The organism is Myceligenerans indicum (genome assembly GCF_016742955.1).
Lineage (GTDB): Bacteria > Actinomycetota > Actinomycetes > Actinomycetales > Cellulomonadaceae > Myceligenerans > Myceligenerans indicum.
Map to the genome: position 1 here is coordinate 1 of NZ_JABBYC010000002.1, position 56,251 is coordinate 56,251.

The window sequence follows — 56,251 nt, forward strand, 5'->3', positions numbered from 1 at the left end:
CCGAGCCTTATCGTCGGCAGCGTCAGATGTGTATAAGAGACAGGTCGGTGCGGGGTGGCGGGCGGCCGGTCCCGCGCCGTCAGCCGAAGGTGACGACCACCTTGTCCGCCGCCCCCGGGGTGCGCGCCAGCTCGAGCGCGTCGAGCGCCCGGTCGAACGGCACCGTGTCGCTGACGATCACCGCGTACCTGCGCCAGTTGGCGATGATGTCGTCGGTGACCTCGAAGATCTCGGTGGGGTAGCCCATCGACCAGACGAGGTTCAGCTCGGAGGTCAGGATGCTGCCCAGGTCGAGCTCGACGGGCTTCTTGTGCACCGCCACGATGCCGAACGTCGCCCCGTGCTTCGCGATCGACGTCACGGTCCGCGGCACGGCGGGGGCTCCGGCGGCGTCGAGGTAGATGTCGGTGCCGGGCCGCACACCGCGGTTGAAGGCGGTCGCGCCGTCACCGTGCAGTTCCACGAGCCGGGCCGCGGCGTCCTCCTCGGCGGAGTTGATGACGGCGTCGGCCCCGACCTGCAGGGCCTTGTCCAGCCGGGACGGCTGGATGTCGACCACGACGACGTGGGAGGCGCCCCGGCGCCGGTAGCCGAGCACGGCACCGAGGCCGATGGGTCCCGCGCCGAACACCACTACCTTGGCCCCGGGCCGCGGGTCCGTGCGGTTGACCGCGTGGGAGGCCACGGCCATCGGCTCGTTCAGGGCGGCGACCTCCCAGGGGATCTCCTTCGGCACGACCCGGAGCTGCCGCCCGGCCTGCGCGCCGGAGATCACGACGTACTCCGAGAGCCCGCCCTGCGCACCGCCCGACCCGAGCAGGCCGTCGGTCAGCGCCATCGTGTCGATGACGACGTGGTCCCCCACGGCGAGCCCGGTGACGTCGGCGCCGACCTCCACGACCTCCGCCGCGGGCTCGTGCCCCAGCGGCGTGGCGCCGAGACGCGGCGGGATACCGCCGTTGGCCGTGTACAGGGCGTCGGACCCGCAGATACCGCACGCCCGCATCCGCAGCAGGACGTCTGCGGGCCCGGCCTCCGGCCGGTCGACGTCGACCCAGGACGCCGTGTCCGGCGCTGTCACGTGAACGGATCTCATGGTGGTGCTCCTCGCGTCGTCAGGCGATCACTAAATCGAATTAGTAATAGACTAGCCTGAGCCCGGACGAGCAGTGGACACGGACCGGGGACGGCAGGATCCGAAGGGGGCCCAGGACATGGAGCGAGCGAGGCGTGCGACGCTGAAGGACGTCGCCCGCGTGAGCGGCGTCTCGCCCACGACCGTGAGCTTCGTGCTCAACGACACCCCCGGGCAGACCATCCCCGCGGACACCCGTGCCAAGGTGTTCGAGGCCGCCCGCAGTCTGGACTACTCACCGCACCGGCTCGCGCGGGCACTGCGCGAGGGCAGCAGCCGCGTCGTGCTCCTGAAGCTGGGCGACCTGCGCCCCGGGCACAGCATGGACGGCTTCGTGACGGGCATGCGCCACGAGCTGTCCCGCCACGGGCACACGCTCGTGGTCCACCCGGGCGGCGCCGGCCCCGCCCTCATGGCCGAGTTCGTCGCGACCCTGGCGCCCCGCGCGGTCGTCGACCTCGCGGGGCCGTACCAGCAGGCAGCCACCGACGGGAACGGGAACGACGGCGGCTGGGTCGACGGGCTCGCCGCCCACACCATGACCCAGCTCGCCCACCTCGCCACCCGCGGCCACTCGCAGATCGCTCTCGCGCTGCCGGACGAAGCTGCCGCCGAACCACTGGCCGGCCTCCGCCTGCGCCACGCCCGCGAGGCGTGGTCCCAGCTCGGCTCACAGGAGCTGCACCCGCTGCACGTCCCGGCCACCGCCCATGAGGCGGCCGGTGCCGTGCGCACGCTGCGCGTCCACCACCCGCAGGTCACCGCCGTCGCCGCGTTCGACGACGAGACGGCGCTGCGCGTCCTGGCCGCCATGGCCGACGCCGGCCTGGCCGCACCCGCGGACCTCGCCGTGATCGGGTTCGACGACGGCCCCTACGGCGCGCTGTGGCGGCCCACCCTCACGAGCGTGCACATCGACGGCGAGAGTTTCGGGCGCCGTGCCGCCCGCGAGGCGCTCGGCATCGACCCCGGCGCGCCGGTCACCCCGGCGTCGACCGTCGTACAGCGACAGTCGGCCTGACGGCGGGCGTCAGCGCTCGACCTCGAACACCTGCTTCTGGATGCCGTTCGCGTAGACCTCGTGCTCGGTCAGCCGGAGCTTCTGAACCGGCTTGTCGGCATCACTGAACAGGGGCTTGCCCTGGCCCAGGAGCACCGGGAAGACGAGCAGATGGTAGGCGTCGATCAGGCCCGCGTCCCCCAGGGCACGCGTGAGGCTGACGCTGCCGTGCACCTGGATCTCGCCGCTGCCGGCTTCCTTGAGCCGTGCGACATCGTCCAGCGAGCGCAGGATGGTGGTCTCGCCCCAGTTGTCGACCAGGTCCTCCTCGGTGAGGTAGGTGGAGACCACGTACTTGGGCAGGGTGTTGTAACGCTTGAACTCGTCCATGCTCGGCCAGACCGGAGCGAAGTTCTCGTAGCTCGCCCGGCCGAACAGCAGACCGGAGGCCTCCTCCTGCTCACGAGCCTTGAGATCGTAGGCCTCGGGGACGAAGTCGACCGTCTTGAAGGTCCACGCCGTGTCGTGCAGGGCGGGGTCGCCGCCGGTCGGATCGACCTTGCCGTCGAGCGAGACGAAGTGCGTGGCGACGATGGTGCTCATATCGGATTCTCCTTGTGATCGCGACCGGGTGGTCGTCGTGGCTGTCTGATGCTGGTCGGCACCACGGCCGTGGTGCAACGCGCTGTGAGGATGGACGAGCGGATCACCCGGAACTCATCGGTGCGCGCCCGATCCGGCCCAGAGACCAAGGTCCCGTCGGCGCGTGACCGTCGGCCCTGCCCCTCTCCTGGTCACGATGGGCAAGGTCGAGACGTGGAGAAGCCGAGCAGAAGGGGCCCGTCATGACCACCGCCCAGCGTCGCACCCCGGTCGTCGTAGCCGTCGACGGAAGCGAACGCAGCACGGGAGCCATCCGGTACGGGATGCAGGAGGCACGGATCCGCGGCACCGCGGCGCGCCTCGTGCACGTCCCCGGCGACACGGACAGAGAAGGGCGCGAGACGGTGGACCGGTCCCTGTCCACGGCCCGCGCCGCAGAGCCGGGAGTCGAGGTGGGATGGCTGCTGGGGACGGGACCGCGCGTGAACGACCTGGTGACGGCGTCGGCGAGGGCAGGCATGCTGGTGCTGGGGCGGCTCGCCCTCCAGGGCGCGGGACACCAGGCCACCGGGCCGACGACGGCGGGCGTGGCCGCGCACGCGGCGGTGCCGGTCGTGGTGGTGCCGGCGGACTGGCACGACAGAGGCCGCGGCCGCGTCGTCGTCGGGGTCAAGTCGTCCGCGATCTCGGGGGAACTGCTCGCACACGCGTTCCGGACCGCGGCGGCCCGGGGTGCCGCCCTGCGGGTGCTGCACGCCGTGGAGCCCGCCGGCACCGTCGCGGAGCCCGCGACGGGAGACGGCGACGGCAGGCCGGAGACCGCCGTGGGCGATCCCGTGCTGGAGGCGATGGTGCGGGACTGGTCGGCGGCCTACCCGGACGTCGTGGTGACCACGTCGGTGATGCGTGCCGAACCGGTCCGCGCCCTGACCGAGGCCGCGGCCGAAGCGGATCTGCTCGTGGTGGCCCGGCATCCGCTCAGTTTGCGGCACCCGGTGCGGCTGGGACCGACGCCCCGGACGCTCCTGGAGGTCTCCGACACGCCCGTCGAGGTGTTTCCGCTGACGGGAGAGCTGACCCCGCCACCGCTCGTGCTGGAACAGGCGGGGACGATCGTGAAGGAGTGAGGCTCCGGCCGGACCCCGGCTCGCAGCCGGGTGTGATCCACCGAGATGTGCTCGAGGTACGGCATGTCTCTCTCTCCCCCCGCCCCCTGGACCTCGGCCTGACACTGGGGCCTCTGGGGCACGGACCGGGCCAGGTCCTGGAGTCCCTCGTGCCCGCGGTGCTGGAGCAGCGCGTGCAGAGCGCCGTCGCCCATCGTGCCTGGCGCCGGCTGCTGACCCGCTACGGCATCCCGGCGCCCGGACCGGGACCGGCGCGGACGTCGCCCCGCGCCTGGAGGAGACGGCGACGATGCCTCGCGCCACGCCGCGGTCCGCGGCGGCCGCTCACCGATCACCGCCGCCACTGACGGGTGCCGGCCGGGCGGCGGGCCCGGTGAGGGCGGCGGTGAGCCGCTCGGCGAGCACGGCGACGGCCTCGCGCAGCTCGGGCCCGCCCTCCACCCGGTACCCGAACGGCACCCGCGCCAGCCGCTCCTGCGCGTACGCCTCCGGGTTGCGTGTGCTGCCCGTGAGCACGCACCGGTCCCCCGCCGCCTCGAGACGTCCCATGTGCGCCCCGACCCAGGGTTCGACGTCGGCCAGCGGGGCGTCGAACACGACGCGCGTGGTGAACCGCCAGCCGATGCCGAGGTGCTCCTCCAGGGCCGCCACCGGGTCGAGGTCGTCGGGCGGCACGAAACCGTGGCCGGTGTGCGCCACGTCCAGGACCCGGTCGACGCGGTAGGTGCGCACGGCGTCGGACCGGTGGGAGTGGCACAGGAGATACCAGCGCCCGTAGCGCACGACGACGGCCCAGGGGTCGACCTCGGCGACCCACTGGCGGCCGGTCTCGCCGCGGTAGGTGACCACCACCCGCCGGCGGGCCGCGATCGCCGCGACCAGTTCGCCGGTGACGGCCGTGTCGGGACGGGTCGCGTAGCGGTCGGGCGTGGCGGAGGCGTGCGCGCGCAGCGTGGCCGCCTGGCGGCCGACGTCGGCGGGCAGGGCCCGGACCACCTTGCCCAGGGCGGCGTCCACGAGATCGTCGCCCCCGGCGTCCGGATCGCCGTTGATCACGGCCATGACCAGGCCGAGCGCCTCGCTCTGCGTGAACGAGACGGGCGGGAGGCGGGTCCCGCGCCCGAGCCGGTAGCCCCCGTGGGGGCCCCGCGCCGAGGTGACCGGGATTCCCGCCTCCCGCAGGATCCCGACGTACCGGCGCGCGGCCCGCTCCGTGACCCCGAGCCGCCCGGCGAGCTCGCTCGCCGTCGCACCGGGACGCGTCCCGAGGATCTCCAGGGTGCGCAGAGCGCGTGCGGTGGGGCTGGTGTCGGAGGACATCTCAGCAGGCTAGGCTCCTTGGCCGCAATCCGGAAGCAGAACGTCCGGATCTGGTCCTACGGTGGTGGCACCGGCACCTCGCCGGGCTTGTCACGGGAGAAGAAGATCATGGACATCGTGCTCATCGGCGGCCTCTGGCTCGACGGCTCGGCCTGGGACGACGTCGTCCCAGGCCTGGAGGCGGCCGGCCACCGGCCCGTGCCCGTCACGCTTCCCGGCCAGGGCGACGGGGCCGTGTCGGCCACGCTCGACGACCAGGTGGCGGCCGTCCTGGCCGCCGTGGACGCGACGCCTGACAAGCCGCTGGTCGTGGGGCACTCCGCGGCCTGCACCCTGGCGTGGCTCGCCACCGACGCGCGGCCCGACGCCGTGGCCGGCGTCGTCCTCATCGGCGGCTTCCCCTGGGACGACGGCAAGCTCTACGCCGACCTGTTCGAGATCACGGACGGCGTCATGCCGTTTCCCGGCTGGGAACCCTTCGAGGGGCCCGACTCCGCCGACCTGGACGAGGCTGCCCGGTCCGCGCTGGCGGCGTCGGCCGTCCCCGTCCCCGAGGGCGTCGCCCGGGGCGTGGTGCGGCTCACCGACGCGCGCCGGTTCGACGTCCCGGTCACCGTCCTGTGCCCCGAGTTCACGCCCGCCCAGGCCCGGGCATGGATCGACGGAGGCGACGTGCCCGAGCTCGCGAACGCCCGGCACGTCGACCTCGTCGATCTCGACTCGGGACACTGGCCGATGGTGACCCGCCCGGCCGAGCTGGCCCGGGAGCTGGGACGCGTGGCCCGGCGGCAGGCCCGGCCGTAGCGCCCGCCCTCACCGCACGCCGGCCGGACTCACCTCCAGCGCCCGCTCCCGCCGCCGCAGCCAGACGCCGAGCACGAGGACCACCACGATCGCCGCGTACGCGAGGACGGCGAACGGGCTGGTGACGAGGTAGCTCAGGTCCCCCTGGCTGATCGCGAGGGAGCGGCGCAGCCGGTCCTCCGCCATCGGGCCCAGGATCATGCCCACCACCATCGGCGCCACGGGGTAGCCGTAGCGGCGCATCATGAAGCCCGCCAGGCCCACGAGCACCAGGAGCAGCACGTCCACCGGCGAGAAGTTCAGGGCGAACGAGCCGAGCGCACCGAACAGAAGGATGCCCGCGTACAGGTAGTGCCGCGGGATCTGCAGCACCCGGACCCACATGCCCACCAGCGGCAGGTTGAGCACCAGCAGCATGACGTTGCCGACGTACAGGCTGGCCACCAGGGCCCAGACCAGCGCGGGCTCGTTGACCATCAGCAGCGGTCCGGGCTGGATCGCGTACGACTGGAACGCGACGAGGATGATCGCCGCGGTCGCCGTCGTCGGCAGGCCGAGCGTCAGCAGCGGGACGAGCACGCCCGACGCCGCGGCGTTGTTCGCCGCCTCCGGGCCCGCCACCCCCTCGATCGCGCCCCTGCCGAACTGTCCGCGCCGTTCCTTGCCCGCCAGGCGCCGTTCGGCGGCGTAGGAGAGGAACGTCGCCACGTCCGCCCCGCCCGCGGGGATGGTGCCCACGGGGAACCCGACGGCGGCGCCGCGCAGCCACGGCTTCCACGAACGCCGCCAGTCGTCGCGCTTCATCCAGCTGCGCCAGCCCTTCTCCACGGGGATGATCTCCGGCGGCCCGTGCCGCATCCGTGATCCCACGTACAGGGCCTCGCCCACGGCGAACAGCCCGACGGCGACCACGACGACGTCGATACCGTCCGCCAGGTTGGGCACGCCGAACGTGAACCGCTGCTGCCCCGTCAGGGTGTCCGTGCCCACCAGCCCGAGGAACAGGCCCAGCGCGAGCGACGCGAGGCCGCGCGGCACGGAGCTGCCGAGCAGCGCGCCGACCGTGATGAAGGCGACCACCATCAGCGCGAAGTAGTCGGGCTCGCCGAGCTGCACGGCCATCCGGGCGACGAACGGCGCCACGAACGTGAGCGCCACCGTCGCCAGCGTTCCGGCGACGAACGAACCGATCGCAGCCGTCGCGAGCGCCGCCGCGCCGCGGCCGGCACGCGCCATCTTGTTGCCCTCGAGCGCCGTGACGATCGAGGCGGACTCACCGGGCGTGTTCAGCAGGATGGACGTGGTGGATCCGCCGTACATCCCGCCGTAGTAGATGCCCGCGAAGACGATGATCGCCGCCGTGGGCTCCAGGCTGTACGTCAGCGGGAGCAGCAGCGCGATGGTCATGGCGGGCCCGATCCCGGGCAGCACGCCCACCGCGGTCCCGATGAACACCCCAAACAGGGCGTACAGCAGGAAGACCGGGTGCATGACCGTGGCGAAGCCGTCCATCAGGGCCTGGAAGTCATCCACGGAGGAACGGCACCCCCTCCAGCAGCGGGCCGGCCGGCAGCGACAGCCCGAGGGCTCCGCCGAAGACCGCCTGGATGGTCAGCCCGAGCACGAGCCCGATCAGCGCGGCACGCCACCAGGGGCGTGCGCCCAGGACGACGGCCGCGGAGGCGAACAGGAGCGCCGCGGCCGGTGGCCAGCCGATCACGTTGATGACGAACACGTGCACGACGAGGGCGGCCAGGAGCAGGACCACGGTGCGCCAGTCGGTGCGGACCGCCGGGTCGACGTCCTCGCCCTCCTCCGCCTGGCCTGCCCCGCCCCGCAGCACGAGCACCGTCAGCACCACCCCGATAGCGGCGAGCAGGGCGCCCACCAGATAGGGGAAGGCTCGTGGGCCCAGCGTGTTGGTGGAGCCGGGGACCACGATGCTCCCGGCCGTGAGCAGGACGTACACGCCCAGTGCTCCGATGGTGACGGCCAGGACGAGCTCGCCCCGGCGGTGCTGCGCCGCGGGCGGTTGCTCACCGGTGGCGTGCTCTGCCGGCGGCCGCTCGCGCGTGGCTCGCCCGCTCATCGGATGAGCCCGACGTCCTGGAGCACCGCCTGGATCTCGGTGATGTTCCCGGTGAGGTAGTCGTCGAAGTCGTCGCCGGCGAGGAAGGCGTCGTCCCAGCCGTACTCCGCCAGCGTGTCCGCCCAGGAGTCCGAGGCCGCCAGCGCGGTGACGGCCTCGGTCAGCGCCTCCCGGTCGGCGTCGTCGACGGAGCCCGGGGCGACGACGCCACGCCAGTTGGTGAGCACGACGTCATACCCGGACTCCGTGATGGTCGGCGTGTCGGGCAGCGCGGCCACCCGGTCCTCGCCGGACACGGCGAGCGCCTTCAGCTCACCCGCCTGGACCTGGTCCGCGTATTCGGCCACTCCCGAGATGCCGGCGTCGACCTTGTTGCCCAGCAGCGCCGCGAGGGACTCCCCGCCACCGGAGTAGGCGACGTAGTTCAGGCCGGCGGCGACCTCGTCCTCGGCCATGCCGGCCGCCTGGAGCAGCATGCCGGCCACGATGTGGTCGGCGCCCCCGGCCGAGCCGCCCGTGACGGTCACGTCCTTGCCGTTCTCCTCGATGTCGCGCACCAGGTCGTCGAGGGTCTCGTACGGGGACTCCTTCGGGACGACGATCACCTCCTGCTCCTCGGTGAGGCGGGCGATCGGCGTGGTGTCCTCGATCCGCGCCTGGGACTCGTTGGTCTCGACGGCGCCGACCATGACCAGGCCCATGACCAGGAGGGTGTGCGGGTCGGTGGCGTTGGCGAGGTTGGCCAGGCCCACGGTGCCGCCGGCGCCGTCGACGTTCGTGACGGTGGCGCGCCCGACCAGGCCCTCGGCCTGCAGGTCGGCCTGCAGGGCACGGCCGGTCTGGTCCCAGCCGCCGCCGGGTGCCGCGGGGACCACGATGCTGAGCTCGTCGATGGCGGCGTCGTCCCCGCCGCCGTCGGTCGGCGCCAGGCTGCCGCAGCCCGCGAGGGCCAGTACCAGGCCGATTCCCGCCGGGACGGCCGCGGTTCGGTTGATGCGCATGTCTCCTCCTTGAGATCTCTCGCGTGCACCGCCACCGGCCTCGTCGCCGGTGCTCGGTCCACTGCGGCGTGAGCGTAGGAAGGGACGCGCGGCGACGTCGGGTTCTGGTCGCATCGAAGGTTGTGGTCGTTTCGGTCGCGGACCGGTTACCGCACCGGCCCGGGACCGGTGCACACTGGCACGCGTGAGAAGGGCGATGACGCTCCGGGCGCAGCTGCTGGTGCTGCAGGTCGTCATCGTGCTCACGCTCGTGTGCACCACCGGCGTCGTCGCCTCCATGCTGCAGGAACGCCAGCTGCGGGGTGCCTACCTCGACCGGATGACCGGGGTGGCCCAGTCGGTCGCGCGCCTGCCCGCCATCCGTGACGCGTTCGACGGCCCGGACCCGGCGGCCACGATCCAGCCCATCGCCGAGGTCATCCGCTCCGCGTCCGACGTCACGTACGTCGTGGTCACCGACGAGCACGGCATCCGCTACTCCCACCCCGACCCGGACAAGATCGGGCGGCGCGTGTCGACCGACCCGTCGGTGCCGCTGTCCGGGCACGTCTGGACGGGCACCCAGACCGGCACCCTCGGCAGGTCGTGGCGGGTCAAGGTGCCCATCTACGGCGACACGGCCGGCGACGCCGGGCCGGGCCCGGTGATCGGGACCGCCAGCGTGGGGATCCTCGAGTCGGAGCTGCGCGCCGATCTGCGGGAGGACCGCTTCTGGCTCCTGGTCACGCTCGGCGCCGCCACGGTGGTCGGTGTGCTGTGCGCGGCGTGGGTGACCCGCCTGGTCCGGCGCCGCATCTACCTGCTCGAACCGGAGGACATCGCGACCCTGCTGGAGACCCGCGGGCTCACCGAGGCCCTGCGTTCCCAGTCGCACGAGTTCGCCAACACCCTGCACGTCATCTCGGGGCTGCTGGAGCTGGGCCGCACCGAGGACGCGATCGCCTTCATCGAGCGGTCGGGCCACGGTGGGCTGCTCACCGCGGCGACCGTCGCCCCAGGGGTCCGCTCCCCCGAGCTGGCGGCGCTGTTGCTGGTCAAGACGATCACGGCGCGCGAGCACGGCGTGACACTCGATGTCGAGGAGCGGTCCGCGCTCGGCGCGCCCGCCGACCCGGAGGACTCCTCGCTGCACACCGACGCCCTGGTGGTGCTCGGGAACCTGATCGACAACGCGGTCGACGCGACCGGCCCCGAGGGCCGGGTCCAGGTCCTGGTCGACGCGGACGGCTCCCGCCTGCTCCTGCGGGTGGACGACGACGGCCCCGGCATACCGGCGCCGCTGCACCAGCAGGTGTTCAAGGCGGGCTTCTCCACCAAGGCGCCCGACACCCGGGAGCACAGCCGCGGCATCGGCCTGGCCCTGGTGGGCCGTGTCGTGGACCGTCGCGGAGGCGAGGTGGCCATCTCCACGAGCAGCCTCGGCGGGGCACGGGTGACGGCCGAGCTGCCGGTACCGGCCCCGGTCACGGGCTCCCCGGAGCCCGCCGCCTCCCGGGAGGCCACCCGGTGACCGCCCCCGCGCGTACCCTCCTGGTCGAGGACGACCCCACGGTCGCCGTCGTGCACCGCGGCTTCGTGGAGAGCCACCCCCGTTTCGTCGTCGTCGGCGAGGCGCGCAGCGGCGCCCACGCGCTGCGGCTCGCGGCCGCCCTGCGACCGGACCTCGTGCTGCTGGACCTGCACCTGCCGGACATCGGCGGCCTCGACGTGCTGCGCAGGATGCGCCTCCTGCCGGGCGAGCCGATCGACGTCGTCGCCACCACCGCCGTGCGCGAGCTGGACAGCGTGCGCCAGGCCATGGCCGGCGGCGTGGTCGCCTACCTGGTCAAGCCCTTCACGTCCGCGGCGTTGCGCGACCGGCTGGACGAGGTGTGGCAGCGCCGTGAGGACCTGCGCCGCGCACGGGACATGCTCGACCAGGACGAGGTGGACACCCTCCTGGCCGGGCCCCGGCCCGGCACCACCGCGCCGCCCAAGGGTCTGTCCGGGCGCAGCCGCACGCTGGTTCAGGAGGCGCTCGCGCGCCTGTGCGGGCCCGCGGACGCGGACGCCTCCGCGGCGGAGGTCGCCGACGCCGTGGGGATGTCGCGGGTCAGCGCCCGCCGGTACCTGGAGCACCTCGTCGGCGAGGGACGCGCCCAGGTCGCGCCCCGGTACGGCGCGACGGGACGGCCGGAGAACCGCTACCGGCCGGTGTGAGAGACCATGGATCGATGATGCTCGCCGAGGCCGTCGCCACGTCGGACGCCGTCGCCGCCACACGATCCCGCCTCGCCAAGCGCGCGGCCATCGCCGGCTGCCTGCGGCGCGGTGCCGCGGCGGCGGGCGCGGGCGCCGCCGCGGCGGACGCCACGAGGGCCGACGAACTGGAGATCGCCGCCGCCTACCTGTCCGGCGAGCTGCGCCAGCGTCGCACCGGCCTGGGCTGGGCCGCGCTGCGAGCACTCCCGCCGCCCGCCACGTCCTCGACCCTCACCCTGCACGACGTCGACGCGGCACTCGCCGCCCTGTCCGCACTCTCGGGACCGGGTTCGGACACGGACCGCGCCTCGGCGACAGCAGCTCTGTTCGCCGCCGCCACCGCCGAGGAGCAGGCGTTCCTGCGCGCCCTGGTCACCGGTGAGCTGCGCCAGGGCGCGCTCGACTCGGTGGTCGTCGACGCCGTCGCGGAGGCGGCCGGCGTCCCCGCCGACGCCGTGCGTCGTGCCGTCATGCTGCGGGGCGCCACCGGGCCCGTCGCCCGCGCCGTCCTGCTCTCCCCCGACCCGCTCGCCGCGCTGGCCGCCTTCCGTCTGGAGGTCGGCCGCCCGGTGCGGCCGATGCTCGCCCAGTCGGCGCCGGACGTCGCCGCCGCCCTCGCCAAGCTGCCGCCCGGAGGTGCCTGCATCGACGTGAAGCTGGACGGCATTCGCATCCAGGTCCACCGGTCCGGCGACCGGGTGCGTGTCTTCACCCGCTCCCTGGACGACATCACCCGCCGCGTCCCGGAGATCGTGGCGGCCGTGCGTGACCTCCCGGAGCCGTTGCTGGTGCTGGACGGCGAGGCGATCGCGCTGGGCCCCGACGGTACGCCCCGTCCCTTCCAGGAGACCGCGGCGCGCTCCGCGACCCACGAGACGGACGGAACCGACGCCGCGGCCGGCGGCGGGCCGGGTACCGGGCCCACGCTCGGGGCCGTCCCCCTCACCCCGTTCTTCTTCGACGTGCTGCACGCCGGCGGCCGCGACCTGATCGACGCCCCGCTCGAGGAGCGGCTCGTCGTGCTCGACCACGTCGCCGGCCCGCACGCGGTGAACCGCCTGGTGAGGGCGGAGGGCGCCGAAGGAGCCGACGACGTCGCCGCGCCCTTCACGGCATTCTTCGACCGGGTGGTCGGCGAGGGCCAGGAGGGCGTGGTCGTGAAGGCGCTCGGCTCGCCGTACGCCGCGGGCAGGCGGGGCGCCGGCTGGGTCAAGGTGAAGCCGGTCAGGACGCTCGACCTGGTGGTCCTCGCCGTCGAGTGGGGTTCCGGGCGGCGGCGCGGCAAGCTGTCCAACATCCACCTGGGTGCCCGCGACCCCCGGCCGGATGGCGGCGACGGCTTCGTCATGCTCGGCAAGACCTTCAAGGGGATGACCGACCGGATGCTCGAATGGCAGACCGACCGGTTCCTCGCGCTCGAGACCGGACGCGAGGGCCACGTGGTGCGCGTGCGCCCGGAACAGGTCGTGGAGATCGCGTTCGACGGCCTGCAACGCTCCACCCGCTACCCCGGCGGTCTCGCGCTGCGGTTCGCCCGGGTGCTGCGGTACCGCGACGACAAGTCCGCCACCGAGGCGGACACGATCGACACGGTGCGGGCGCTCGCGGGCCGGCCGGGCTCGCCGGCCGTACCGCGCAGGACGCACACGACGTGAACGGCCGTTCCGTAACGCTATCTCTCGCGGGATCGGGCGGCGAATCATAATCTCGGATCAGTGCTGTCACTGCCGGAATGCGGCGGCAAATCGTCTGCGGAATCGCATTCCCGACGGTGATCGCTCGAATTCGAGGGAGCCTGCCCGTGCATTCTTTCCTGGATTCCGCATCGCACCGTCCCGGGACCGTCCCGTTGCCGGCGGCCACGCCCGCCGCGCGCCGGGAGACCGCCACGCCCGGTGATCCGCCTTCCACGTCGCCCGTGCCGCGCGTACCGCGCGTGCACGTGCCACGTGTCCGGTTCTGGCAGCGTCTCGACGACGCGACGGACTGCGCCGTGACGCTCGTGGTGGCGCCGGTGGGGTCGGGCAAGACGATGGGGGTCGCCGGCTGGCTCCGGTACGGGACCCGGCCCCGGGCGGAGGAAGCCGTCTGGATCCCGGCGGGCCCGGACTGGTCCCCCGACAGGCTCGCCCGCGTCGTGGACGCCTCGCCCCGGCCCGGCGGCGGCACCGGGCCCCGCCTGATCGTGGTCGACGACGCGCACACGCTCCCCGCCACCACCCTGCGCTGGATCGACGGGCGGCTCGGCTCGGACCCCGAGTCGCTGCGCATGCTGCTGCTGAGCCGCCAGGAACTGGCACTGACCCGGCCCGTCCCCGAGCTCCTGGGCAACCTCACCTACCTGCGCGGGGATCTGCTCCGGCTGAGCGGGTCCGAGAGCGACGAGCTCGTCACCGCCCACGCCCGCAGCGCCGACCGCCAGGTGCTCGACGCCGTGGCCAGGAGGGCGGACGGCTGGTGCGCCGCCACCGTGCTCGCCGCACGCGCGCTCGGTGCCGCCCGGGACCGCGAGTCCGCCGCCCGGCGCATGGCCGCCGGCACGGAGCCGATCGCGACCCACGTCGCCGACGAGGTGTTCGCCACGCTCACCCCCCGCCAGAGGCACCTGCTGCTGTGCGTCGCGGGCGAGCCCGTCGTCACCGGGCACACCGCCGCCCACCTCTCGCACGACCGGCGTGCCGGGGAGATCCTCGCGGAGCTCGAGAGCACCGGCCTGCTCGCCGTCCGCGAGGACGACGGCTTCCGGGTGCACCCGTACCTGGTCGAGCTGGTCCGCCGGCGCCTCGCGGCGAACGGTGCCGATGCCGCGCGGGCGCGGGCGGCGGTGACCCGCGCCGTCCGCCTCGACGTGGCGCGCGGACGCCTGGGCAGGGCGTTCTCGCGCCTCCTCCGCGTCGAGGCCCCGCGGGAGGCCGCGGACGTGCTCGCGCGCGACGGCGTGCGCATGGTGCTGGACGAGGCCGAGAACGAGGAGGTGACCGGGTTCGTCCGGTCACACCCCGAGATCGTCGACGCACGTCCCGACACATGGTTCCCCATCGCGCTCGGGCACTGGCTGCGGGACGACGTCGAGGGCGCACGCCACTGGGGCGACCGGCTGCTCGCCGCACGGGGCAAGCGGGACCTCGACGCGCGCATCGCCTGCGTCCGCCTCTGGCGCGCCGCCCTGGGACGCGAACCCGTGTACGCCGCCACCGGCCACGCGAAGCGGGTCCTGGACGCATCCCTCTCCCGCCCAGCGGTGGGCGAGGACAACGCGGAGGCCCTCCCGGTGCTGGCCCACGAGCTGGGCACGGCGCAGAACTGGCTCGGCGAGCTCACCGAGGCCGAGACGAGCCTCACGATCGCCATCAGCCTCTCGCGCAGTCAAGGCCTCGTGTCCCTCGGGGCCGGCGCCCTGAGCCACCTCGCCCTCACCCAGTACATGCAGGGACGGGAGAGCACGTGCGTCGAGCTCGCCGGCCAGGTGCCGGCCGCGCCGGACGCCCCCGACGGGCCGCACGCGCGCATCGTGGCGGCCCGCGCCGGGCTCGCCCGGCTGCTCGCCCTCCCGGAGGACCCGCCGTCAGAGAACCCGCCGTCGGCCGGGCCGGTCCCGTCCCCCGCCGCCGCCGACGACGACGCACCGCCGCACAGCGCCGACCTGTGCACCCGCTTCTGGTCCCGGATCTCGGCCGCTCGGCGGGCCGTGCTCGCCGGCGCGGTCACCGAGGCCCGGCGTATCCTCGCGACGCCCGGCGAGAGCCCGGAACTGACCGCCGGCCAGATGCCGGACCATCTGCGCGTCGCGCTGCTGGTGGAGCAAGCCCTCGTGGCGTCCCTGGCCGACGACCGCGAGACGCTCCGGGACCAGCACGCCGCACTCGCCGCACTCGGTGCCGTGGGCGAGGCCGCGCTGGTCCAAGGCTTGCGCGCCGACCGCGACGGTGACCGCCGCCGGGCCGCGACCGCGTTCGAGGCCGCCGCCGCGGACGCCACCTACTCCCAGCCCGCCACCCACGCCATCGCCCTGGCCTGCGAGGCCCAGCTCCTGGACGCCCTGGGCGAGCCCGGCCAGGCACAGGCACGGCTCTCCGAGGCGGCGTCGGTCACCGAGACCCGCCGCAACGCCACGCCGTTCCTCGGCTGGACACGCCAGGGCACCCCGATCGACCTGCTCCTCGGGCGGCTCGCCCAGGACCGCGACAGCCCCTGGATCCGGGAGCTCGTGAGCGCGGCCGCCCGGCAGCCCGACATCGCACGGCGCTACTCGACCCTGACGGCCACGCCACGCGAGCGGCGACGCGCGGGCGCCGTGCCTCGCCCGCCGTCGCTCAGCCCGCGCGAGCGTGAGGTCCTCGACGAACTGGCGCGCGGCGCCACCTACGCGGACATCGCCGATGCCCTGTTCGTCTCGGAGAACACCGTCAAGACCCACGTCTCCAGCCTCTACGGGAAGCTGGCGGCCTCGCGCCGCAGTGAGGCACTCGCCGTCGCGCGCAGCTTCCACCTGCTGTGACGGTATCCACGACCGGACGGAGAACACCATGGGCGCCGCAACGGGGCAGTCACTCCCGATCGCGGTGGGCGTGCTGGTGAGCCCGCTCCCGATCGTCGCGGTCGTGCTCATGCTCACCAGCGGCCGCGCACGCGCCAACGCCACCGCCTTCCTCCTCGGCTGGTTCCTCGCGGTGGGCGTGGTCGCGCTCGGCGTCGCCCTGCTGGCCGGTACGGCGGCGGGCGGAAGCTCCGGCCCGCCCGCGTGGCTCGGCTGGGCCAAGCTCGCCCTGGGTGTGCTCCTGCTGGTCGCCGCCGCGCGTCAGTGGCGCGCCCGGCCTGCGGAGGGGGCGGAGCCTGCGATGCCACGGTGGATGACCACGATCGACAGCTTCACCCCGGTCCGGGCACTGGGCCTGGCCGTCCTGCTCTCCGTCGTGAACCCGAAGAACCTCCTGCTGGTCGTCTCCGGGGCGGCCGCGATCGCCGGCGCCACGGACGACCCCGCGGCCAAGGCGGGGGCCGCGGTCGTCTTCGCCGTGGTCGCGAGCCTGGGCGTGGCCGCCCCGGTGGCCGTCTACGTCCTCACCGGTGACCGGGCGACAGCGTTGCTCGACGGCCTCAAGAGCTGGCTGACCCACAACAACACCGCCGTCATGGCCGTGCTGCTCCTGGTGCTCGGCGCGAAGATGATCGGCGACGGGATCTCCGCGCTCTGACGGGCGCCCGTCGGCCCGGTTCCTGCCTGCGTCAGACGATCTTCGGGAAGCTGATGAGGAAGCCGACGCCGATCAGGAACAGGCCGGACGCGCCGATGAGCACGGCCCACGAACGGCGCGGGGAACTGAACCGGGTGACGATCGCGCCGAAGAACAGGACCAGCGCGAAGAGCACCGTCAACAGGGTGTAGTTGTCACCGCGCTGGTTGTTGACGAGTGCCTGGGCGAAGTAGTCGTCGGCGCGGGCGTCGGCCGCCTCCGCCTCGACACGGCCCGGCGGCTGGTAGCTGTCCAGCGCGAACGGGCTGTCCGCCGCGTCCGGGTTCTGCAGCGGCCGCGATGCGATCCACTCCTCGAACGCCGGCGTGAAGTGGTCGGTGAAGCGCTCCTGGGCGAAGGCCTCCAGCTCCGCATCGCCGCCCGCCCGCGCCTGCAGCCAGAGGCCGAAGACCTGCAGGTCCACCGCCCGGATGGCGTCGGCGGAGGCGGCGTAGCGCGACGCCTCGATCCGCTGGGTCGAGGCGCGGGAGAAGGCGATCGACATCTCACCGCCCCACTTGCTCGACTCGAAGCCGCTCCACGCCGTCAGGACCGCGGTGACGGCCAGCAGGATCACCGCGATGGTCTCCAGGGGCCACCCCCGGCGCGCACCCTCCTTGGAGTCCTCCATGCGCTCAGCCGAGCAGTCTCGCCTTGGCGGCGGTGAACTCGGCGTCGTCCAGCACGCCCTGGGAGTGCAGCTCGCCGAGCTTGGCGAGCTGGGCCAGGAGCGCGTCGTTCACCGAGTCCGCCGCCGAGCCCGCCGCCGAGCCCGCCGCCGGGCCCGGAGCCGGAACTGCGGCCGGAGCCTGCTGCTGGGCCTCGGGCTGCTGGGCCTCGTACCGCTCCTCGGCACGGCGCGACTGGCGCCGGCGAACCGCACCTGCGGTCGCCTGCGCGGTGCCGGCGATCACTGCGGTGCGTGCGGCGGTGCCGATGAGGCCGGGCCTGCCGAAACGTCGCAAGGGGGGCATGTCGCTCCTCCGTTCTGTGGTGGGTGGTTCAGCGCTGGGCGCCGGACGCGACCTCGGCCTGGGCCGCGATCTCGTTGACGGTCGCGGCAGGAACCCGCTCGTACAGGATCACGTCGGCGTCGGCGGCGTCCGCGGCCGCGACGAGCCGGCGCGACCAGGTGTGCTCGATCGCCAGGACGAGCACGGAGGTTCCCGGGGCGACCGCCGCGGCGATCTCCTGAAGATCCTCGCCGCCGGTCAGGCCCGGCGCCGCCAGCTCGGCGGCGACGAGACCGGCCGCGTCGGCGAGGTCCTCGGCCTCCAGGATGACGAGCTCGCCGTCGTCCCCCCGGCGGACGACGGCGAGGTCCAGCAGGGTGACGGCACCGGTCCCCGCGACGTCGAGCACCGCCCGGGTGACCGGCGGCGGAATCCGGGGATCGTCGAAGGCCAGTGCCACCAGCTCGACGGGACCGAACGATGTTTCCATGGCTTCCCTCCTCACAGGTTGCGGGCGGCACGGCCGGCCGCCGTCCGCGCGACGCCCGAGACCAGGCCCAGGATCGCGAACCCGATGACCACGTTGATGAGCGCGCTGGCCAGCTTGCTCGCGATCTCGGCGTCGGTGACGAACGGTGCGACACCGCCCACCACCGTGGCCAGCCCGATGATCCAGCCGAAGAACGACAGGGCGCGCGGCGTGCTGAGCAGCAGCAGGTGAACCAGGGCCACGGAGCACAACGCCACGACGGCGGCGCCCACCATGAGCCATGTCGTCGAGGCGTCCCCCCAGACGCCGTCGCCCTCGGGTGCCAGGATGGGAATACCGAACACGCCGCGGAAGACGACCACGCCCACGAGGGCGATGAGTGCCACGACCACCGCCGTTGCGATTCCGCCGGACCACAGGGTCCGCGCGTCCACGCGGCTCGTGCCCGGTGGGGGTCCTTGCGGTTGCTGTCCTTGAGCCGCCATCAGCTCGTCTCCTGTTTCCGGTCGGGTTCCGTCGTGCTGACACGGTGCTCCTGCGCCTGTGCGGCGTGTTCCTCCGGCGCGGGTGAAGGTGGTGTACCCAGCCAGGGCCCGTCGTCGGCGACGAACACGGACTCCCAGTCGTGCTTCATGCTGATGGTCGTCCAGCCCAGGCGCCGCGCCGTGGCGGTGACGGGCTCGGATGACGTGAACGACTCCGCCCGGCTCGCGTAGGCGAACTCCCGGTCCGGGTCGTCGTGGTCCAGCAGGAGGGCGAGGTGCGGGCCCGCGGCGGCCGCCGCCCATTCGAGGAGCTGCTGGTCCCCTGCCGAGTTCCCGGCTGCGAGCACCGGGGGCCTGCCGAGCTGCGTCTGGATGTTCGTGACCTTGGCTCCGCCCTCGTTGACGTCGCCCAGCACCCGGGCGCTGCGCCGGAGGGCGGGACGGCCGCTCGCGTCCTGACCCAGCTCGTAGCCGATCATGGTCCCGACCACCCGCTCGGGTGGCACCCCGTACAGCGCCTGGCTGATCGAGCGTACGAACTCCGTGCCGCCACCGGTCACCACGCCGACGGCGAAGCCGCGCTCGCGCAGAGCCCGGAGCAGTTCGAGCATCGGGGCGTAACGAGTCGAGGCCAGCCGGCGGTCCAGGGCCGGGTGCCTGCCGGAGCGGAGGAACGCACGCACCTCTCGCGTGAAGGCCCCCGGGTCCAGGCCCTCGAACAGCCCGGCCAGCGCCAGCGCCACCCGTTCGAGCCCGAGCGCGCCCACCGCCGCGGCATCCTGGGTGAGCACGGCCCGGAACTCGTCCCGGTCGGCCAGCGCCGGGTCGTCCCGCACGCGGCGCCGCAGCGCGTCGACGAAGAACTGGTACTGCACGTAGGTCGGGCGTTCGCACCACAGCGTGCCGTCGTTGTCGAAGTAGGCGACCCGGTCCTCGCCCGGGATCGTCGCCGAGTCCCGGAGAAAGCCGAGCACGGCGTCCCGGGTGGGGCCGGGACGCCAGGACGGGAGCGGGTCGTCGGTGCTCACGGGACCATTCCCAGGAGCGTGGCGCTGGGCGGCACGTCGGGGGCGGCGTCGATGTGCGCGCAGCGGAACCCGACGTGGCTCATCCCGGTGTCGACGGCCTGGGGCCGGCGTGCCGCCGGGCGGTAGCGCAGGCAGTAGGTGTCGGCGCAGAGGAAGGATCCGCCCTTGATGACCTTGCGCGGTACGGCGAACTGCAGCTGGCGCGGATCCCTGCTGGCGCCGGCGTCGCCGCCGCGGGGGTTCACGGGCACGCAGCACGGTTCGGGTGCGGCGTCGGGATGGCGGTCGGTCCACCAGTCGTCGGTCCACTCCCAGACGTTGCCCGCCATGTCGTGCAGGCCGTAGCCGTTCGGCGGGAAGGAGCCGACGGGCGCGGTGCGCAGCCATCCGGACTCCCCGGTGGACCGCCACGGGAAGTCGGGGCCGTCCCAGGTGTTGGCCAGGATCTCACCTGGGCGCCCGGGATCGTCGCCCCAGGTGAAGACCGCCGCGTCGAGTCCTCCCCGAGCCGCGTACTCCCACTGGGCCTCGGTCGGCAGGACGGCGCCCGCCCAGTCGGCATACGCCTGGGCGTCCTCGTGGGCGACCTGGACCACGGGATGGTCGCCGCGGTCCTCGATCCCGGATCCGGGTCCTTCCGGGTGCCGCCACGACGCGCCCGGGACCCACGTCCACCACTGGCTGAGATGGCGCAGGTCGACGGGGCCGGGTGTCGGGGTGAACACCATGGACCCGGGGACGAGGTTCTCCGGGGGTGCCCCGGGGAAGAGTGCCGGGTCGAGCGGCCGCTCCGCGACCGTCACGTAGCCCGTGGCCGTGACGAAGGCGTCGAACCGCTCGTTCGTCACGGCGAACCGGTCGATCCGGAATCCGTCGACCCGCACCGGGTGCACGGGTGCTTCCTCCGGGTAGTGGTCGTCGGAGCCCATCCGGAACACTCCGCCGTCCAGGCGCACGGTCGCGGTGGTGTCCTCGGTGCGGGGGTCGCCGGTCCGCGTCGTCATGCGCTGGCCACTCCCGCCTGGAGCTTGGCGGCCACCTGGTCGATGCTGAAGCTGGCCGGCTTCTGGCGGGCGGGGAACTCGACGAGGGACGTGAGCATCTGGGCCACGTACGCCTGGGCGGGCACGAGCAGCCAGGCGTGGTCCAGCATCCAGTCGAAATAGGTGTTGGAGGTGATGTCGGCCCGCTCGAACGGGTCCGTGCGCAGGTTGAAGATCTTCGGCACGCGCAGCTCCACGTAGGGCTCGATCCAGATGTCGAGGGTGCCGCGTGCGCGCTGTTCGAGGAAGACGAGTTTCCAGTTGTCGAAGCGCAGCGCGGTCAGGTCGCCGTCGTCGGACACGTAGAAGAAGTGCCGGCGTGGTGACTCGTCGCTCTCGCCGGTGAGGTAGGCGAGCTGGTCGTGGCCGTCCAGGTGGACCTTGTACCGGGTCCCGGCCAGCTGCGTGCCCTCGCGCAGCTTCTGCGCGATCGCGGGTTCGCCGGCGGCCGCGAGCAGGGTCACGAACCAGTCGGTGTGGCTGATCATCCCGTTCAGCACCGTCCCGGCGGGGATCCTGCCGGGCCAGCGCACCATGGCGGGCACGCGGTAGGCGCCTTCCCAGTTGGAGTTCTTCTCGTTGCGGAACGGCGTCATCCCGGCGTCGGGCCAGCTGTTCATGTGCGGGCCGTTGTCGGTGGAGTACATGACGATCGTGTTCTCGGTGATGCCGAGCCGGTCGAGCTCGTCGAGCAGGGTGCCCACGAGGTCGTCGTGGTCGAGCATCGTGTCGTGGTACTCGGACTGCCAGCGGCCGGCCCGGCCTTTGCTCTCGGGCTTGCCGTGGGTGCGGAAGTGCATGTGCGTCGAGTTGAACCACAGGAAGAACGGCTGGTCCCCGGCTGCCTTGTCGCGCATGAACCCGACCGCGGCGTCCCGGAACTCCTCGTCGACGGTCCGCATCCGCTCCCGGGTCAGCGGCCCGGTGTCCTCCACCCGTTGCGTACCGTCGCCGTTCGCCCACGAGTGCAGCACTCCGCGGGGACCGAACCGCCTGCGGAAGTCGGGGAAGTCCCCCGGCGTCGGGTAGTCGTCCAGTTCCGGCTCCTCCTCGGCGTTGAGGTGGTAGAGGTTGCCGTAGAACTCGTCGAAGCCGTGCATGGTCGGCAGGAACTCGTCCCGGTCCCCGAGGTGGTTCTTGCCGAACTGGCCCGTGGCATACCCCTGCTCCTTGAGCGCCGTGGCGATCGTCGGGTCCTCGGCCTGGAGCCCCAGCTTGGCGCCGGGCATGCCGACCTTCGTGAGGCCGGTGCGGTAGGGGTTCTGGCCGGTGATGAAGGCCGCCCGCCCGGCGGTGCAGCTCTGTTCGCCGTAGTAGTCGGTGAAGCGTGCGCCCTCGTCGGCGATCCGGTCGATGTTCTCGGTGCGGTATCCCATCACGCCGTCGGAGTAGGCGCTGAGGTTGGCGATCCCGATGTCGTCGCCCCAGATGACGAGGATGTTCGGCTTGTCGGCCACGATGTCTCCTTCGGTGGGTGGTTGGCACGCGGGGCGGCGTCAGGACGGGTCGTCGCGGACGGTGGACGGGGGCCGGGCGAGGAGTTCGATCACGATGACGAGCAGGCCGGCGGCCAGGGCGACGCCGATGACGAGGCCCGGGGTCGGACTCGAGGCGAGCAGCAGGACCAGCGCGGCGAGAGCGATGACCACGGTGCGCGCGAAGCCTCGGTGCCCGGCGAGCCAGGCGCCGAACGGGCCGGAGGACACACCTCTCCCCTCGGCCCAGGTGCGGGTCGCGGCGAGGCCCTTGCCGAGGCCACCGCGCAGGCTCCGTGCCGAGGCGCCGGCCCCGCCGAGGTAGGCCGCGAGCGCGACGACGAGGCCGAGCACCCCCACGGTGCGCAAGGTGGCGCGCAGGAACGTGGCCACCTGGTCGAAGGCGACCTCGGCGGCGTCCAGCCGGGCGACCTGTCCGCCGAGCGCGTCGAGGTACAGGCCGCGGGCGACCGCGAGGGCGGCGGCCAGGACGAGCATCGCCGCCACGAGCGTGAGGGCGGCGACCAGCAGGGCGCGCAGGTGGTGCACCGCGACGACGACGCCGGCGCCCAGCAGCACGAGGACGATCCAGGGCAGCCAGGTCCCCAGCGCCACCACCTGGGCGTAGCGGTTGCGCAGCTCGACGAGCTGGGTGGTCTGCACGATCGTGAACGTGGCGTCGATCGTGGGCAGGTTGTCCGCGAGGCCGAAGCCGCGCTCGACGAGGCGTTGCTTGAGCAGGTCGATCAGGCCGGCGAGCTGGATCGTGAGCTGGCCCTCCTCGCCGACCTGGAGGACGTCGCCCCCGCTCCCCCGCATGGCGGCGATGAACTGCTCGTGCGCGACACGGTTGGCCTGGTCCCACGCGGACCGGAACCCGTCGCTCTGCACGAGGCGGTCGGCGGTCTGGCGGACGAACGACTCTACTCCGCTGGTCAGCGGAGCCTTGAGGGTGGTGAGTGCGGTTGCCGCACGGGGCGGCAGGTCCCGGTCGGTGAGCCCGTCCACGACGCCGTCCACGACGGCGTCCACGTCGATCCGCTCCATCACGGCCTCGGTCAGCCTGCCGGCGACGGCAGACTGCACGGCTGGGTCGTCCGCCAGGGGCGCGACGGTCGCGACGTACCGGTCGGTGTCGGTCAGTGTCCGCTCCGCCCAGGCCGAGACGACGGCGGCCGGGGCCAGGATCGCGCCGAGGGCGATCAGGATCACGGCGGCCGATGCCCGTGAGCGGTGGCGGACCGGACCGCGGGGGGAGTCCTGGGGCGCGGCGGGCGTCTCGCCGAGGCGCTGCCGGAGCCGGTCGTTCTCCCGTTCCAGTGCTGCCAGACGAGCGGCGACATCGGGTGGCACACCCCCCGCGGCCGCTGCGGCCTCCTCGTTCATGACATCCCTGCCTCTCCGTGCCCACCGGCCGCGTCCGTGCGCCGTTCACCGGGCGGCATGCGGCACGCCCGGTGGGCACGGTCCGGTGGGCACGGTCCGGTGGGCACGGTCCGGTGGCCGGCTGAAGCCGGCCCTCAGACCATCGCCTTCGCCTTGAGCCTCTCGAACTCGGCCTGGGTGATGGCGCCGCTGTCGAGGAGCGCCTTCGCACCTGCGATCTGGTCGGCCGGGGACGCCGTGGCGACGTCACGGATGTAGCTCTCGGTCTCCCGGCGTGCCTCGACCACGGCCTCGGCCTGCCGGTGCCCCATTCCCCGGCCGCGCGAGATGAGGTAGACGAGCGACGTGAGCAGCGGCACGAGGAGGAGGAAGAGGATCCACAGCGCCTTCCACCATCCCGAGAGTTCCTTGTCGCGGAAAAGATCCACGACGATCTGGAACAGCACCAAAAGATAGGCCACGAAGAAGAATGCGTAGATCATCAACCAGAAGAAATCCCAGAAGTCCATGATCAGCCCTACTCTCGACGGTCCTCACATGATGTGCGGCGCCCGTGAACGCGCCGGAATTCGAAAGTACCCCGGTGCCGGGCTCACCGCCCGGCGAACTCGTCGGGTGCCGCCGCACGCGGGAATCAGGGGGTCGGGCCGGCCGCGGGCGGAGGCCGGCCGCGCAGCCGGGCGACCCCATGCCCTATGCTGATCACTAGCCTGGCTAGCTAAATCGGTGACCGGCGTGATCCTCCGGTCACCACGCCCCTGACCACGAGGAACCCCATGTCTCCCCAGCACACCGGTACCGGCCGGCTCGCCCCGACGACGCCCGGCGCCGGTTCGGAACCACCGACCACCCGCGTGCCACGGTGGCTCCGCGTGACCCTGCCCGCGACGCTCATCCTGATCTGGCTCGCCGGCGCGGCCGTCGGCGGGCCCTTCTTCGGCCGCATCGACGAGGTGTCGTCGAACGACCGCACCGCCTACCTCCCCACCACCGCCGAGGCCACACAGGTCCAGGAGCTCCTTCCCGGCTTCACCGAGGGCGACGCGATCCCCGCCGTCATCGTCTTCACCGCCCCGGCCGGCCTCACCGACGGCGACGTGGCCGCCATCGACGGCGGCCTCGCCGCCGCGCAGAGCCTGGACGCCGTGGACGGCACCGTCTCCCCCGCGATCGTCTCCGACGACGGGGACGCCGCCCAGGCGTTCGTACCGCTGTCCGGGTCCGCCGACATCGCCGAGGCCACGACCGAGCTGCGCGACACCCTGACCCGCGCGGCTCCCGGTGACGTCCAGGTCGCGATCACCGGTCCGGCCGGCTTCGCGAGCGACCTGACCGGGGCGTTCGCCGGCATCGACGGACTGCTGCTCGGCGTCGCGCTGACCGCGGTGCTGGTCATCCTGGTGATCGTCTACCGGTCCCTGCTGCTGCCGCTCACCGTGCTCGCCACCAGCCTGTTCGCTCTCTGCGTCGCCCTGCTGACGATCTGGCAGCTCGCGAACACGGGCGTCCTCCTGCTCAGCGGGCAGACCCAGGGCATCCTGTTCATCCTCGTCATCGGGGCGGCCACCGACTACGCACTGCTGTACGTGGCCCGCTACCGCGACGAACTCGTGCACACCCCGGACCGGTGGACCGCCACCCGGCGCGCCCTGCGCGGAGCGTTCGAACCGATCCTCGCCTCGGGCAGCACCGTCATCGCCGGCCTGCTGTGCCTGCTGCTCAGCGATCTGCGGTCGAACAGCACGCTCGGCCCGGTCGCCGCCATCGGGATCGCGTTCGCCATGCTCGCCGCGCTCACCCTCCTGCCCGCGATCCTGCTCGCCCTCGGCCGGGCGGCGTTCTGGCCGCGGATCCCCCGGCACGACCCCGGCGCCGCACCCGCCGGCGCCGCCGACCGCAGCCTGTGGGGACGCGTCGCCGGGGCGGTCCGCACCCGGCCACGGACCGTCTGGGTCACCACGGCCGCCGTCCTCGCCCTCGGCTGCCTCGGCATCACCCAGCTCCAGGCCTCGGGCGTACCCCAGTCCGAACTCGTCCTCGGCAGCTCCGAGGCCCGCACCGGACAGGACCGCCTCGCCGAGCACTTCCCCGCGGGCTCCGGCAGCCCCGTCCACGTCGTCGCCCCCGAGGCCGAGCTGCAGGAGGCTGCCGACGTCCTGCTCGAGGACGACGGGATCGCCGCCGTGTCGGTCACCGCCGACACCCCCAGCTCGACCGCTCCCGTCACCACCGACGGCATCGGCGCGTTCGGCCCGCCCGGAACCCCGGCACCCGAACCCGTGGTCTCCGACGGCGCGGTCCTGCTCCAGGGCACCCTCACCGACGCCGCCGACTCGGCAGCCGCCGAGGAGACCATCCGCGACCTGCGCGACACGTACGCCACCGCCCTGCCCGGCGTGCTCGTGGGCGGCGAGTCCGCCACCGATCTCGACACCAACGACGCCTCGATCCGCGACCGCACCCTCATCGTGCCGGTGGTCCTGGCCGTCATCCTGCTGATCCTCATGCTCCTGCTGCGCGCCGTCCTCGCCCCCGTCCTGCTCACCCTCACCACGGTCCTGTCCTTCGGCACCGCGATGGGCGTGGCCGGCGTCGTGTTCGACCACGTCCTCGGATTCCCGGGCGCCGACCCCGCCGTCCCCCTGTTCGGCTTCGTCTTCCTCGTCGCCCTCGGCATCGACTACAACATCTTCCTCATGACCCGCGTCCGTGAGGAGTCACTCGTCCACGGCACCCGCGAGGGCGTGCTGCGCGGCCTGCGGCTCACCGGAGGCATCATCACGTCCGCCGGACTCGTGCTCGCCGCCACCTTCACGGCGCTCGCCGTGATCCCGGTGCTCTTCCTGGCGCAGATCGCGTTCATCGTCGCGTTCGGCGTGCTGCTGGACACGTTCGTCGTGCGCTCCCTGCTCGTGCCGGCGCTGTCCTACGACGTCGGCCGTGCGATCTGGTGGCCCTCCCGCCTCGCCCGGGGCCGCGCCTGAGCCGTCGGCTGCCGAGCCGCAGTCTCCCGGGCCCGTGGTCGGCGTTCCGCGGGGTCAGCGGGCCTGCGGGAGCCACACCCGCATCGTGCTCGGCCCGCGATTCGCCCAGTCGTGGTAGGGCACCAGTCGCAGCTCCACCCGATCACCGGGCTCGGGGTCCCCCGGGGGTCCGTACGGCCACGATCGGTCGGCACGTTCGACGAGGAGCCCGTCCACCCGCACCCCGCCGCCGCTGCCGCTGTCGTCCCGGGGTACGGCCTCTGCGGCCAGGCGAACCCGGTCCACGTGCGTCCCCGCGGGCAGATCGGCCGACTCCGCGCACAGGACCACGGGGCCTCGTTCCACGGCCACGCAACCGCGGACGGCATCGACACGGTCGTCGGCGGCCGTCAGACGAGGCCGGACGTCGAGTTGAAGGCAGATCTCGTCGCCCGCCGCGAACTTCCGGCGGACCGACGCCGTCGAACCGTCCACGGCGCGCCCGTCGAGGGTCGCCCGGCCGACCGACCACTCGGGCACGCGCAGCGAGAGCGTCAGGTCACCGGCGGGCGCCTCCAGGACGCGGACGACGACGGAGCCGTCGTCCGGATAGGAGGTGAGCACCTCCAGCCGCACGGCCTCGCCGTTCTCCAGGGTCGTCGCGATCCGGCAGCCGACGTGCTGGTGGATCTGCACGCCCTCGGCCGACACGGTCGCGACGTACCCGGCCAGGCTGGCCAGGGTCCGCGCGACGTTGGTCGGACAGCACGAGACCTCGAACCAGGGCGCCCGCAGCCGGGACAGCGCCCGCGGGCTGGCGCGGTCCGGATCGGCAGGCTCCCCCGGTTCCCGCTTGTGCAGGGGATTGGTGTAGAAGAACGCGTCGCCGTCGCGCGAGGGCGAGGTGGCCACGACGTTGTAGAGCGTCCGCTCGACCACGTCCCCCCAGCTCACGTCGCCGGTGGCGAGCAGGAGGCGCCAGGCGACCATCACCGAGCCGACTCCGGCGCACGTCTCGCTGTAGGCGCGGTCCGCCGGAAGCTCGAAGTCGTCGCCGTAGGCCTCGTCCTGGTGGTGAGATCCCATGCCACCGGTGAGATAGGTCCGGCGAGCCAGCGTGCGGGCGAACTGGCCCCGCACCGCCTCCAGGAGCTCGTCGTCGTGGGTGTCGACCGCCACGTCGACCGCGGCGGCCGCCAGGTACAGCGCGCGGACCACGTGGCCGCGCAGCACCTGGGCCTCACGCACCGGCCGGTCGTCCTGGTAGTAGGAGCGGCCGAACTCGATGTCGGGCAGCGTGCCGCGGCCACGGCGGTCCAGGAAGAGCCGCGCCTGGTCGAGGTACCGCCGTTCGCCCGTAGCCCGGGCGAGCTCGACCAGGGCCACCTCGATCTCCGGGTGCCCGCACACTCCGTCGCGCCCACCCGGCCCGAACTCCGCGCAGACGTGGTCCGCCGCGCGGCGTGCCACCCGGACCAGCGTGTCGTCCGAGTCGTCGTGCCCGGTGCGGAGCCGTGCGACGGCGGCCTGGATCAGATGGCCGAAGCAGTACAGCTCGTGCCCCCAGGCCAGGTCGGAGTACCGCGGTTCCTGTCCTGGCCGGCCGTACCTGGTGCTCACGTAGCCGTCGTCGTCCTGGGCGGCCTCGACCAGGAGCGCGATCTGCTCGATCCGTGCGTCGAGCTCGGCGTCGCCGGACCGGCCCGCCTCCCACGCCATGGCCTCGAGCAGCTTGTAGACGTCGGAGTCGGCGAACTCACGGCCGGTCCGCCGCTCCACCTGCCCGTCCAGCACGTGCCGGAAGTTGTCGATCCAGCCGACCTTCGTCTCCCACCGGTCGCAGTGCGGTATGGACACCTCGGCATTACGGCGCTGACGCTCGGCCCAGAACCCGTCGGTCAACTCGACCTCGTCGAGCCCGAGGGGGCGCAGGGCGCCATGGGCCGGAACCACCGGCGCGGGTCGCCTCGTCGCAGTCGTGGTCATTCTCATCCCTTCAGAGCTCCCGACATGAATCCGTTGACGTAGTGCCGCTGCAGCACGAGGAACAGCACCACGCACGGCACGGTCAGTACGACGACGCCGGCCTGCGTGGCCCCGTAGTCGATGACGCCCATCACCTGCTGCCGCATGTTCACCAGCGCGAGCGGCAGCGGCTGGTTGTCGCCGCTGACCAGGTACAGCGGCACCATGAAGTCGTTCCAGGCGGCGAGGAACGCGAACAGCCCGATCGTGATCAGGCCGGGCTTGACCACGTGCAGCAGCACCCGGCAGAGCGCCGAGAACGTGCCGCAGCCGTCGACCAGCGCCGCCTCCTCCATCTCCCGCGGCACGGCCTCGAAGGCGATGCGCATCATGAAGGTCGCGAAGGGGAGCTGGAAGACGGCCAGGACCAGCCCGACGCCGACGAGCGTGTCGTTGAGCCCGAGGGCCTTGAGCCAGATGACGAGCGGGACGAGCACCGTCGCGTAGGGGACCATGAGGATCGCGAGGGTCAGCAGGAAGAGCATGTCCTTGCCGGGGAACCGGAAGCGCGCGAAGGCGTACCCGCCGAGGGTGGCCACCACCAGGGTCGTGGCCACGGCCACGGCCGAGATGATGACCGAGTTGCCCAGGTAGTGCCACACGCCGTCCTGGTACTCCAGCAGCGTCCGGTAGTTGCCCCAGCCGAAGCCGTCGACCTGCCGTGAGCCCGGCTGCGGGGACACCGAGGACACCGAGGTCCAGAGGATGGGGTAGAGGAAGATGAGGGCGAGCCCGCCGGTCAGCACGTAGAAGGGTGTGCGGCCGATGATGCGGTTGAGTCGGGTCATGATGGGCTTCCTGTCACTCGTCCGGCGAGCGCCGCAGCGTCTTGAGCTGGACGATGTTGATGATCACGAGGGCGGCGAGCACGATGACGGACAAGGCGGCGGCCATCCCCAGGTCGCGCTTGGACTCGAACGCGAGGCTGTAGATGAGCTGAACCACGGTCATCGTCGACCCGTCGGGGCCGCCCTTGGTGAGGATGAAGAACTGGTCGAAGGCGAGCAGTGATCCCGTGACGCACAGGATCGTGCTCAGCGCCAGGGAGGGACGCAGCAGCGGGAGCGTGATCCGGGCGAAGATCTGCCAGGTCCGCGCCCCGTCGATCCGTGCCGCCTCGTACACCTCGTGCGGGATGCCTTGCAGGCCCACCAGCAGCAGAAGCATGAAGAACCCGGCGAACCGCCAGACGATGAGGATCACCGTCGACCACAGCGCGCCGTCCGTGGTGCCGAGCACGTTGACGTTCGCGTCGGTCAGCCCGAGACGGTCGAGGGCCGGCGAGACGGGCCCCACCTGCGGGGAGTAGAGGGCGTAGAAGAGCAGCGACGCCGAGGCGAGCCCCAGGGCAGTGGGGACCAGCAAGGCCGTGCGCAGGAACCCACGCCACCGTGTGCTCTCCTGGACGAGCATCGCCAGCCCGAGGGCCATCGAGATCAGGATCGCCGTGGTGATCACCGTGTATTTCAGCGTGAACCAGACCGACGGCCAGAACAGCCGGTTCTCGACGACCTCCACGAAGTTGTCGGGGAAGTTGGCGCCCGAGTTCCCTCCCAGCAGCGTCCAGTCCGCGCCGGACATCCACAGCACGAGGACGAGCGGGACCAGGAACAGGACGGTGACGAGCGCCGCGGTGGGGGTCGCGTAGAACCACCCGTGCAGGGCGCTGCGGTGGCGCCGTAGCCGGCGCCGTCCCGTGCGCCTGGGGATGTCCGCGGCGACGCCGGGCCGGGGGGACGTAGTGGTGGACATGTTCACTCCTCAGGTGTCCGGGCTCCCGCCCGGGGCGGCGGGGGCCGGTGCCCCCGCCGCGGGCGGATCTCACTGGCCAAGGACAGCCGTGATGGCCTCGTTGTCCTCGTCAACCGTGCCGGTCCTGCCGAAGGTGGCGTTGCGGACCAGCGTCAGCCACGGGCTGTTGGCCGCGTTGAAGGCCTCCGAGAAGTAGTCCGCGACCGGGGTCCGCCCGTCGGCCACGAGCTGGTTCATGGTCAGCGCCAGCGGGTCCTCCTGGGCGTAGGAGTTGTCCAGCAGGCTGTTCCTGCCCGGGACGTCACCGTTCTTGGCGACCACCTCGAGCTGGGTCTCGTCGGACATCATCCAGGCCAGGAAGTTCCATGCCTGGTCGACGTGCTCGGAGTCCCTGGAGATGCCCATCGCGTCGCCACCGAGAAAGGTCGATCGACCCCCGTCGACGCCCGGGATGCCCCCGACGCCGACATCGATCCCGGCTTCCTTCGCGGCGTACACGGCGGTGTTGGGGTACTGCATCACGCCGACCTTGCCGTTGGAGAAGGGTGCGGTCCAGGTGGCGCCCGTCTCCTCCTCGGACCCGGCGCCCACGACGCCGGCGTCGTTCATGGCCGCGTAGGTGTCGTAGACCTCCTGCGCGGCGTCGGAGGCGAGCAGTGACTCACGACCGTCCTCCGACAGCACCTCCTCACCGGAGGCCCAGATCGACGGGAACCAGGTGAACACCAGGCAGCCACCGCAGTTGCCCCCGTAGTAGGTGCCCGAGACACCGTCCTTGTCCAAGGCGGAGATCGCCTCGGCCTGCTCGCGGAGTTCCGCGATCGTCGTCGGGCCCTGCTCGGGGTCGAGTCCGGCCTCGCGGTACAGGTCCTTGTTCCACACCATCACCGAGATGTCGGTGACGAACGGGACGGTGTGCTTGTTGCCGTCGATGTCGGTGCCGGCGTCGACGTGCCCGCGTGAGATGTCGTCGGCGAAGTCCAGGCCGTCGATCTGCGCGGTGAGGTCCGTGAACAAGCCGTTGGACACCCAGTAGGGCAGGCGCACGACGTCACCGGCCAGGAGGTCGGGGAGCTCGCCGTTGGTGGCGGCCGCCCCGACCTTGCCCTCCATGTCGTCGTTGGGCACGATCTCCAGGTCGACCTGGTTCTCGTGGGACGCGTTGTAGGCGTCCGTGAGGGTACGGGCCTGGCGCTCCAGCGGCGCGCGGGTCCACATCGTCAGGGTCGTCCCGTCATCGGTCCCGGTCGCGGACATCTCAGTGGACCGGTCCGCGGTCCCACTGCCGGAGCAGGCCGCGAGACCTGTCATGGTCAGGCCGGCCGCCGCCACGGCGGCGGCACCTCGCATCAGTCGAAGATTCCGGTACGTCATCGTGCTCTCCTCGTGGTTCGTCATCGAACCTGTCACGTTCGTGAGGTCTAGGCCGAAAGCCTTTTCGGTATCGTAGAAGCTTTCGCTCGATGGCGTCAACCTTCGATCCACGATCGCCGAGAGGTATAGTTCTGGTCACGGCCAACGAAGATGTCGTCGCCGGAGGCACGACCAAGGAGACAGGATGCCCAGAAAACCTGAGCAGAAGCGCAAACAAGCCACCCTTGCCGACGTTGCGCAGATGGCCGGTGTCTCGATCGCGACCGCTTCGAAAGCCTTGAACGGGCGCAGTCAGGTGAAGGCCGAAACTCGCGCACGGGTTTTCGAGGCTGCTGAGAAGCTGAAGTTCTCCCCCAACGCCATGGCCCAGAACCTGCTCACCGGCCGGTCGGGCACGATCGGTCTCGTCACCCACGACCTCGACGGCCGGTTCTCGATCCCGACGCTGATGGGCGCCGAGGACGCGGCGGGGCACGGGCGCACGTCGGTCCTGCTGTGCGACGCGCGCGGGGACGCACTTCGTGAGCGGTACCACCTCCAGGCGCTGCTGGGCCGTCGCGTCGACGGACTGATCGTCGTCGGGGCACGTCCGGACCCCCGGTCGTCCCTCGGGACGCTGCCAGTTCCCGTCGTGTACGCCTACGCCCCGTCCACCGACCCGCGTGACACATCGATCGTCACGGACAACGTCGCGGGCGGCCGGCTGGTCGCCGAACACATGCTCGCCTGCGGGCGCAGGCGCATCGCGCTGGTGACCGGCGACCCGGAGTACGGCGCGGCCCATGACCGGGTCGCCGGGGCCCGGGAGGTCCTCGACCGCGACGGCGCCGAGGTGGTCCCCTCTGAGCCGCTCTACGGCACCTGGAGCGAGGAGTGGGGCCGTACGGCGGCCGGCCTCGTCATCAACCAGCATCCCGACGTCGACGGGATCATCTGCGGCAGCGACCAGATCGCCCGTGGCGTGCTCGACACGCTGCGCGAGTCCGGCCGCAAGGTGCCGGACGACGTCGCCGTCACCGGTCACGACAACTGGGAGATCCTGGCGGTGAACGCGCGCCCCCAGCTCACGAGCGTCGACATGCGGCTGGAGGAACTGGGCAGGCAGGCCGCGGAACTGCTGTTCGCCGCGATCGACGGCAGAACTACCAAGGGCGGCCACGTGGTCACGCCGCGGCTGGTCCCCCGCGCCTCGACGGGACCTCGCGTCAGCGGCTGACGGCAGGGCCCCTGGGCTACCGTCGAATCATGCCGATCCCGGACCACAAGCCGTCCCCGGAGCAGCTCATCCGCAACTGGCAGGAGCTGCTCCAGGAACTTCGCGTGATGCAGACCGGCGTCCAGATCCTCACCGGGTTCCTGCTCACCGTGCCCTTCTCGGCACGGTTCGAGACGCTGGAGACCCACCAGCGAGCCCTGTACCTGGGGGTGCTGGTCGGCGCGGTGCTGACCACCTGCGTCATCGTCGCCCCCGTGGCCTTCCACCGGGTGCTGTTCCGGCGGCGTAAGCGGGCGTGGCTGGTACGGATGGCCGACCTGTGCGCACGCCTGGGCCTCGCGCTGCTGGGGATCGTGTCGGCGGCCGTGATGCTGCTGGTGTTCGACGTCGTGGTGGGGCCGGTCGCGGCCTGGACGGCCGCCGGCGGTGTCGGTCTGGTGTTCGTGGTGCTCTGGTTCGTGGTGCCCCACCTCGCCCGCCGGGAGTAGGCGCAAGCAGCGAGCACGCGGCGACGCCCGGTCGATGGACCGGGCGTCGCCGCATGTCGTGTTCTCGATGTCGCGCGCGAGGTCAGGCCGCCGTGGTGACCTCGATGCGCTGGGGCGTCGTGCCGGCGAAGACGCCGGTGACCGTCACGGTCAGGACGCCCGCGTCGTAGGACGCGCGGACGGCGTCGCCGTCCACGGCCTTCGGCAGGGCGACGACCCGGCGGAAGTCGCCGAAGCGGACCTCCGAGATCCGGCGCCCTTCGGCGTCCTCGCCGCGCTGGTCCTTGCGCTCGCCGCGGACGACGAGCCTGCGGCCCTCGATCTCGACCGTGACGTCCTCGGCCGGGTCGATCCCCGGCAGGTCCAGGCGCGCGACGAGGTCCTCGCCGTCGCGGTAGACGTCCGCGGCAGGGCGCGCACGGTCGGCGTTCGTGCGGATCGGGGCCCGCAGATCACGGATCCAGGCCTCGGTGAACGGGGAGCGGGTCAGGGTGGTGGTCATGTTCGTCCTCCTCGAAGCGGATATACGCCCGGTACAACTTGAGTCGACCCCGCTCAATTTCCGGGTTCGCCGACGGCGGACGGTGACCTTTCCGGCGTGACACCCCGCACTGGCGACCGGTGGCCGTGCGCGTGACGATGGAGAGGCCCCGGGGCCGCCTTCGGCCCGCCGAGCCGGCCGAGAAAGAGGTCCCGTGATGTCCCCGAAGCTGCCGCGTTACACCGTCCCGTCCCTGACGCCGGAAGAGGGCGCCGAGGTCGCCGAGATCCTGCAGGACCGCCTGCACTGCCTCAACGACCTGCACCTGACCCTGAAGCACGTGCACTGGAACGTGGTGGGATCCCACTTCATCGGCGTCCACGAGATGCTCGACCCCCAGGTCGACGCGGTACGCGAGATGGCCGACCAGACCGCCGAACGCATCGCGACCCTCGGGGTCGCCCCCATCGGTACTCCAGGAGCGCTGGCGGCGGCCCGCGGGTGGGAGGACTACAAGCTCGGGCGCGCTCCGGCGATCGAGCACCTGACCGCACTCGACCACGTCTACGACGGGGTCATCTCCTCCCACCGCAAGGCGGCCGACGCGACGGCAGGCCTCGACGACGTCACCAACGACCTGCTCATCGGGCACCTGCACGACCTCGAGCAGTTCCACTGGTTCATCCGCGCTCATCTGGAGTCCGCCTCGGGCGCGATCCCCGAGACGTGATCGTCGGTGGCCCACGGCGCGCCGGTCGCGCCGCGGCGAGCAGGAGTCCCGTTCCACTGGCCCATCGGGAGGATCCGTCATGAGCGCCGACGCCGCGCATCAGTCCCCGACACCGGGTGAGCGCAAGGCCCGTGAGGTCGCCGAGGAGGCCCGCGAGCGCGAGTGGGCACGACCGAGCTTCGCCAAGGGCCTCTACCTCGGCTCCTTCGATCTGGACCTGATCCATCCGTATCCCGTGCCGGACCCGGACGAGGCGAAGCGCGGCGCGGCGTTCCTCGAGGCGCTGACCGAGGTGTGCGGGACGATCGACGGCTCCCGGATCGAGCGTGAGGACCACATCCCCGACGACGCGGTGGCGGCCCTGCGCGGGATCGGCGCCTTCGGCATGAAGATCCCGCGCGAGTACGGCGGCCTCGGGCTCTCGCTCGTCGACTACGGACGGGCACTGATGCTGATCGGCTCGGTCCACCCGAGCCTGGGGGCGCTGCTCTCGGCCCACCAGTCGATCGGCGTGCCAGAGCCCGTGAAGATGTTCGGCACTCCCGAGCAGAAGCAGCACTACCTGCCCCGGTGCGCCGAGGGCGCCATCTCCGCGTTCCTGCTCACCGAGCCCGACGTCGGCTCCGACCCGGCCCGGATGGGCTCGACCGCGACCCCGACCGAGGACGGCTCCGCCTACCTCCTGGACGGCACCAAGCTCTGGACCACGAACGGGCCGATCGCCGAGCTCCTGGTCGTGATGGCGGCCGTTCCGCCGCACGACGGCGGCCGCGGGGGCATCACCGCGTTCGTGGTGGAGGCCGACACCCCGGGGATCAGGGTCGAGCACCGCAACCACTTCATGGGGCTGCACGGGATGGAGAACGGGGTCACGCGCTTCCAGCAGGTGCGGGTGCCGGCCGCGAACCGGCTCGGCCGTGAGGGGCAGGGCCTGAAGATCGCACTCACCACGCTGAACACCGGACGGCTCTCCATCCCCGCGACCTGCGCCGGATCGGGCAAGTGGGCACTGGGCATCGCCCGTCAGTGGTCGGCGAACCGCGTCCAGTGGGGCCGGCCGATCGGGGAGCACGAGGCGGTCGGCACGAAGCTCGCGTTCATCGCGGCGACGACGTTCGCCCTCGAGTCGGTGTTCGAGCTGTCCGCGGCGCTCGCCGATGCCGGGCAGAAGGACGTGCGGATCGAGGCTGCGCTGGCCAAGCTGTGGTCGAGCGAGATGGGGTACCGGGTCGCCGACGAGCTGGTCCAGATCCGCGGGGGCCGGGGGTTCGAGACGGCCGACTCCCTCGCCGCCCGCGGCGAACGGGCCGTGCCCGCCGAACAGCTGCTGCGGGACATGCGGATCAACCGGATCTTCGAGGGCTCCTCGGAGATCATGCGGCTGCTCATCGCGCGTGAGGCGGTGGACGTCCACCTGGATGCCGCCGGCGAGCTCGCCTCGCGCGATGCCGACCTGCTGGCCAGGGCCCACGCGGCGGTCGGGGCGAGCAGGTTCTACGCCCGGTGGCTGCCGACCCTGGTGACCGGCGACGGGGCGCGGCCGCGCGCGTACCGCGAGTTCGGGCGGCTGGCCCGGCACCTGCGCTTCGTGGAGCGCTCCTCCCGGTCCCTGGCCCGGCGGACCTTCTACGCGATGGCTCGCTGGCAGGCGCGCCTCGAGCACAAGCAGGCGCTGCTGGGACGCATCGTCGACATCGGCGCCGAGCTGTTCGCGATGTCCGCGGTGTGCACGCGTGCGGAGGCGATGCGGAGCAAGGACCCGGCCACGGGCGCCGGCGCGGTGCGGCTCGCCGACGCCTTCTGCGAGCAGGCTCGCCTGCGGGTGGCCGAGCGCTTCCGCGGGCTGACGTCCTCCACGGACCGGACCGACACCCGCCTGGCCCGGGCCGTGATGGACGGCCGGGTCCGCTGGCTCGAGGACGGCGTCATCGACAGGTCGGAGGGCACGGGGCCCTGGATCGCCTCCGGCCGGTAGCTTCAGGACGTGGACCTCGCCGTCGATCTCCGTGACCGGACCGGGCGCACCGACGCCATCTACCGGGCTCTGCGTGCCGCCCTCACCGCCGGCCGCGTGCCGGCCGGTGAACGGCTGCCCTCCACCCGCGACCTGGCGCGGGACCTCGGCGTCTCACGCGCCAGCGTCGCCACCGCGTACGAACGGCTCGTCGCCGAGGGCTTCCTCGAGACCCGGACCGGGTCCGGAACCTTCGCCACCGAGGCGGCCCGCGACGCACCGCCCCGGCGGCGCGGCCCGGGTGCCCTGCGCCCGCGGGAGGGCTGGCGCTGGACCCCGCACGCCACGAGCGGTGACCAGCCCGCCGCGGCGCACGACTTCCGGGTCGGTATCCCCGACGCCGGGCTCTTCCCCTTCGACACCTGGCGCCGTCTCCTGGCCGCCGAGTCGCGCGCGGGTGGTCCCGGGTCGGGCACCTACGCCGGGCCGGCGGGACTGCCGCGGTTCCGCGAGGCGGTCGCACGGTACGTGACCGGCTCCCGCGGAGTCCGCGCCGAGCCCGACGACGTCATCGCCACCACCGGCACCCAGCAGGCGATCGACCTGGTGGCCCGCGTGCTGCTGGAGCCGGGCGATGTCGTCGCCGTGGAGGACCCGGGATATCCCGAGGCGCGGGACCTCTTCGCGCTGCACGGCGCGCACGTGGTGCCCGTGCCGGTCGACGGCGAGGGCCTGGTCGTGTCCGAGCTCCCCGCCCGGGCCCGCCTCGTCTACACCACCCCCTCGCACCAGTTCCCCGTCGGGATGCCGCTGTCCCTCCCCCGGCGCCGCGCCCTCCTCGCGCACGCCGCACGAGCAGGCACGGCGATCATCGAGGACGACTACGACAGCGAGTTCCGCCGCGTCCGCCGCCCGATGGAGTCCCTGCAGGCGCTGGACCGGGACGGCCGCGTGATCTACGTGGGCACGTTCTCGAAGTCCCTGCTGCCGGGCCTGCGCGCCGGGTACCTGGTGGCGCCGTCGTCCATCCGCGACGCGCTGCTGGCCGCGCGGCAGCTCACCGACGGCCACGGCGCCGTGCACGTGCAGGCGGCGCTCGCGCGGTTCATCGACGACGGGCTGCTCGCCCGGCACGTCCGCAAGGCGTCCGCGCACTACACCGAGCGGCACGAGATCCTGATGGACGCGCTCACCGAGCTCCCCCTCGATGTGGTCCCGTCGGCGGCCGGCCTGCACGTGGCGGCCTACCTGCGCACCGAAGCCCTGGTCGGCTCGGCGAACCTGGTGGCTCGTGCACGACGGCGGTCGGTGGCGCTGGAGTCCCTCGGCGCCTTCGCGGTGGGCCCGCACCGCGACGGGATCGCACTCGGATTCGGCGGTGCGGTCACGAGCTCGATCCGGCCAGGGGTCCGGGAGCTGGGCAAGCTGCTGCGTTCGTGACGGGAGCCGACGCGGAGGCGGCCGTCCCTCCGGTCACCGGCGCCGGGAGGTGCGGCGTCGTCCGTGCCCGGCGCCCGCGCCGGCTCGTCCAGGCGAGACCCCCCAGGGCGACGAGCACCGGGCCGGCCATGTGCGGACCGGTCATCACGAGCAGCCCGAGGGCCGCGAGGAGCGACACCGCCCCGCACCACCAGCCCACGCCCCACCGGGGCAGGAGCCGCAGCGCCGCGGCCGCACCCACCACGTAGAGCAGCGAGAACGTGGCCGTGGCGATCGGGACGATCGTGTCGGTGGACAGGCGCAGGACGGCGAGCGCCGCCGTCGCTCCCAGTGCGATCGCGGTGATGAGGGCCAGGGAGCGACGGGGTGTCCGGCCCGGCTCGGACGCGAGCCAGGCCGGCAGGCCTCCGTCCCGGGCGAGGGCGGCGCCCATCCGGCTGCCGCCCGCGAAGTAGACGTTGATGGCCCCGACGGTCAGGAGCACTGCCACCACCGTGGTGACCGGCCGTGCCGACTCCCCGAACCCGAGCACGAGCAGGTCCGACAGGGGCGCGGGCCCCGGGGCGGGGCCGAGCACCGCCACCGTGGCGAACGCGACGCCCAGGTACAGCACACCGACCGTGGCCACCGCGATCGCCGTGGCGCGCGGGATGTCGCGGGCGGGGCGACGGTACTCGGCGGACAGCGAGCCCAGGATCTCCCACCCGGCGAACGCCCAGACCAGCAGGGCCGCGGCCGGCCCGACGGCGGCCCAGCCGTGGGGCGCGAACGGCGTGAGGTTGCCGGGATCCGTGTGCGGCAGCGCGACGACGACCGCCACGGCGAGCAGGAGGGCCACGGCGCCGGCGATCGCGAGCTGCGCCGTCCCGGACACCCGCAGGCCGAACCAGTTCATCGCGGCGCACAGCGCGATGATGGCGACCGTGGTGACCAGCGCGGTCGACGTGCCGCCACCGGTCGCGTCGGCCACGTAGGCGCCGGCGAAGCCCGCGGCGGCCGGGGCGCCCACGCCGATGGTCGCGTAGAACGCCCAGCCCACCATGGTGGAGGCCCGCTCCCCGAACGCGAGACGCGCGTAGGTGGCCACACCGCCGCCGTCGGGGTGGCGGGCGCCGAGCGCGGCGAACGTCGTGGCGAGCGGGATCGACAGCAGGACGAGCGCCGCCCAGGCGACGAGCGACGCCGGGCCTGCGACGCCCGCCGCGAGCGCGGGGAGCGAGATGACGCCGGTGCCGAGCATGGCACCGATGGTGAGCGCCGCGCCCTGGGGCACGCTGAGACGTGTCTGCATGGGTGCGACGGTAGGCGGACGGTGGACTGGTGAACGGGCCGATCGGTCCCTGGCCGTTCGGGCCAATCGTGCCGACCGTTCGACGGACCCACCGGCCGCTGTCCGCGGCGCACCGACGGTTCACGGCGTCGGGCCGTGCAACCCTCTCGTGAAGCGTTGTTCGAGGGTGCCGATGCCGTCGATGGTGGAGGTCAGGACGTCGCCGGGCCTGAGGTAGCGGGGAGGCTTGCGCCCCATGCCGACCCCGGCGGGAGTGCCGGTCAGGATGACGTCACCGGGCAGCAGGGTGACCACCTCGGAGAGCCGGGCCACGAGCCGGCGGACCGGGTGGATCAGGTCGGCGGTGTTCCCGTCCTGCACGGTCTCGCCGTTGAGCTCAGCCGTCAGGGAGAGCATATCGGGCAGTTCGTCGGGTGTGACCAGCCATGGCCCCAACGGGGTGAACCCGGCATAGGACTTCGACAGTCCCCACTGGGGCGCCGGTCCGGAGAACTGCAGGCGACGTTCGGACAGGTCCTGGGCGACGGTATACCCGGCGACGTGCCCGATGGCGCGCTCCTCGGCGACAGCCGAAGCGGCGGCGCCGATCACGACGGCCAGCTCGATCTCCCAGTCCACGTCACCCTCGGGCAGCCGGACGTCGGTGCGGGGTCCGGAGATCGAGGAGACGAACTTGCCGAAGACCGGCGGCAGCCCCTCGGGTTCGGCGAACCCGGCCTCCGCGGCATGGTCGCGGTAGTTCAGGCCGACCGCGATGAGCTGTGCCGGGGCCGGCACGGGCGAGCCGAGGTCAGCAGGGTCGTAGGGGCGGCCCGGCGGGAGTTCGGCGCTGTCCGCCCAGGTGCGGAAGGCCGCCCACTGCGAGTAGATCTGCTGCGGATCGGGGTCGAACCTGCCGCCACCGGCGTCGGCGACGTCGATCGCGCCGGCCTCGGTGAGCAGGTGCAGACGTCCGGCAAGGTTGGCGATGCGCATCAGGCCTCTTCGTTGGTATCGATGGTCAGTCCGGCGGCGGTCAGGGTCAGGTGCTGCACGAGCACGGCGGCTGCGGCGTCGGCGTCGCGTGCCAGCGCCGCCTCCTCCAGTCGCCGGTGTTCGTCGACGAAGTCGCGTGCCGGGGTGCGATGAACCGACCAGCGGCGCGCCAGCTCGCTCGCCGTCCACAGCCGGTCGAAGGAATCCAGCAGGATCGGGTTGCCGCAGCCGTCGAGCAGAGTGCGGTGGAAGACGCGGTGCGCCTCCGACCATTCGTCGCTGAAGAACTGTCCCGATTCCGGCGTGTACACCGCCGTGCGCGTGAGCCGGTGGTGGGTGGCGCGGACCCGCGACTCCCAGTCCAGATCGCCACGCCGGACCGACAGACGCAGCACGTTCGGCTCGATGATGCGTCGCGCCTCGGCGATCTCCTGCCAGCGCATGTCCGAGAAGCCCGGCACGGCGAACCCGCGGTTCGGGTGCCGGTCGGCGAGGCCCTCGCCGACGGCGCGCAGCAGCGCCTCCCGGACGACGGCGAGGCTGACCCCGTGCTGCTCGGCGAGTTCCTGCGGCTTGAGCGCCTGACCCGGGCCGAAGTCGCCGCGCAGGATCGCCTCGCGGATCAGGGTGTAGACGCGCTCGGCACGTGTCTGCTTGGGGATCGCAGGTTCCGTACGGCTCATGCGCTCGATCATAGACTATGGTTGCGATAATCGATTATCTGATCTACTGTCGATCTCAATACGGATAGTCGCCGGAGCCGGAAGAGCTCCGCCGAACGAAAGGACTCACCACATGAGCGGGAACGATCCGTTTGCGCGCCTCCCCGAGGCGGCCGCATTCACCGTGACCAGCACCACCGTCACCGACGGCGACGCGTGGCCCGAGGCGCAGTACTCCGGAGCCTTCGGCGTCCCCGCCGGCAAGGACATCTCCCCTCAGCTGTCGTGGAGCGGCGCACCGGAGGGCACCAAGAGCTACGTGGTCACCGTCTTCGACCCCGACGCGCCGACCGGGTCGGGCTTCTGGCACTGGGCCGTGGCCGACATCCCGGCCTCCGCCACCGAGCTCCCCGAGGGCGTCGGCGACGACACCGGCTCCGGGCTGCCCGACGGCGCGTTCCAGCTGCCGGGCGACGCGCGCGCCGCCCGCTTCATCGGCGCCGCCCCGCCCGCCGGGCACGGCGAGCACCGCTACTTCATCGTGGTGCACGCCCTGGACGTCGAGTCCATCGGTGTCCCCGCCGAGGCGACCCCGGCGTTCCTGGGGTTCAACATGGCCGGCCACACCCTCGGCCGTGCCGTTCTGAGGGTCACCGGCGAGGTCCCCGCCTGACGGCCAGGCCGGGTTGGCCGCACTTCTCGCCGAGCGGGCGGCGAGCACGCCGCCACCCGCCTCACGCCCTGCCCCTGGCGGGTCCTAGCGAAGATGCCGGGCGAAGAACCTGGCCGCTTCCTCCCCCGCGAACTGCGGGACGCCCGTGTGTCCGCCCAGGTTGGCGTGCAGGGTCTTCTCCGTGCTGCCGAGGGCGTCGAACAGGTCCAGGGCCTGCCGGCGGGGGTTCCACTCGTCGTCCCACTGCAGGAGGACGTGGGCGGGAACGGTGACCAGGCGGGCGTCGTCGAACGTGGCGCGGGGTATGAAGCTCCCGGCGTAGAGGCCGGCGGCCGCGATGCGCGGCTCGACCGCCGCCAGCCGGACGCCGACGGCGATCACTCCGCCCGAGTACCCGACCCGGCCGCCGGTCTCCGGCAGCGCGAGAAGAGCGTCCAGGGCCGCCTGCCATTCCGGGACCGCCTGCTCGACAAGGGGAAGGATCAGCCGGTCGACGATCTCGTCGCCGACCGGTTCGCCCGCCTCCACCGCCCGGCGCAGGTCGGCGCGGGCTTGCTCGGCTTCCGGTGAACGGGGCCGGTCGCCACGCCCGGGGAGCTCGATCGTGGCCGCGGCGAAGCCGTTCGTCACGGCCTGCCGGGCGCGGCCCGCCAGGCGGGGGTACATCGTCCGCAGGCCGCCGGGATGGCCCACCAGCATCAGCGGCACCGGCTCGGACGCGGATCCGGATGTCCACAGGATGCCGGGGATCTCGCCCAGGGTGAACTCGCGCTCGAGGATGCCGTCATCGAGGCGTCGTTCGGAGGTGAATCGCATGGTCGTGCCTTTCGGGAGTGCTCGTGTGCGGCGCTCCCGGACGACCTACCGCCCGACCGTGGCCCTGGAGGGGAGCACCCATGTCGATACTGCGTTCACGGGTACCACCTCCTCGTTCTCTCGCACGGCCTCCCGGAAGGTAGCAGCGGGCGCGTTGCAGGAGCAACGGGTTTTCACACGCGGCCGCGAGAAGACGCACCCGTTGCCAGGAAGATAGATAGCGCGTTATGTTTCGGGAATGCGAGACCGAACCACCGACACGCCCTCGACTCTTGAGCGCCTCGACCTGCTTGCCCTGGGAACCCGTCTGAAACGGCTCGGCGAGAGACTGCAGGCTGACACCACGGAGTTCCTGCGCGCCAGCGGGGTCCACATCGCCGCCGGATCGCTCCCGGTGATGGTCTCGATCTCGGAGAGGCCCGGTGCGACCGTGAGCGACATCGTGGATGATCTCGGCATCGCGCAGCCGGGGGTCACCCGCACGCTCGGGACGCTCGCCGATGCCGGGCTCGTGGCGTTCACTCGCGACCCCGCCGATGCGCGGCGACGCACCATCGCGCTGACCGACGCCGGAGAGCAGCTGCTGACACGTGCGCAGCACGTCGCGTGGCAGCCCGTCGCCGAGGCGCTTCGCCGCATGGTCGGCACCGAGGACCGCGCGCTGGTGACCCACCTCGCACATCTCGAAGCCGCGCTCGACGAGCGGTCGCTTCATGTACGGGCCGTGGAGGCACGCCGCCAGGAGGCACCGCGATGACCACCGATCTGGATCGCGCGCCATGGGCGTCGATGACGTCCACGCTCGCCTCTCGTGCGGACGTGCGCGCCGCCGCCGCCCGGATGCACGCCGATTTCGGCCCCTTCATCTGCGCACGGGACGACTCCGACGAGGCGATCTCGGACCTGGAGACACTCGTCGCGGGCCACGGACCGGCCGTCTTCCTGCAGGCCGCCGAGGTGCGCGTCCCCACCGGCCTTCGCGCCACGCTGTGGGGAAAGGGCCGACAGATGCTCTGGGATCCGGCGGCCAGGCTCGTGAAGCCCCCCGCTCGGCCCGAGGTCGTGGACCTCGGAGACGCCGATGCCGGCGAGATGGTCGCGTTGGCAGCGCTGACCCGTCCCGGGCCGTACGCCGCCCGCACCCACCAACTCGGCAGACACCTCGGCATCCGCCGCGAGGGACGACTCGTCGCGATGACCGGTGAACGCCTGCGCACCGACGGCTGGGTCGAGGTCAGCGCCGTCTGCACGCACCCGGACTGGCTGGGACATGGGTTCGCGACGAGCCTCGTGTCTGCGGCAACCGAGCGCATCGCCGATGAGGGCCTGCTCCCGATACTGCATGTGTTCTCGACGAACGACCGCGCGATCGCCGTCTACGAGCGCCTGGGCTACCGCACACGAACGGAGGTCTCCGCCACCCGGGTCGAAGCACGGTGAGGGACGGCCGATGCTCGTGGGACCGGGGGCCGTAGATCATGTACTCGGTGCCGAAGTCCTCGTACTGGTGAGGCTCGGCCCAGCCGAGAGCGACCAACTGCTCCCCGCGTTCGTGGGGCAGCACCAGGTGCACGCTCGTATCGGTGAGGCCGTGCAGGTGGACGGGCTCCAGCCGTCGCCCGGGGGCAAGGTTCGTCTCCGCGGCACGCTCCTCCTCCAGCTCCGTGAGGAACACGGCCCGCGACGACGCCGGCGACACCTGACTGCGCCCCTCACGGACACCGTCGAGTGCGAACACCCGCGCCACCAGCTCTCCCCACACCGCCGGGGCCGACTTCTGGGTGACCTGGCGATGCGGACCCTGATCAGATGTCTGCGGGCGCTCGCCCGCGCGGTGTCTCGTGAGCACGCCGCGACCGTACAGCGACGGGAGGCGCGCACCGGGTCTTTTCGGCGGACCTCCGACGCGCCGTCACCACAGGTCAGATGACGGTGCAGCGCCGTCGACCGCGCCATTCGTGGATCTACCGCCTCACCGGCGAGTGCTGGTCTCCTGTGCGGGCACGACGGCGGTGCGCTTGCTGCGGGTACGGGGTCGTCCGGCTCTCCCGCTGGAACCGGCGGTAGAAGTCCCCCAATCCTTCGTGGTCGCCCGCGAGCACCCAGTCGGTCGTCATGGTGTGCACGGCCAGTTCCCGCCAGGCACCGAACCCCGGACCGCCGATGGTGCCGACGCCGTAGTGGCAGAACATCGGCAGGTCGAACAGATTGGCCGTGGAGTGCAGGTTCTGCGGCCGCCGCTCCAGATCGGTCAAGCGCACCTGTTTGACGAAGACCGGCGTTCCTTCGACCTCCAGCAACACGGCCTGCCCACCGATCCCGGCACCTGCCGCCGCCGTTGACCCTCGACCTGGTCGACCCCGCAGGCTCACCGTCATGTCCACTCCCTTCCCCCGTTCCTGGCTGGCCTTCCTCGCCGCGAGCACACTCAGCCAGCTCGGCAACTCGGTCCTCTGGTTCGCCCTGGGCTGGGCCGCCGCCTCGCACGGCGGTCAGGTCGCGGCGCTCGTCCTGACGGCATCAGGCCTGCCACGGCTGCTGCTGGTGCTGGTCGGCGGCTCGGTGGCCGACCGCGTCGGCGCCAGGCGGCTGCTCATGTGCTCCGAGTCCGTCATGGTCGTCGCCTGCCTCGTCCTCGCTGCCGCCCTGCGCGCCGTCGGCCCGGCCACCTGGCTGCTGGCCGCTGCCGGCCTGGCGTCCGGCGTCGTCTCGGCCTTCTCCCTGCCCGCCCTCGGGTCGATGCCGCGCCGCCTGGTGGACGACGCCGGACTGCCTCGCGCGATGGCCCTGCGCCAGGGGCTCGGCCAAGCGGTCCTCCTTGCCGGCGCACCGCTCGGCGGAACCCTCGTGGGCTCCGTTGGCCTGCCGACGATCGCCCTCGCCGACGCCGTCTGCGGTGCCGCGGTGATCGGCGTGCTGGCGGTGATCCGGCTCCGGCGTGACGTGGGCCCGCCCGCCGAGGCGCTGTGGCGGTCCCTGTCGGACGGTGGTCGCGTCGTGGCCCGCACCCGCGGCCTGCCGGGAGCTCTCGGCCTGACCGGCACCGTGGCCGCCGTCGTCCTGCCGGTGTCGTCGCTGCTGATCCCTCTGCTCGGGCGGGATTCCGGCTGGGGTGCCGGTACGACGGGGATGGTGGTCGGCGCCCAGGCGGCAGGGTCGATCGTCGCCGCGCTCGTCGTGGCGCGGACCGGAACGTCGCTGTGGACCGGGAAGGCCGTGGGGCTGGGCCTGGCTGCCGCAACGGTCGGAATGGGGTGTATCGGTGCCGGAGCGGGGGTCCCACCCCTCGTGGCCGGCGCAGCGATGCTTCTCGGAGCCGGGACGGGGGTTGCCGTCGCTCATCTGGCGCCGTTCGTCCTGGGCAGCGCGCCGCGAACGCATCTGGCCCGGGTGCAGGCGTGGGTCGCGGTGGCGCAGCTGGGGCCGGTGGTGATCTCCAACAACTTGCTCGGTGCCGTGGCCGAGTGGACCTCCTCCGGCATCGCTCTGGGATGGTGCGCCGTCGTGCTCGGAGCGTGTGCTGTGGCGGCGGTGCGGCTTCGAGCCGCTCCGCAGGTACCGGAGCCGGCGCCCGCGGCACGTATTCCGGCAGAACCATGAGGGATCGGGACAGGCGTGGGCATGGACCCTCGACCGGGTCGAGGGTCCATGCTTGTCCCCGTGCCCCACGACAAGACGCTGACCGTCGGCGAGTTCTCCCGCGTCTCCGGCCTCCCGGTCAGCGCCCTGCGCTACTACGACGCTGCCGGTGTGCTCCCTCCCGCGCAGGTGGACCCGGTCTCCGGCTACCGCCGGTACACGCCGGACCAGCTGGAACACGCCCTGCTGGTCGCCGCGCTACGCCGCGCCAGGATGCCACTGGCAGACATCACGCACGCACTGGCGGCCGACCCCGTCACCGCGCGCCGGATCGTCGACGCCCATCAGCGACACCTCGACGCCGAGTTCGCCGCGGCGACCGCGCACCTCGACGGGGCGCGCCGGCACCTGTCGGCGACCACCAGCCTCACCGTGGACGCCGGCGCCCTGCGCGTGGCGCTCCGTGCGGTGCGCCACGCCGTCGGCGAGCATCCTGCCTGGCAGTCGCTGCACGGGGTGCTGTTCGACGTCGTAGGCACCGCCCTCCGGCTCGTCGCCACCGACCGACATCGACTGGCCCTCAGCACGGTCTCGGAGGTGGAGACGGCCGGTCCGCCGGTGAGAGTCGTCGTTCCGTCCGCGGTGGTGGACGGCTTCCTGGGAGGGGACGCACCGGGGCAGGTCAGCGTGACTCTCTCGGCACAGCACGTCACGCTCGGCGATGACGAGGGCACGCCGGTGGAGGCGGTCTACCCCGACTACGAGTCGCTGATCACCCGGCACTGGCGGCAACCGGTGAACGCACGCACGGACAGCCGGTCCCGCGCCGGGGAACCGGTGGTCGTCAACGCACCCGACCTGCTGGCGCGCGTCGCGCCCGAGAAGCACTCACCGATGTCACCCCGCGAGCTCGTCCACCTGCGGCTGGACTCGGGCGCTCTCCGGATCGGCGACGCGGAGCGCGGCATCGCCTTCGACCGCAGCTACGTGGCCGACGCCGTACGCTCCTTCGGCGCCACCGACGTCCGGCTGGCGCTCGGCAGGCGCGACACTCTTGGGCTTGCCACCGTGCACACCCAGAGCACCCTCGCGCTCCTCATGCCGGTGCGGGTCGGCGCCGCGTGAACGTCGGGTCCGGGCGTCGAACCAGCACCGGACCGTCGGTTCCGATGCACCGCGAGCGCCTCATGGTTCACCGGGACATGGCCGCGGGCGACACGACTCCACCAGGACGGGCTGGAGCCGCATCAGTTGCCCTCGCCCTGTGGAGCCTCGGATCGCGGAGGCTCGGACCTCGGTGAGCACGGCGTCTGAAATCCGCCAGCATGTTCGCCCTCGACCAGGTGAGAATCCGTTCGTGAGCGCTGAACCGCAGGGAATCCGCATCCGACACCGCGGGCACGAGCCGCAGGTCCATCCCACCGCCTACGTCGCGCCGACAGCCACGCTGGTCGGTGATGTCCGTGTGGGGCCGAGGGCGCGAGTGATGTACGGCGCGGTGCTCGATGCCGAAGGGGCTCGGATCGAGGTCGGCGAGGCTGCGGTGATCTGCGAGAACGCGGTGCTGCGCGCATCCACGGTCGCGGGTGATCAGCCGGTGGTTGTCCACGACCACGTCTTCGTGGGACCGCACGCCACGCTGCTGGGCTGCGAGGTCGGCAGGTGCGTCTACGTGGCGACCTCGGCAACCGTCCTGCAGCAGGCACGGTTGGGCGCCGGCTCGGTGGTCGCCGTCGGCGCACTCGTCCATGCACGCACCGTTCTGCCCGACGAGCATTTCGTGCCGCCGCACACCGTGGCGCTGGACGAGCCGGTTCGGCTGCTGGCCCCCGGCGATCCGGGCCTGGCCGGGGCCATCGGGCGGGTGGGTTTCGCGCAGACGGCGTTCGGCATCGACACGGAGTGGACCGACCGGATCAGCCGCTACGAACAGATCACGGAGGTGCGCGTCGCCGAGTTCGGCGCACACGCCGACGACGACGCACTCGGCTGACGCCGCACGCGGATGGACTGGCGCGCGGAGCACGGCGGACGTGGCTCCGGGCACCGACCCCCGAGGATCAGAAGGGTGGCGGGCCCATACCTGCTGGGGGTGTGTCGGTCTTGTCGGTGCTTGGTGTCTCGGTGAGTGTCATGCCCCGGGTGAGTGCGTAGCGCACTGTGGGGTCGATGATGGTGGGATCGACGACCGTACGGGTGCCGGTAGGTGCGGTCCAGTGGGTGGCCCCGGTAACTGGGTCACGCGTGACGCGCCAGCCCGCGTGCGTCTTGAGATTGTGATGCCTCCGGCACAGCGGATGGAGGTTCATGGCACGGGTCTGGCCGGGCTCGCCCGGGGAGTGGTCGTGGTCGAACGGTTCGATGTGGTCCAGATCGGTTGATGCTCTGCCGCCGCTGCGGGCAGGTCGGTCACATCCGGGGAACATGCAGGTCAGGTCCCGAGCAGTGACGGCGGCACGCAGACTGGCACCCGGGGCGTAGGTCTGCGTGGAGTAATCGCGCAGGATGCCGGATTCCGGGTCGGTGAGCAGCCGCCGCCAGGTGCCGTCGGCGGCGATGCGTGCGGCATCCGAGGCAGGGATCGGGCCGAGGCCTTCCAGAACGCCGGGGGTCATGTCGACCGGGTTCAGCAGCATGGTGGCAGGCACGGTCACGTTGATGGTCGCGGGCACCTCGATCACTCGTACCCGTGTGCCGGCGGCCGCAGCATCGGCAGGAGTCGCAGCGCCGGTAGGCGCGGGGCCGGTCAATCGGGCGCCGGAAAGGTCGTGCGGGACGGGGATCAGGTCGGTGTCCAGCACAGGCTCGACGAGCGGCGCCGGTTCGGGCAGGCTTGCGCTTGCGTTCGTTCCGTCGTCGACGACGACGCCAGTTCGGTCGATGGCGTCGGTGGCGCCGTCGGTGGCGCCGTTCTCGACCGTGTCCGGGCAAGGCAGCACGAGGTCACCCGTGACCAGCGCGGTCAGTGCCGCAGCTCGCAGGGCGCCCAGCGGCCGGGTCTCCCCGGGAACGTCCTTCAGGGCCGCGGCGGCCGCCTGGACGCCGTTGAACGTCCGGGCCGCGTCCACGACCGGAAGATCCGCCACGATCCGGCCACGGCCGGGCCCGGCCTGCTCAGCCCACACGTTGCACCGGTCCAGGATGTCGCGCCGCCGAGCCTTCCTGCCGTGCAGGGTTGCCGCGCGGGCGTTCATCTGCTCGCTGATCCACTTCCACGTGCGCGTGGGGGCGGCGGGGAGCAGGTCCTGGATCGCCTCGCCCCGCTCGACGGGTGTGAGCTCGGCTCCGGCACGCAGGAACGTGTCGGTCTTCTTCACATCCACCTGCCCGGCCGAGAGCGCCTCGGCCAGTAGCGGGTACAGCTCCAGCCCTTCGCCCCGCATCGCGATCTGCCACGCCTCCGAGGTGGTCACGCGTAGTTCGTCGGAAAACTCCCCGGTCACCGAGTCCCTGCCCAACGGACCCTCCGTCCGCGCCAACAACTCCGCCGCGACCCGCGCCTGCCCGGCTCGCGCCCACGAGATCAACCGCTCCCACCCCGCCGCGACCCGACGGAGCTCACCGTCGTCCAGGGCACCGAGACCGCCCGCCGCAGCCGGGGCCTCGCCGTCGATCGCGTCGTCAACCCCGGTCACGTCTCGCAGCGCTGCCGCCAACAGCACATCCGGACGCATCCGGGCAATGTCCCGCAGCAGGAACGTTGACCGGTCCACCACCTGGCCCGGCCGACGGTCCGGGCCCAGCGCGGCACTCGCTGCCACCTCAGGATCGTCGAACGGATTCGTCGCCAGGATCGCCGCGAGCTCCTCCTCGCTACGATCCGGCACCGGCATCGGGAACCCGAGTTCGTCCACCATCTCCACATCGTCGAACGGGTCCTCAGTGACCCCGACAGGAAACACGTCAAAGGCAGGGGCGCGCCCAGCACCGTCGTCGAACACGACACACCCCTCCTTCTCGAGCCGCGAAGCTTCGGCCAAGGCCTTTACCTCTATGTCACACGCACCTGCTTGCGTTGTGTTCGATCCTATGCCTGGCATTACCCCTTCGCGACCGGAGAGGAAGATCTGTGGATAAACGGCATCGCCAGCACAGATCTCGCCTCATATCGCGTTCGACGCCGACCGACGGCACCCACCGCAACCCTCAGACGGGCCTCACGGACCGGGGACCGCGCCTCACCCCGGCAGCTCGTCGAGGAAGGCCCCGGACCCGCGGACGTCCGCGCCGAGGTCGCGCACCCGCTCCGCCAGTTCGCGATCCGAGGTGACGACCCGCACCGCCGTCGGATCATCGGACGCCGTCACGAGCTCGACGATCCGGTCGTCCGCAGCGTTGCGCCCACCGGGCGCCCACACGACACGCACCCGTTCGACGACGCCGAGGTCGCGCGGGCTGCCGTCGAGCACGAGCACGACATCGTCGTCGACGCTCCGCGCCCAGTGGTCGACCTGCGCGGCGAGGCGCCGCATGGCACCGGTGCGGTCACGCCACCAGCCGTCCGGCCGGGTGCCGATGACGTTCATCCCGTCGATCAGGACCGTGACGGTCATGCACGCCGCACGTTGCGAGCCGCGGTGTGGCCACTGGTCCTGTCCGTGTTGTCGCGCACCCGGTGAGCCTACTCGTCAGGGATGGCCGGCGGCGCCGCCCACCCCGAGCAGCGGCGCGACTCCGGCTGCTGAACGGCTCCGTACAGATGTTGCCGGCCGCCGGACACAGTCACGACCGCCGGGAGATCTCCGCGATCGCCGCCACCGTGCTCCTGGCCGCGATGTCCGGCCGCTCGGCCGCACCGTCCCAGACCCGCCCGTGGCTGATCCAGGCGGTCCGGACGCCCGCGGCCTGCCCGACGGCGACGTCGGCGTGTGCCGCATCGCCGATCATCCACACCGCGTCCCGTGGTGCGTCCGTCTCCCCGAGTGCCTCCAGAGCCAGCGCGACCATTCTCGGGTCCGGCTTCTCGACACCGACCTCGCCGGAGACCACCACGGCGTCGACCCTCCGGTCGATCCCGGACAACGCGAGCTTGCCGCGCTGCTGGTGCGCCACCCCGTTCGTCACGACGGCCGTCTTCTCGCCACGCGCCCGCAGCGTGTCCAGCGTCCCGGCGACCCCCGGGTAGGCGGCGATGTTGGCGCGGATGCCCGCGCGGAAGGCTGCGATGGTCTCGGGCACGGACAGCTCCCATCCCAGCCGTTCCCGGACGACGGCGGCCAAGTCCTCCTTGCGCGAGAACCCGCCGTCGTCCGCGGCCACGATCGCCGCGAGGTCCGCGTCGTCACCACCGCGTGCGCCGACCTCGCCCGCAGCCCAGGCGCGGAAGGCCGCCTGCCGGTCGACGAGAGTGTTGTCCAGGTCGAAGAGCCAGATCACGTCGTCGACTGTAGACGAGCGGGGCACGGGCGCGTCCTGCTAGTTCACGCCGTCGCTCGGGATCCTGCCGGCGTCCGAACGATCCGAACCGGGCAGCGCCGGATCGACGACCAGCTCGGCGAGCTCGGTCGCGAGCCCGGCCGGGACGGGATCACCCGTGACGAGCAGCCGGAGGTAGACCGGTCCGAGCAGGAGATCGACGGCCAGGTCCACGTCGGCCGGGCGCAGGCGGTGCTCCGCCTGCGCCCGGCGGAGCACCTGGCGCAGCACCTCGCGCCGTTCCCGCTCCACCTCGTGCAGGGCCGCGGCGAGCTCGGGTGAGCGCGGCAGCTCACTGACCAGCCCGGCGATGACACGGCCGAGCTCGGTGCCGGTGAGCAGGGACACCGTGTTGGACAGCACGGTGACGAGGTCCGCGAGAGGATCCTCGGTGTGCGGCGCCTCCGGGTTGGCCTGCGCGAAGGCGTCGCGGACCGCAGCCGCGACCAGCTCGGTGCGCCCCGCCCATCGACGGTAGACCGTGGGCCGGGAGACACCGGCACGGGCAGCGACGGCGTCGACCGACACTCCTGCGGCTCCGCCTTCCGCCAGGAGTTCGACCGTGGCTCGCAGGATGCGCGCCGAGGCTTCTCCGCTGCGCGGGCGGCCCGGCGCGGGTGGCCGGCCCGGCGCGGGTGGCAGCTCATTCATGGGACGCCCCCGCGTGCACGCCGACGGCGGCGTCGTAGGCGACGAAGCCGTCCTCGATCCCCATGGCCACCTGCTTGACCTCGACGTACGGCACGGAGAACAGCTCGGTGTCCCGGACGGCCTCCCAGAACATGTAGTACGCCGAGAGGTCCTCGGTCTCCACGAACAGGATGTCGCTGTAGTCGGCGCAGAACGCCTCCGCGTCGAACCAGCGCAGCCGCAGCCCCTCCGCCCGTGCGGCCAGGGCCTGGACGTCTTCCCAGACCCGGGCACGCTCCCCGCGCTCCAGCCGGAGCCAGGCGGGCTGGAACTGCAGCATGTTCATCACGACATACATCAGGACTCTCCCTACTTGTCACGCTCACATCGACACCATTACATTACAGCACTGTCTTGTAATGCTAAGAATGGGAGGGCACCCGTGTCCAGAACCGGGCAGTCAGGGGTCAGTGTCGTCACCGGAGGCACCGCGGGCGTGGGCCTCGCCCTGGCGCGACAGCTCGCCGAGCGGGGCGAGCAGGTGGTCGTCTGCGGGCGCGACGCGGGCCGGCTGGCGGCCGCCGACGCCCTCACGGGCATCGAGGCCGTCCGCTGCGACCTGGCCGTGGAGAGCGACGTCACCGCACTGGCCGATCGGCTCCGCACCAAGGGCGGGATCCGCCTCCTGGTCAACAACGCGGCCGTGCAGTACGAGTACCAGGTGACCGAACGCTCGCCCGCCGAACTGCTGCGCGACACGACCACGGAGATCGGCGCCAATCTGACCGGACCGGTCACGCTCACCGCCCTGGCCCTGCCCCTCATGGCGCACGGGGGCACGATCGTCAACATCACCTCGGCCCTCGCCCTGACCCCCAAGCGGTCGGCCCCGGTCTACTGCGCCACCAAGGCCGCGCTGCGCAACTACACCACGGCGCTGCGCTACCAGCTCGCCGACGACGAGCGGCGCATCCAGGTGACCGAGGCCATGCTGCCTCTGGTCGACACGGCCATGACGGCCGGGCGGGGCAGCGGGAAGCTCAGCCCGGAACAGACGGCCACCGAGCTGCTGCGCGGACTCGACCGGAACCGTCCGGTCGTGCGCGTCGGCAAGATCCGCGTCCTGGCGGCCCTGCACCGGCTGTCCCCCGCCCTGGTGGCGCGCCTGCTGCGGGACGGCTGACGAATGCCGGAAATCCCTGGACGACGGACAGGCACTCTCCAGGTTGGAGTGCTAGAACGGATGGTGTAGCCGGACGGCGGTGAGGACCGCCGTCGAGCGCCGCGGCCCCGGAGCCGCCGGGGCCGCATCGACGTGGGAGGTGATGCGCGATGGCTACTTATTGGGACCCGTTCCAGGAGATGGACAGGCTGTTCGGCTCGTTCGCGAGCAACGCGCGGCAGGCCGGCGGGCTTCCTATGGACCTCTTCCGCACGGGCGACCACTACGTCCTGTCCATGGACCTGCCCGGTGTCGACCCGGGCACCATCGACGTCTCGGTCGAGGACCGGACACTCACGATCCGCGCCGAGCGCACGCAACGTTCCGGCGACGACGCGCAGTGGCTGGTCCGTGAACGGCCCACGGGCACGTTCGCCAGGCAGCTCACGGTGGGGCGCGGGCTCGCGCTGGACAGCATCTCCGCCTCGTACTCCGACGGCGTGCTGTCCCTGACCATCCCGGTCAGCGAGGAGGCCAAGCCGCGCAGGATCGAGGTGGCACACTCCGCCGACACCACCACGATCGACCAGGGTGCGGCCAAGGGCAGTCACACGATCGAGCCCTGACCGCCGCCGCCGACAGATGGGCGCACGACGTCGTGGGTGCGTGACCGCGTCGGTCGCGCACCCACGACGTCATCGCCGCCCTCCTACATGACCCATTTCTGAGCCAGCGAGGAGTTGCAGGTCCAGAGTTCCAGTTCCGTTCCCGGGTTGGATGAGCCACCCGGTACGTCGAGGCACTTGCCGCCGACACCCGTGATCGAACCGTCGGCGTTCAGCGTCCACTGCTGGTTCGCCGAGCCGCTGCACGTCCACAGGATCACCGGCGTCCCGTTGGCGGACGACCCGCCCGACGCGTCCAGGCACAGACCACCACCGGCGGTGATCGGACCACTGGCGCCGCCCAGCAGCCACCGCTGGTCCGGCCCGCGGTCGCAGTTCTCGATGCGCGCCGCGCCACCGCGGCCCGACGCCGTCATGCAGAGGTTCGACGCCGGGTTCACCAGGCCGGTCGACCAACGCTGGTTGTCGGTGCCGTGGCAGTCCCACAGCTGCAGCCGCGTGCCGTTCGCCGTCCCCTCGTCGCGGGCATCGAGGCACTTCCCGCCGATGCCGGTGAGGTAGCCGTCCGGGGTCAGCGTCCACTGCTGGTTGGCACCGGCGTGGCAGTCCCACAGGATCACGGGGGTACCGTTCGCGGACGACCCGCCCGACGCGTCCATGCACTTGCCGTCGACGCCCACGATCCGGCTGGTGGCCGGGTCGAAGCGCCAGTCCTGCGACGCCGCGCCCACGCAGTCGGAGATGACGACGTCGGTGCCGCCGGCGCCACTGCCTCCGGCCGTGTCGACGCATCTGCTCGATCCCACGCCGACGATGGGGCCGGACCCGGCCGGTGCCGCGGACGCGGTGCCGGAGAGCCGGTAGGCATGGCCCTCCGTGGCGATGAAGGTGATCCGGTCACCGCTCACCGTCCCCGGCACGGACTGCCCGGTCGACGTGTCGACCAGCGTGTGCGGCCACGGGACCACGCTGCTGCGCACGGTGAGCTCGCCGGACATCGCGGGAGTGACAGTGGCCGTGGTCCCACCGGCAGAGGTCCAGGACACGTCGACGGTCGCGCCGCCCCTGGCCTTGAGGCCGGTCACCGAGCCGTCGGCCCACACGGAGGGTTTGGCGGGCAGCACGTGGATCTCGTCGTTCTGGCTCTGCACCAGCATCTCGGTCATACCGGCGGTTGCGCCGAAGTTCCCGTCGATCTGGAACGGCGGGTGGGTGTCGAACAGGTTCGTCAGGGTGGAGTTGCGCAGCTGTTCGGCCAGCAGCTTGTGCGCGCGGTCGCCGTCGAGCAGGCGTGCCCAGAAGTTGATCTTCCAGGCCTTGCTCCAGCCGGTGCCTCCGTCGCCGCGGGCGTTCAGCGAGACAGCGGCGGCCTCGCCGAACGCGCCGCCCGCCTGGATCTGGTGACCGGGGTGCAAGGCGTAGAGGTGGGACACGTGCCGGTGGGTGTCGGTCTGGCTGTCCCGGTCGTCCTTCCACTCCTGCAGCTGACCCCACGAGCCGGCCTGCAGCCCGGGGTCGAGGTCGTCGAGGGCGGACTGGATCTGCGCGCGGAGCGTGGGATCCACGCCGAGTTCCGTGGCCGCGTCGATCGTGTCGGTGAACAGGCCGTGGACGATCTGTTGGGCCATCGCGTCACCGGAGGTGAAGTCGCCGTGCTCGGGCGAGAAGCTGGGAGTCACGACGAGCTTGCCGTCACGCGGGTCGGTCCGCAGGTTCGCCAGCCAGAACTCGCTGGCCCCCTTCAGCACCTGGTAGGTGCGATCCAGTTCCTCGGGATCCCCGGTGAACGTCGCGAGGTCGTAGAGCTGGCTCGCCAGCCAGCCGTTGGCCTCCGGGAACCAGAAGGACTCCGCATAGGTGTGCACGCCGGTGAAGCCGAACGGGTTCGTCTCGTTGTGGACCACCCATCCCGGCGAGTCGAACATCTCCTGGGCGGTCACCTGCCCCGGGGCCATCATTTGCTCGACGTACCGCAGGTAGGGCTCGGCTGTCTCGGACAGGTTGGTCTGGCCCGCAAGCCAGTAGTTCATCTGCACGTTGATGTTGGTGTGGTAGTCCGAGTTCCAGGGCGGCGAGGTCGAGTCGTTCCACACGCCCTGGAGGTTGGCGGGCAGTGACCCCGGCCGGGACGACGCGATCAGCAGGTAGCGGCCGTACTGGTAGAACAGCGCCTCGAGCGCGCGGTCGTCGGCCGACGAGCCGCCGGTGTAGGCGGCGAGAAGGTCGTCGGTCGGCTTGTCCGGCATGACCTGGCCGATGTCCAGGGAGACGCGGTCGAACAGAGCCTTGTGGTCGGCGACGTGGTCGGCGCGCAAGGTCTCGTACGACGTCGCGGACGCGGCGTCGACCGCCGACGTGACGGCCGCGTGCGGATCGGTTCCACGGTAGGTCGGGTAGGTGTCGGCGTAGTCCGTTCCCGCTCCGAGCACGAGCGTGGCGCTGTCCGCGCCGGTCACCGTCACGGTGTCGCCGTCGCTGGAGACGGCACCACCGTCCGCGAGCACCTGCACCTGGGACTCGAAGACCATCCCGTTGTCGGCCAGGGTGCCCCGGATCGTCAGGCGGCCGTTCGCCGCCGTCGCGGA

53 protein-coding genes and 1 pseudogene (1 of these 54 cut by a window edge) are annotated in these 56,251 nt (G+C 72.3%); 22 read left to right on the top strand and 32 right to left on the bottom strand.

The window, feature by feature from the left end; all coding sequences use genetic code 11:
* Positions 1–79 precede the first annotated feature (79 nt).
* Positions 80–1,096, bottom strand: a complete 1,017-nt coding sequence (locus HGK34_RS02270) for a zinc-dependent alcohol dehydrogenase (protein WP_201844960.1) — start codon at positions 1,094–1,096, stop codon at positions 80–82.
* Positions 1,097–1,214: 118 nt separating this feature from the next.
* On the opposite strand from HGK34_RS02270, the gene HGK34_RS02275 reads away from it, so the two are divergent.
* Complete coding sequence (locus HGK34_RS02275) at positions 1,215–2,156, top strand: LacI family DNA-binding transcriptional regulator (RefSeq protein WP_201844961.1); 942 nt, start codon at positions 1,215–1,217, stop codon at positions 2,154–2,156.
* 9 nt (positions 2,157–2,165) lie between these two features.
* Here the strand turns inward: HGK34_RS02275 and HGK34_RS02280 are convergent, their stop codons facing one another.
* On the bottom strand, positions 2,166–2,738 hold the full coding sequence (locus tag HGK34_RS02280) for a dihydrofolate reductase family protein (RefSeq protein ID WP_201844962.1): 573 nt from the start codon (positions 2,736–2,738) through the stop codon (positions 2,166–2,168).
* Between the two features lie 242 nt (positions 2,739–2,980).
* Between HGK34_RS02280 and HGK34_RS02285 the strand changes: the two genes are divergently transcribed.
* Positions 2,981–3,865: a universal stress protein gene (locus HGK34_RS02285; RefSeq protein ID WP_201844963.1), complete on the top strand. Its 885-nt coding sequence runs from the start codon at positions 2,981–2,983 to the stop codon at positions 3,863–3,865.
* A gap of 324 nt (positions 3,866–4,189) precedes the next feature.
* On the opposite strand, the gene HGK34_RS02290 is transcribed toward HGK34_RS02285, so the two are convergent.
* Positions 4,190–5,185, bottom strand: a complete 996-nt coding sequence (locus HGK34_RS02290; protein ID WP_201844964.1) for a helix-turn-helix transcriptional regulator — start codon at positions 5,183–5,185, stop codon at positions 4,190–4,192.
* Positions 5,186–5,203: 18 nt separating this feature from the next.
* Between HGK34_RS02290 and HGK34_RS02295 the strand changes: the two genes are divergently transcribed.
* Entirely contained in the window at positions 5,204–5,989 is a 786-nt protein-coding gene (locus HGK34_RS02295) for an alpha/beta fold hydrolase (RefSeq protein ID WP_244666330.1), read from the top strand.
* A gap of 9 nt (positions 5,990–5,998) precedes the next feature.
* Here HGK34_RS02295 and HGK34_RS02300 read toward each other — a convergent pair whose 3' ends face one another.
* Genes HGK34_RS02300 through HGK34_RS02310 form a run of 3 tightly spaced genes read right to left on the bottom strand, consistent with a single transcriptional unit; the run spans position 5,999 to position 9,079 of the window.
* On the bottom strand, positions 5,999–7,522 hold the full coding sequence (locus HGK34_RS02300; protein ID WP_201844965.1) for a tripartite tricarboxylate transporter permease: 1,524 nt from the start codon (positions 7,520–7,522) through the stop codon (positions 5,999–6,001).
* Positions 7,515–8,078, bottom strand: coding sequence for a tripartite tricarboxylate transporter TctB family protein (locus HGK34_RS02305; RefSeq protein WP_201844966.1), 564 nt, complete (start codon positions 8,076–8,078; stop codon positions 7,515–7,517). Before HGK34_RS02305 ends, HGK34_RS02300 begins: the two co-directional genes overlap by 8 nt.
* Complete coding sequence (locus tag HGK34_RS02310) at positions 8,075–9,079, bottom strand: Bug family tripartite tricarboxylate transporter substrate binding protein (RefSeq protein WP_201844967.1); 1,005 nt, start codon at positions 9,077–9,079, stop codon at positions 8,075–8,077. The genes HGK34_RS02305 and HGK34_RS02310 overlap by 4 nt, the downstream gene beginning before the upstream one ends.
* A 184-nt stretch (positions 9,080–9,263) precedes the next feature.
* Here HGK34_RS02310 and HGK34_RS02315 point away from each other — a divergent pair, with 184 nt between their 5' ends.
* From HGK34_RS02315 to HGK34_RS02335, 5 genes are all read left to right on the top strand, one after another.
* Complete coding sequence (locus HGK34_RS02315) at positions 9,264–10,589, top strand: ATP-binding protein (protein WP_201844968.1); 1,326 nt, start codon at positions 9,264–9,266, stop codon at positions 10,587–10,589.
* Complete coding sequence (locus HGK34_RS02320; protein ID WP_201844969.1) at positions 10,586–11,278, top strand: response regulator; 693 nt, start codon at positions 10,586–10,588, stop codon at positions 11,276–11,278. Before HGK34_RS02315 ends, HGK34_RS02320 begins: the two co-directional genes overlap by 4 nt.
* A gap of 14 nt (positions 11,279–11,292) precedes the next feature.
* Complete coding sequence (locus tag HGK34_RS02325; RefSeq protein WP_201844970.1) at positions 11,293–12,975, top strand: ATP-dependent DNA ligase; 1,683 nt, start codon at positions 11,293–11,295, stop codon at positions 12,973–12,975.
* Positions 12,976–13,121: 146 nt separating this feature from the next.
* Positions 13,122–15,818, top strand: coding sequence for a LuxR C-terminal-related transcriptional regulator (locus HGK34_RS23405; RefSeq protein ID WP_307815679.1), 2,697 nt, complete (start codon positions 13,122–13,124; stop codon positions 15,816–15,818).
* Between the two features lie 28 nt (positions 15,819–15,846).
* Positions 15,847–16,515, top strand: a complete 669-nt coding sequence (locus tag HGK34_RS02335; protein WP_201844971.1) for a GAP family protein — start codon at positions 15,847–15,849, stop codon at positions 16,513–16,515.
* A 31-nt stretch (positions 16,516–16,546) separates the two neighbouring features.
* On the opposite strand, the gene HGK34_RS02340 is transcribed toward HGK34_RS02335, so the two are convergent.
* The 9 genes from HGK34_RS02340 to HGK34_RS02380 all read right to left on the bottom strand — a co-directional run bounded on the left by HGK34_RS02340 (position 16,547) and on the right by HGK34_RS02380 (position 23,923).
* The gene (locus tag HGK34_RS02340) at positions 16,547–17,185 is read right to left on the bottom strand and encodes a hypothetical protein (RefSeq protein WP_201844972.1); all 639 of its coding nucleotides are present in this window, start codon (positions 17,183–17,185) and stop codon (positions 16,547–16,549) included.
* Between the two features lie 4 nt (positions 17,186–17,189).
* Positions 17,190–17,528, bottom strand: coding sequence for an SHOCT domain-containing protein (locus HGK34_RS02345; RefSeq protein ID WP_201844973.1), 339 nt, complete (start codon positions 17,526–17,528; stop codon positions 17,190–17,192).
* A 28-nt stretch (positions 17,529–17,556) separates the two neighbouring features.
* Complete coding sequence (locus tag HGK34_RS02350) at positions 17,557–17,997, bottom strand: DUF6325 family protein (RefSeq protein ID WP_201844974.1); 441 nt, start codon at positions 17,995–17,997, stop codon at positions 17,557–17,559.
* An 11-nt stretch (positions 17,998–18,008) separates the two neighbouring features.
* Entirely contained in the window at positions 18,009–18,431 is a 423-nt protein-coding gene (locus tag HGK34_RS02355) for a DUF6069 family protein (RefSeq protein ID WP_201844975.1), read from the bottom strand.
* A 50-nt stretch (positions 18,432–18,481) separates the two neighbouring features.
* On the bottom strand, positions 18,482–19,510 hold the full coding sequence (locus tag HGK34_RS02360) for an HAD family hydrolase (protein WP_201844976.1): 1,029 nt from the start codon (positions 19,508–19,510) through the stop codon (positions 18,482–18,484).
* A complete protein-coding gene (locus HGK34_RS02365) occupies positions 19,507–20,514 on the bottom strand; it encodes a formylglycine-generating enzyme family protein (protein WP_201844977.1) in 1,008 nt (335 codons plus the stop codon). The genes HGK34_RS02360 and HGK34_RS02365 overlap by 4 nt, the downstream gene beginning before the upstream one ends.
* Positions 20,511–22,010 (bottom strand): arylsulfatase, encoded by a 1,500-nt coding sequence (locus tag HGK34_RS02370; protein WP_201844978.1) that lies wholly within the window; start codon positions 22,008–22,010, stop codon positions 20,511–20,513. The genes HGK34_RS02365 and HGK34_RS02370 overlap by 4 nt, the downstream gene beginning before the upstream one ends.
* 39 nt (positions 22,011–22,049) lie before the next feature.
* The gene (locus HGK34_RS02375; RefSeq protein WP_201844979.1) at positions 22,050–23,414 is read right to left on the bottom strand and encodes a hypothetical protein; all 1,365 of its coding nucleotides are present in this window, start codon (positions 23,412–23,414) and stop codon (positions 22,050–22,052) included.
* Positions 23,415–23,548: 134 nt separating this feature from the next.
* Positions 23,549–23,923: an SHOCT domain-containing protein gene (locus tag HGK34_RS02380; protein ID WP_201844980.1), complete on the bottom strand. Its 375-nt coding sequence runs from the start codon at positions 23,921–23,923 to the stop codon at positions 23,549–23,551.
* A gap of 267 nt (positions 23,924–24,190) precedes the next feature.
* On the opposite strand from HGK34_RS02380, the gene HGK34_RS02385 reads away from it, so the two are divergent.
* Positions 24,191–26,398: an MMPL family transporter gene (locus tag HGK34_RS02385; RefSeq protein WP_201844981.1), complete on the top strand. Its 2,208-nt coding sequence runs from the start codon at positions 24,191–24,193 to the stop codon at positions 26,396–26,398.
* A gap of 54 nt (positions 26,399–26,452) precedes the next feature.
* On the opposite strand, the gene HGK34_RS02390 is transcribed toward HGK34_RS02385, so the two are convergent.
* The 4 genes from HGK34_RS02390 to HGK34_RS02405 all read right to left on the bottom strand — a co-directional run bounded on the left by HGK34_RS02390 (position 26,453) and on the right by HGK34_RS02405 (position 31,552).
* A complete protein-coding gene (locus tag HGK34_RS02390; RefSeq protein WP_201844982.1) occupies positions 26,453–28,369 on the bottom strand; it encodes a glycoside hydrolase family 127 protein in 1,917 nt (638 codons plus the stop codon).
* On the bottom strand, positions 28,366–29,190 hold the full coding sequence (locus tag HGK34_RS02395) for a carbohydrate ABC transporter permease (protein ID WP_201844983.1): 825 nt from the start codon (positions 29,188–29,190) through the stop codon (positions 28,366–28,368). Before HGK34_RS02395 ends, HGK34_RS02390 begins: the two co-directional genes overlap by 4 nt.
* A 13-nt stretch (positions 29,191–29,203) precedes the next feature.
* The gene (locus tag HGK34_RS02400) at positions 29,204–30,154 is read right to left on the bottom strand and encodes a carbohydrate ABC transporter permease (RefSeq protein ID WP_244666332.1); all 951 of its coding nucleotides are present in this window, start codon (positions 30,152–30,154) and stop codon (positions 29,204–29,206) included.
* Between the two features lie 69 nt (positions 30,155–30,223).
* Positions 30,224–31,552, bottom strand: a complete 1,329-nt coding sequence (locus tag HGK34_RS02405; protein ID WP_244666333.1) for an ABC transporter substrate-binding protein — start codon at positions 31,550–31,552, stop codon at positions 30,224–30,226.
* 160 nt (positions 31,553–31,712) lie between these two features.
* Between HGK34_RS02405 and HGK34_RS02410 the strand changes: the two genes are divergently transcribed.
* Positions 31,713–32,744 (top strand): LacI family DNA-binding transcriptional regulator, encoded by a 1,032-nt coding sequence (locus HGK34_RS02410; RefSeq protein WP_201844984.1) that lies wholly within the window; start codon positions 31,713–31,715, stop codon positions 32,742–32,744.
* 29 nt (positions 32,745–32,773) lie between these two features.
* Positions 32,774–33,232, top strand: a complete 459-nt coding sequence (locus HGK34_RS02415) for a DUF6328 family protein (RefSeq protein WP_201844985.1) — start codon at positions 32,774–32,776, stop codon at positions 33,230–33,232.
* An 82-nt stretch (positions 33,233–33,314) separates the two neighbouring features.
* Here HGK34_RS02415 and HGK34_RS02420 read toward each other — a convergent pair whose 3' ends face one another.
* Complete coding sequence (locus HGK34_RS02420; protein ID WP_201844986.1) at positions 33,315–33,734, bottom strand: Hsp20/alpha crystallin family protein; 420 nt, start codon at positions 33,732–33,734, stop codon at positions 33,315–33,317.
* A 196-nt stretch (positions 33,735–33,930) separates the two neighbouring features.
* On the opposite strand from HGK34_RS02420, the gene HGK34_RS02425 reads away from it, so the two are divergent.
* From HGK34_RS02425 to pdxR, 3 genes are all read left to right on the top strand, one after another.
* Positions 33,931–34,443, top strand: coding sequence for a Dps family protein (locus HGK34_RS02425; protein ID WP_201844987.1), 513 nt, complete (start codon positions 33,931–33,933; stop codon positions 34,441–34,443).
* 79 nt (positions 34,444–34,522) lie between these two features.
* Positions 34,523–36,418 (top strand): acyl-CoA dehydrogenase family protein, encoded by a 1,896-nt coding sequence (locus HGK34_RS02430; protein ID WP_201844988.1) that lies wholly within the window; start codon positions 34,523–34,525, stop codon positions 36,416–36,418.
* Between the two features lie 9 nt (positions 36,419–36,427).
* Positions 36,428–37,837, top strand: coding sequence for a MocR-like pyridoxine biosynthesis transcription factor PdxR (gene pdxR, locus HGK34_RS02435; protein WP_201844989.1), 1,410 nt, complete (start codon positions 36,428–36,430; stop codon positions 37,835–37,837).
* Here pdxR and HGK34_RS02440 read toward each other — a convergent pair.
* The 3 genes from HGK34_RS02440 to HGK34_RS02450 form a co-directional block, all read right to left on the bottom strand.
* Complete coding sequence (locus HGK34_RS02440) at positions 37,782–39,128, bottom strand: APC family permease (RefSeq protein ID WP_201844990.1); 1,347 nt, start codon at positions 39,126–39,128, stop codon at positions 37,782–37,784. The two genes, pdxR and HGK34_RS02440, sit on opposite strands and share 56 nt — an antisense overlap.
* A 120-nt stretch (positions 39,129–39,248) precedes the next feature.
* Complete coding sequence (locus tag HGK34_RS02445) at positions 39,249–40,103, bottom strand: fumarylacetoacetate hydrolase family protein (protein WP_201844991.1); 855 nt, start codon at positions 40,101–40,103, stop codon at positions 39,249–39,251.
* A complete protein-coding gene (locus HGK34_RS02450) occupies positions 40,103–40,786 on the bottom strand; it encodes a GntR family transcriptional regulator (RefSeq protein WP_201844992.1) in 684 nt (227 codons plus the stop codon). The genes HGK34_RS02445 and HGK34_RS02450 overlap by 1 nt, the downstream gene beginning before the upstream one ends.
* A 112-nt stretch (positions 40,787–40,898) precedes the next feature.
* On the opposite strand from HGK34_RS02450, the gene HGK34_RS02455 reads away from it, so the two are divergent.
* Positions 40,899–41,438, top strand: coding sequence for a YbhB/YbcL family Raf kinase inhibitor-like protein (locus HGK34_RS02455; RefSeq protein WP_201844993.1), 540 nt, complete (start codon positions 40,899–40,901; stop codon positions 41,436–41,438).
* Positions 41,439–41,522: 84 nt separating this feature from the next.
* Here the strand turns inward: HGK34_RS02455 and HGK34_RS02460 are convergent, their stop codons facing one another.
* Positions 41,523–42,254 (bottom strand): dienelactone hydrolase family protein, encoded by a 732-nt coding sequence (locus HGK34_RS02460; protein WP_201844994.1) that lies wholly within the window; start codon positions 42,252–42,254, stop codon positions 41,523–41,525.
* Between the two features lie 238 nt (positions 42,255–42,492).
* On the opposite strand from HGK34_RS02460, the gene HGK34_RS02465 reads away from it, so the two are divergent.
* Positions 42,493–43,011: a MarR family winged helix-turn-helix transcriptional regulator gene (locus tag HGK34_RS02465; protein ID WP_201844995.1), complete on the top strand. Its 519-nt coding sequence runs from the start codon at positions 42,493–42,495 to the stop codon at positions 43,009–43,011.
* Positions 43,008–43,694 (top strand): GNAT family N-acetyltransferase, encoded by a 687-nt coding sequence (locus tag HGK34_RS02470; protein ID WP_201844996.1) that lies wholly within the window; start codon positions 43,008–43,010, stop codon positions 43,692–43,694. The genes HGK34_RS02465 and HGK34_RS02470 overlap by 4 nt, the downstream gene beginning before the upstream one ends.
* 25 nt (positions 43,695–43,719) lie before the next feature.
* Here HGK34_RS02470 and HGK34_RS23815 read toward each other — a convergent pair.
* A pseudogene (locus tag HGK34_RS23815) lies at positions 43,720–44,103 on the bottom strand (luciferase domain-containing protein); the annotation flags it as partial.
* A gap of 115 nt (positions 44,104–44,218) precedes the next feature.
* Positions 44,219–44,632 carry a hypothetical protein gene (locus tag HGK34_RS02475; protein WP_201844997.1) on the bottom strand — a complete coding sequence of 138 codons (414 nt, stop codon included), beginning with the start codon at positions 44,630–44,632 and terminating at the stop codon, positions 44,219–44,221.
* Here HGK34_RS02475 and HGK34_RS02480 point away from each other — a divergent pair.
* The 3 genes from HGK34_RS02480 to HGK34_RS02490 all read left to right on the top strand — a co-directional run bounded on the left by HGK34_RS02480 (position 44,631) and on the right by HGK34_RS02490 (position 47,826).
* The gene (locus HGK34_RS02480) at positions 44,631–45,854 is read left to right on the top strand and encodes an MFS transporter (RefSeq protein WP_201844998.1); all 1,224 of its coding nucleotides are present in this window, start codon (positions 44,631–44,633) and stop codon (positions 45,852–45,854) included. The two genes, HGK34_RS02475 and HGK34_RS02480, sit on opposite strands and share 2 nt — an antisense overlap.
* 60 nt (positions 45,855–45,914) lie before the next feature.
* The gene (locus HGK34_RS02485) at positions 45,915–46,958 is read left to right on the top strand and encodes a DNA polymerase III subunit beta family protein (RefSeq protein WP_307815682.1); all 1,044 of its coding nucleotides are present in this window, start codon (positions 45,915–45,917) and stop codon (positions 46,956–46,958) included.
* 232 nt (positions 46,959–47,190) lie between these two features.
* Complete coding sequence (locus HGK34_RS02490; protein WP_201845000.1) at positions 47,191–47,826, top strand: gamma carbonic anhydrase family protein; 636 nt, start codon at positions 47,191–47,193, stop codon at positions 47,824–47,826.
* 67 nt (positions 47,827–47,893) lie between these two features.
* On the opposite strand, the gene HGK34_RS02495 is transcribed toward HGK34_RS02490, so the two are convergent.
* From HGK34_RS02495 to HGK34_RS02515, 5 genes are all read right to left on the bottom strand, one after another.
* Positions 47,894–49,690 (bottom strand): HNH endonuclease signature motif containing protein, encoded by a 1,797-nt coding sequence (locus HGK34_RS02495; RefSeq protein WP_201845001.1) that lies wholly within the window; start codon positions 49,688–49,690, stop codon positions 47,894–47,896.
* A 321-nt stretch (positions 49,691–50,011) separates the two neighbouring features.
* The gene (locus HGK34_RS02500; protein ID WP_201845002.1) at positions 50,012–50,386 is read right to left on the bottom strand and encodes an NYN domain-containing protein; all 375 of its coding nucleotides are present in this window, start codon (positions 50,384–50,386) and stop codon (positions 50,012–50,014) included.
* A 169-nt stretch (positions 50,387–50,555) separates the two neighbouring features.
* Positions 50,556–51,209 (bottom strand): HAD family hydrolase, encoded by a 654-nt coding sequence (locus HGK34_RS02505; RefSeq protein ID WP_201845003.1) that lies wholly within the window; start codon positions 51,207–51,209, stop codon positions 50,556–50,558.
* Positions 51,210–51,248: 39 nt separating this feature from the next.
* Positions 51,249–51,899, bottom strand: a complete 651-nt coding sequence (locus tag HGK34_RS02510) for a TetR/AcrR family transcriptional regulator (protein ID WP_201845004.1) — start codon at positions 51,897–51,899, stop codon at positions 51,249–51,251.
* A complete protein-coding gene (locus HGK34_RS02515) occupies positions 51,892–52,236 on the bottom strand; it encodes a darcynin family protein (RefSeq protein ID WP_201845005.1) in 345 nt (114 codons plus the stop codon). Before HGK34_RS02515 ends, HGK34_RS02510 begins: the two co-directional genes overlap by 8 nt.
* Before the next feature lie 84 nt (positions 52,237–52,320).
* Between HGK34_RS02515 and HGK34_RS02520 the strand changes: the two genes are divergently transcribed.
* Both HGK34_RS02520 and HGK34_RS02525 read left to right on the top strand, forming a co-directional pair.
* On the top strand, positions 52,321–53,061 hold the full coding sequence (locus HGK34_RS02520) for an SDR family NAD(P)-dependent oxidoreductase (RefSeq protein ID WP_201845006.1): 741 nt from the start codon (positions 52,321–52,323) through the stop codon (positions 53,059–53,061).
* Between the two features lie 149 nt (positions 53,062–53,210).
* Positions 53,211–53,666 carry an Hsp20/alpha crystallin family protein gene (locus HGK34_RS02525; protein WP_201845007.1) on the top strand — a complete coding sequence of 152 codons (456 nt, stop codon included), beginning with the start codon at positions 53,211–53,213 and terminating at the stop codon, positions 53,664–53,666.
* Between the two features lie 83 nt (positions 53,667–53,749).
* On the opposite strand, the gene HGK34_RS02530 is transcribed toward HGK34_RS02525, so the two are convergent.
* Positions 53,750–56,251, bottom strand: the 3' portion of a protein-coding gene (locus HGK34_RS02530) for a glycosyl hydrolase family 95 catalytic domain-containing protein (RefSeq protein ID WP_201845008.1). Its footprint extends 717 nt past the window's final position; 2,502 of the gene's 3,219 nt are visible here — the last part of the coding sequence; the start codon falls outside the window, past its right edge; it ends in the stop codon at positions 53,750–53,752.

Coding starts and splice junctions, on each gene's coding strand:
- HGK34_RS02475 (WP_201844997.1), bottom strand. CDS start 44,632: ATGACGGTGAGCCTGCGGGGTCGACCAGGTCGAGGGTCAACGGCGGCG.
- HGK34_RS02365 (WP_201844977.1), bottom strand. CDS start 20,514: ATGACGACGCGGACCGGCGACCCCCGCACCGAGGACACCACCGCGACC.
- HGK34_RS02425 (WP_201844987.1), top strand. CDS start 33,931: ATGTCCCCGAAGCTGCCGCGTTACACCGTCCCGTCCCTGACGCCGGAA.
- HGK34_RS02400 (WP_244666332.1), bottom strand. CDS start 30,154: ATGTCCACCACTACGTCCCCCCGGCCCGGCGTCGCCGCGGACATCCCC.
- HGK34_RS02460 (WP_201844994.1), bottom strand. CDS start 42,254: ATGCGATTCACCTCCGAACGACGCCTCGATGACGGCATCCTCGAGCGC.
- HGK34_RS02500 (WP_201845002.1), bottom strand. CDS start 50,386: ATGACCGTCACGGTCCTGATCGACGGGATGAACGTCATCGGCACCCGG.
- HGK34_RS02290 (WP_201844964.1), bottom strand. CDS start 5,185: ATGTCCTCCGACACCAGCCCCACCGCACGCGCTCTGCGCACCCTGGAG.
- HGK34_RS02470 (WP_201844996.1), top strand. CDS start 43,008: ATGACCACCGATCTGGATCGCGCGCCATGGGCGTCGATGACGTCCACG.
- HGK34_RS02480 (WP_201844998.1), top strand. CDS start 44,631: ATGTCCACTCCCTTCCCCCGTTCCTGGCTGGCCTTCCTCGCCGCGAGC.
- HGK34_RS02525 (WP_201845007.1), top strand. CDS start 53,211: ATGGCTACTTATTGGGACCCGTTCCAGGAGATGGACAGGCTGTTCGGC.
- HGK34_RS02340 (WP_201844972.1), bottom strand. CDS start 17,185: ATGGAGGACTCCAAGGAGGGTGCGCGCCGGGGGTGGCCCCTGGAGACC.
- HGK34_RS02510 (WP_201845004.1), bottom strand. CDS start 51,899: ATGAATGAGCTGCCACCCGCGCCGGGCCGGCCACCCGCGCCGGGCCGC.
- HGK34_RS02440 (WP_201844990.1), bottom strand. CDS start 39,128: ATGCAGACACGTCTCAGCGTGCCCCAGGGCGCGGCGCTCACCATCGGT.
- HGK34_RS02280 (WP_201844962.1), bottom strand. CDS start 2,738: ATGAGCACCATCGTCGCCACGCACTTCGTCTCGCTCGACGGCAAGGTC.
- HGK34_RS02410 (WP_201844984.1), top strand. CDS start 31,713: ATGCCCAGAAAACCTGAGCAGAAGCGCAAACAAGCCACCCTTGCCGAC.
- HGK34_RS02415 (WP_201844985.1), top strand. CDS start 32,774: ATGCCGATCCCGGACCACAAGCCGTCCCCGGAGCAGCTCATCCGCAAC.
- HGK34_RS02335 (WP_201844971.1), top strand. CDS start 15,847: ATGGGCGCCGCAACGGGGCAGTCACTCCCGATCGCGGTGGGCGTGCTG.
- HGK34_RS02305 (WP_201844966.1), bottom strand. CDS start 8,078: ATGAGCGGGCGAGCCACGCGCGAGCGGCCGCCGGCAGAGCACGCCACC.
- HGK34_RS02450 (WP_201844992.1), bottom strand. CDS start 40,786: ATGAGCCGTACGGAACCTGCGATCCCCAAGCAGACACGTGCCGAGCGC.
- HGK34_RS02465 (WP_201844995.1), top strand. CDS start 42,493: ATGCGAGACCGAACCACCGACACGCCCTCGACTCTTGAGCGCCTCGAC.
- HGK34_RS02430 (WP_201844988.1), top strand. CDS start 34,523: ATGAGCGCCGACGCCGCGCATCAGTCCCCGACACCGGGTGAGCGCAAG.
- HGK34_RS02390 (WP_201844982.1), bottom strand. CDS start 28,369: ATGAGAATGACCACGACTGCGACGAGGCGACCCGCGCCGGTGGTTCCG.
- HGK34_RS02405 (WP_244666333.1), bottom strand. CDS start 31,552: ATGACGAACCACGAGGAGAGCACGATGACGTACCGGAATCTTCGACTG.
- HGK34_RS02270 (WP_201844960.1), bottom strand. CDS start 1,096: ATGAGATCCGTTCACGTGACAGCGCCGGACACGGCGTCCTGGGTCGAC.
- HGK34_RS02345 (WP_201844973.1), bottom strand. CDS start 17,528: ATGCCCCCCTTGCGACGTTTCGGCAGGCCCGGCCTCATCGGCACCGCC.
- HGK34_RS02350 (WP_201844974.1), bottom strand. CDS start 17,997: ATGGAAACATCGTTCGGTCCCGTCGAGCTGGTGGCACTGGCCTTCGAC.
- HGK34_RS02325 (WP_201844970.1), top strand. CDS start 11,293: ATGATGCTCGCCGAGGCCGTCGCCACGTCGGACGCCGTCGCCGCCACA.
- HGK34_RS02385 (WP_201844981.1), top strand. CDS start 24,191: ATGTCTCCCCAGCACACCGGTACCGGCCGGCTCGCCCCGACGACGCCC.
- HGK34_RS02420 (WP_201844986.1), bottom strand. CDS start 33,734: ATGACCACCACCCTGACCCGCTCCCCGTTCACCGAGGCCTGGATCCGT.
- HGK34_RS02285 (WP_201844963.1), top strand. CDS start 2,981: ATGACCACCGCCCAGCGTCGCACCCCGGTCGTCGTAGCCGTCGACGGA.
- HGK34_RS02395 (WP_201844983.1), bottom strand. CDS start 29,190: ATGACCCGACTCAACCGCATCATCGGCCGCACACCCTTCTACGTGCTG.
- HGK34_RS02375 (WP_201844979.1), bottom strand. CDS start 23,414: ATGAACGAGGAGGCCGCAGCGGCCGCGGGGGGTGTGCCACCCGATGTC.
- HGK34_RS02310 (WP_201844967.1), bottom strand. CDS start 9,079: ATGCGCATCAACCGAACCGCGGCCGTCCCGGCGGGAATCGGCCTGGTA.
- HGK34_RS02455 (WP_201844993.1), top strand. CDS start 40,899: ATGAGCGGGAACGATCCGTTTGCGCGCCTCCCCGAGGCGGCCGCATTC.
- HGK34_RS02445 (WP_201844991.1), bottom strand. CDS start 40,103: ATGCGCATCGCCAACCTTGCCGGACGTCTGCACCTGCTCACCGAGGCC.
- HGK34_RS02275 (WP_201844961.1), top strand. CDS start 1,215: ATGGAGCGAGCGAGGCGTGCGACGCTGAAGGACGTCGCCCGCGTGAGC.
- HGK34_RS02495 (WP_201845001.1), bottom strand. CDS start 49,690: ATGGTGGACGAACTCGGGTTCCCGATGCCGGTGCCGGATCGTAGCGAG.
- HGK34_RS02515 (WP_201845005.1), bottom strand. CDS start 52,236: ATGTATGTCGTGATGAACATGCTGCAGTTCCAGCCCGCCTGGCTCCGG.
- HGK34_RS02380 (WP_201844980.1), bottom strand. CDS start 23,923: ATGGACTTCTGGGATTTCTTCTGGTTGATGATCTACGCATTCTTCTTC.